The 56,358-nt window shown below is 70.6% G+C and carries 53 protein-coding genes, 6 tRNA genes, 1 other RNA gene and 1 pseudogene (1 of these 61 running past the window's edge); 31 read left to right on the forward strand and 30 right to left on the reverse strand.

From position 1 onward, the window contains the following. Positions 1–193: 193 nt before the first annotated feature. The 3 genes from ACQF4J_RS24070 to ACQF4J_RS24080 all read right to left on the reverse strand — a co-directional run bounded on the left by ACQF4J_RS24070 (position 194) and on the right by ACQF4J_RS24080 (position 1,706). A complete protein-coding gene (locus ACQF4J_RS24070) occupies positions 194–1,033 on the reverse strand; it encodes an RNA polymerase sigma factor SigF (protein ID WP_351563505.1) in 840 nt (279 codons plus the stop codon). A gap of 176 nt (positions 1,034–1,209) precedes the next feature. After that, positions 1,210–1,503 carry a Dabb family protein gene (locus ACQF4J_RS24075; RefSeq protein ID WP_427166788.1) on the reverse strand — a complete coding sequence of 98 codons (294 nt, stop codon included), beginning with the start codon at positions 1,501–1,503 and terminating at the stop codon, positions 1,210–1,212. Positions 1,504–1,529: 26 nt separating this feature from the next. Beyond that, on the reverse strand, positions 1,530–1,706 hold the full coding sequence (locus tag ACQF4J_RS24080) for a hypothetical protein (protein WP_174267419.1): 177 nt from the start codon (positions 1,704–1,706) through the stop codon (positions 1,530–1,532). A gap of 728 nt (positions 1,707–2,434) precedes the next feature. On the opposite strand from ACQF4J_RS24080, the gene ACQF4J_RS24085 reads away from it, so the two are divergent. Then, on the forward strand, positions 2,435–2,929 hold the full coding sequence (locus ACQF4J_RS24085) for a hypothetical protein (protein ID WP_351563509.1): 495 nt from the start codon (positions 2,435–2,437) through the stop codon (positions 2,927–2,929). 188 nt (positions 2,930–3,117) lie between these two features. Here ACQF4J_RS24085 and ACQF4J_RS24090 read toward each other — a convergent pair. From ACQF4J_RS24090 to ACQF4J_RS24105, 4 genes are all read right to left on the reverse strand, one after another. Next, positions 3,118–3,202 (reverse strand) — tRNA-Ser (locus ACQF4J_RS24090). A gap of 56 nt (positions 3,203–3,258) precedes the next feature. Next, a complete protein-coding gene (tadA, locus tag ACQF4J_RS24095; protein ID WP_351563511.1) occupies positions 3,259–3,684 on the reverse strand; it encodes a tRNA adenosine(34) deaminase TadA in 426 nt (141 codons plus the stop codon). A gap of 38 nt (positions 3,685–3,722) precedes the next feature. Beyond that, complete coding sequence (locus tag ACQF4J_RS24100) at positions 3,723–4,253, reverse strand: hypothetical protein (RefSeq protein WP_351563644.1); 531 nt, start codon at positions 4,251–4,253, stop codon at positions 3,723–3,725. Between the two features lie 240 nt (positions 4,254–4,493). Beyond that, complete coding sequence (locus ACQF4J_RS24105; protein WP_079078070.1) at positions 4,494–4,679, reverse strand: hypothetical protein; 186 nt, start codon at positions 4,677–4,679, stop codon at positions 4,494–4,496. A gap of 95 nt (positions 4,680–4,774) precedes the next feature. Here ACQF4J_RS24105 and upp point away from each other — a divergent pair, with 95 nt between their 5' ends. After that, positions 4,775–5,410, forward strand: a complete 636-nt coding sequence (upp, locus tag ACQF4J_RS24110) for a uracil phosphoribosyltransferase (protein WP_351563514.1) — start codon at positions 4,775–4,777, stop codon at positions 5,408–5,410. 103 nt (positions 5,411–5,513) lie between these two features. Here the strand turns inward: upp and ACQF4J_RS24115 are convergent, their stop codons facing one another. Both ACQF4J_RS24115 and ACQF4J_RS24120 read right to left on the reverse strand, forming a co-directional pair. Further along, positions 5,514–6,152 carry a LytR C-terminal domain-containing protein gene (locus tag ACQF4J_RS24115; RefSeq protein ID WP_427166789.1) on the reverse strand — a complete coding sequence of 213 codons (639 nt, stop codon included), beginning with the start codon at positions 6,150–6,152 and terminating at the stop codon, positions 5,514–5,516. Positions 6,153–6,264: 112 nt separating this feature from the next. Further along, the gene (locus tag ACQF4J_RS24120; protein WP_003999914.1) at positions 6,265–6,561 is read right to left on the reverse strand and encodes a type II toxin-antitoxin system VapB family antitoxin; all 297 of its coding nucleotides are present in this window, start codon (positions 6,559–6,561) and stop codon (positions 6,265–6,267) included. Positions 6,562–6,667: 106 nt separating this feature from the next. Here ACQF4J_RS24120 and ACQF4J_RS24125 point away from each other — a divergent pair, with 106 nt between their 5' ends. Then, the gene (locus ACQF4J_RS24125) at positions 6,668–8,257 is read left to right on the forward strand and encodes a helicase HerA-like domain-containing protein (RefSeq protein ID WP_351563518.1); all 1,590 of its coding nucleotides are present in this window, start codon (positions 6,668–6,670) and stop codon (positions 8,255–8,257) included. A gap of 19 nt (positions 8,258–8,276) precedes the next feature. Here the strand turns inward: ACQF4J_RS24125 and ACQF4J_RS24130 are convergent, their stop codons facing one another. The 5 genes from ACQF4J_RS24130 to ACQF4J_RS24150 form a co-directional block, all read right to left on the reverse strand. Beyond that, positions 8,277–8,399 (reverse strand): hypothetical protein, encoded by a 123-nt coding sequence (locus tag ACQF4J_RS24130; protein ID WP_351563520.1) that lies wholly within the window; start codon positions 8,397–8,399, stop codon positions 8,277–8,279. Between the two features lie 48 nt (positions 8,400–8,447). After that, positions 8,448–8,753: a hypothetical protein gene (locus tag ACQF4J_RS24135; RefSeq protein WP_427166790.1), complete on the reverse strand. Its 306-nt coding sequence runs from the start codon at positions 8,751–8,753 to the stop codon at positions 8,448–8,450. Between the two features lie 75 nt (positions 8,754–8,828). Further along, positions 8,829–9,473 carry an HdeD family acid-resistance protein gene (locus ACQF4J_RS24140; RefSeq protein ID WP_427166791.1) on the reverse strand — a complete coding sequence of 215 codons (645 nt, stop codon included), beginning with the start codon at positions 9,471–9,473 and terminating at the stop codon, positions 8,829–8,831. A gap of 60 nt (positions 9,474–9,533) precedes the next feature. Further along, a complete protein-coding gene (locus ACQF4J_RS24145) occupies positions 9,534–10,124 on the reverse strand; it encodes an HhH-GPD-type base excision DNA repair protein (RefSeq protein ID WP_351563526.1) in 591 nt (196 codons plus the stop codon). A 25-nt stretch (positions 10,125–10,149) separates the two neighbouring features. Next, positions 10,150–11,640, reverse strand: coding sequence for a hypothetical protein (locus ACQF4J_RS24150; RefSeq protein ID WP_351802164.1), 1,491 nt, complete (start codon positions 11,638–11,640; stop codon positions 10,150–10,152). 165 nt (positions 11,641–11,805) lie between these two features. Between ACQF4J_RS24150 and ACQF4J_RS24155 the strand changes: the two genes are divergently transcribed. From ACQF4J_RS24155 to ACQF4J_RS24195, 9 genes are all read left to right on the forward strand, one after another. Continuing rightward, entirely contained in the window at positions 11,806–12,273 is a 468-nt protein-coding gene (locus tag ACQF4J_RS24155) for a cupin domain-containing protein (RefSeq protein WP_351802302.1), read from the forward strand. Then, positions 12,270–13,028: an SDR family NAD(P)-dependent oxidoreductase gene (locus tag ACQF4J_RS24160; RefSeq protein WP_351563530.1), complete on the forward strand. Its 759-nt coding sequence runs from the start codon at positions 12,270–12,272 to the stop codon at positions 13,026–13,028. The genes ACQF4J_RS24155 and ACQF4J_RS24160 overlap by 4 nt, the downstream gene beginning before the upstream one ends. Before the next feature lie 145 nt (positions 13,029–13,173). Continuing rightward, positions 13,174–15,387: a copper resistance protein CopC gene (locus ACQF4J_RS24165; RefSeq protein WP_427168608.1), complete on the forward strand. Its 2,214-nt coding sequence runs from the start codon at positions 13,174–13,176 to the stop codon at positions 15,385–15,387. Positions 15,388–15,637: 250 nt separating this feature from the next. Then, positions 15,638–16,948 (forward strand): ABC transporter substrate-binding protein, encoded by a 1,311-nt coding sequence (locus tag ACQF4J_RS24170; protein WP_351563532.1) that lies wholly within the window; start codon positions 15,638–15,640, stop codon positions 16,946–16,948. Continuing rightward, positions 16,948–17,928: a carbohydrate ABC transporter permease gene (locus tag ACQF4J_RS24175; RefSeq protein WP_351563534.1), complete on the forward strand. Its 981-nt coding sequence runs from the start codon at positions 16,948–16,950 to the stop codon at positions 17,926–17,928. Before ACQF4J_RS24170 ends, ACQF4J_RS24175 begins: the two co-directional genes overlap by 1 nt. Then, on the forward strand, positions 17,925–18,809 hold the full coding sequence (locus ACQF4J_RS24180; protein WP_351563536.1) for a carbohydrate ABC transporter permease: 885 nt from the start codon (positions 17,925–17,927) through the stop codon (positions 18,807–18,809). Before ACQF4J_RS24175 ends, ACQF4J_RS24180 begins: the two co-directional genes overlap by 4 nt. Positions 18,810–18,834: 25 nt before the next feature. Beyond that, positions 18,835–20,148, forward strand: a complete 1,314-nt coding sequence (locus tag ACQF4J_RS24185) for a glycoside hydrolase family 36 protein (protein WP_427168609.1) — start codon at positions 18,835–18,837, stop codon at positions 20,146–20,148. Then, positions 20,145–22,148, forward strand: a complete 2,004-nt coding sequence (locus ACQF4J_RS24190) for a beta-galactosidase (RefSeq protein WP_351563538.1) — start codon at positions 20,145–20,147, stop codon at positions 22,146–22,148. The genes ACQF4J_RS24185 and ACQF4J_RS24190 overlap by 4 nt, the downstream gene beginning before the upstream one ends. Before the next feature lie 58 nt (positions 22,149–22,206). Then, a complete protein-coding gene (locus ACQF4J_RS24195; protein WP_351802160.1) occupies positions 22,207–22,998 on the forward strand; it encodes an Fpg/Nei family DNA glycosylase in 792 nt (263 codons plus the stop codon). Between the two features lie 26 nt (positions 22,999–23,024). On the opposite strand, the gene ACQF4J_RS24200 is transcribed toward ACQF4J_RS24195, so the two are convergent. Then, entirely contained in the window at positions 23,025–24,446 is a 1,422-nt protein-coding gene (locus tag ACQF4J_RS24200; RefSeq protein WP_351802158.1) for an ATP-binding protein, read from the reverse strand. Positions 24,447–25,096: 650 nt separating this feature from the next. Here ACQF4J_RS24200 and ACQF4J_RS24205 point away from each other — a divergent pair. Beyond that, entirely contained in the window at positions 25,097–26,128 is a 1,032-nt protein-coding gene (locus tag ACQF4J_RS24205) for a chitinase (protein WP_351563544.1), read from the forward strand. Between the two features lie 365 nt (positions 26,129–26,493). Here the strand turns inward: ACQF4J_RS24205 and ACQF4J_RS24210 are convergent, their stop codons facing one another. Further along, the gene (locus ACQF4J_RS24210; RefSeq protein ID WP_427166792.1) at positions 26,494–26,832 is read right to left on the reverse strand and encodes a hypothetical protein; all 339 of its coding nucleotides are present in this window, start codon (positions 26,830–26,832) and stop codon (positions 26,494–26,496) included. A 260-nt stretch (positions 26,833–27,092) separates the two neighbouring features. Between ACQF4J_RS24210 and ACQF4J_RS24215 the strand changes: the two genes are divergently transcribed. From ACQF4J_RS24215 to ACQF4J_RS24225, 3 genes and pseudogenes are all read left to right on the forward strand, one after another. After that, on the forward strand, positions 27,093–27,563 hold the full coding sequence (locus ACQF4J_RS24215) for a hypothetical protein (RefSeq protein WP_351563548.1): 471 nt from the start codon (positions 27,093–27,095) through the stop codon (positions 27,561–27,563). A gap of 537 nt (positions 27,564–28,100) precedes the next feature. Beyond that, the gene (locus ACQF4J_RS24220; RefSeq protein ID WP_351563550.1) at positions 28,101–28,397 is read left to right on the forward strand and encodes a GYD domain-containing protein; all 297 of its coding nucleotides are present in this window, start codon (positions 28,101–28,103) and stop codon (positions 28,395–28,397) included. 749 nt (positions 28,398–29,146) lie between these two features. Continuing rightward, positions 29,147–29,825 (forward strand): annotated as a pseudogene (locus tag ACQF4J_RS24225) (tyrosine-type recombinase/integrase); the annotation flags it as partial. Between the two features lie 79 nt (positions 29,826–29,904). Here ACQF4J_RS24225 and ACQF4J_RS24230 read toward each other — a convergent pair. Further along, positions 29,905–29,992, reverse strand: a tRNA-Ser gene (locus ACQF4J_RS24230). Between the two features lie 72 nt (positions 29,993–30,064). On the opposite strand from ACQF4J_RS24230, the gene ffs reads away from it, so the two are divergent. The 6 genes from ffs (at position 30,065) to ACQF4J_RS24260 (ending at position 38,677) form a co-directional block, all read left to right on the forward strand. Next, positions 30,065–30,163, forward strand: an RNA gene (gene ffs / locus ACQF4J_RS24235) — signal recognition particle sRNA small type. A gap of 47 nt (positions 30,164–30,210) precedes the next feature. After that, positions 30,211–32,556, forward strand: a complete 2,346-nt coding sequence (locus ACQF4J_RS24240) for a DNA polymerase III subunit gamma and tau (protein WP_351563552.1) — start codon at positions 30,211–30,213, stop codon at positions 32,554–32,556. 111 nt (positions 32,557–32,667) lie between these two features. Next, positions 32,668–33,918, forward strand: coding sequence for a phosphoribosylamine--glycine ligase (gene purD / locus ACQF4J_RS24245; RefSeq protein ID WP_427166793.1), 1,251 nt, complete (start codon positions 32,668–32,670; stop codon positions 33,916–33,918). A 353-nt stretch (positions 33,919–34,271) separates the two neighbouring features. Then, positions 34,272–35,999: a hypothetical protein gene (locus tag ACQF4J_RS24250; protein WP_427168610.1), complete on the forward strand. Its 1,728-nt coding sequence runs from the start codon at positions 34,272–34,274 to the stop codon at positions 35,997–35,999. Between the two features lie 168 nt (positions 36,000–36,167). Then, positions 36,168–37,670, forward strand: a complete 1,503-nt coding sequence (locus ACQF4J_RS24255) for a N,N-dimethylformamidase beta subunit family domain-containing protein (protein ID WP_427166794.1) — start codon at positions 36,168–36,170, stop codon at positions 37,668–37,670. A gap of 107 nt (positions 37,671–37,777) precedes the next feature. Next, on the forward strand, positions 37,778–38,677 hold the full coding sequence (locus ACQF4J_RS24260; RefSeq protein WP_351563558.1) for a phosphoribosylaminoimidazolesuccinocarboxamide synthase: 900 nt from the start codon (positions 37,778–37,780) through the stop codon (positions 38,675–38,677). Positions 38,678–38,720: 43 nt separating this feature from the next. Here ACQF4J_RS24260 and ACQF4J_RS24265 read toward each other — a convergent pair. The 8 genes from ACQF4J_RS24265 to ACQF4J_RS24300 all read right to left on the reverse strand — a co-directional run bounded on the left by ACQF4J_RS24265 (position 38,721) and on the right by ACQF4J_RS24300 (position 43,211). Continuing rightward, positions 38,721–38,796: transfer RNA gene (locus tag ACQF4J_RS24265), tRNA-Gly, on the reverse strand. Between the two features lie 23 nt (positions 38,797–38,819). After that, positions 38,820–39,434 (reverse strand): response regulator transcription factor, encoded by a 615-nt coding sequence (locus tag ACQF4J_RS24270; RefSeq protein ID WP_351802151.1) that lies wholly within the window; start codon positions 39,432–39,434, stop codon positions 38,820–38,822. Next, positions 39,431–40,684, reverse strand: a complete 1,254-nt coding sequence (locus ACQF4J_RS24275; protein ID WP_427166795.1) for a sensor histidine kinase — start codon at positions 40,682–40,684, stop codon at positions 39,431–39,433. Before ACQF4J_RS24275 ends, ACQF4J_RS24270 begins: the two co-directional genes overlap by 4 nt. Next, positions 40,681–41,460: an ABC transporter permease gene (locus ACQF4J_RS24280; RefSeq protein WP_351563564.1), complete on the reverse strand. Its 780-nt coding sequence runs from the start codon at positions 41,458–41,460 to the stop codon at positions 40,681–40,683. The genes ACQF4J_RS24275 and ACQF4J_RS24280 overlap by 4 nt, the downstream gene beginning before the upstream one ends. Further along, entirely contained in the window at positions 41,457–42,389 is a 933-nt protein-coding gene (locus ACQF4J_RS24285; protein WP_351563566.1) for an ABC transporter ATP-binding protein, read from the reverse strand. Before ACQF4J_RS24285 ends, ACQF4J_RS24280 begins: the two co-directional genes overlap by 4 nt. A gap of 141 nt (positions 42,390–42,530) precedes the next feature. Continuing rightward, a tRNA-Gly gene (locus ACQF4J_RS24290) sits at positions 42,531–42,603 on the reverse strand. Positions 42,604–42,684: 81 nt separating this feature from the next. Beyond that, positions 42,685–42,756, reverse strand: a tRNA-Gly gene (locus tag ACQF4J_RS24295). A 137-nt stretch (positions 42,757–42,893) separates the two neighbouring features. Then, the gene (locus ACQF4J_RS24300; RefSeq protein ID WP_351563568.1) at positions 42,894–43,211 is read right to left on the reverse strand and encodes a histone-like nucleoid-structuring protein Lsr2; all 318 of its coding nucleotides are present in this window, start codon (positions 43,209–43,211) and stop codon (positions 42,894–42,896) included. Between the two features lie 280 nt (positions 43,212–43,491). Between ACQF4J_RS24300 and purS the strand changes: the two genes are divergently transcribed. From purS to purM, 7 genes are all read left to right on the forward strand, one after another. After that, positions 43,492–43,755 (forward strand): phosphoribosylformylglycinamidine synthase subunit PurS, encoded by a 264-nt coding sequence (gene purS, locus ACQF4J_RS24305; RefSeq protein WP_351563570.1) that lies wholly within the window; start codon positions 43,492–43,494, stop codon positions 43,753–43,755. Continuing rightward, complete coding sequence (gene purQ, locus ACQF4J_RS24310) at positions 43,752–44,456, forward strand: phosphoribosylformylglycinamidine synthase subunit PurQ (RefSeq protein ID WP_351563572.1); 705 nt, start codon at positions 43,752–43,754, stop codon at positions 44,454–44,456. Before purS ends, purQ begins: the two co-directional genes overlap by 4 nt. After that, positions 44,453–46,711: a phosphoribosylformylglycinamidine synthase subunit PurL gene (gene purL / locus ACQF4J_RS24315; RefSeq protein ID WP_351563574.1), complete on the forward strand. Its 2,259-nt coding sequence runs from the start codon at positions 44,453–44,455 to the stop codon at positions 46,709–46,711. Before purQ ends, purL begins: the two co-directional genes overlap by 4 nt. A gap of 95 nt (positions 46,712–46,806) precedes the next feature. Then, positions 46,807–47,604 carry a maleylpyruvate isomerase family mycothiol-dependent enzyme gene (locus ACQF4J_RS24320; protein ID WP_351563576.1) on the forward strand — a complete coding sequence of 266 codons (798 nt, stop codon included), beginning with the start codon at positions 46,807–46,809 and terminating at the stop codon, positions 47,602–47,604. Between the two features lie 37 nt (positions 47,605–47,641). Then, positions 47,642–48,088: an META domain-containing protein gene (locus tag ACQF4J_RS24325; protein WP_351802147.1), complete on the forward strand. Its 447-nt coding sequence runs from the start codon at positions 47,642–47,644 to the stop codon at positions 48,086–48,088. Positions 48,089–48,149: 61 nt separating this feature from the next. Further along, positions 48,150–49,679: an amidophosphoribosyltransferase gene (gene purF / locus ACQF4J_RS24330; protein WP_351563580.1), complete on the forward strand. Its 1,530-nt coding sequence runs from the start codon at positions 48,150–48,152 to the stop codon at positions 49,677–49,679. Between the two features lie 45 nt (positions 49,680–49,724). Beyond that, on the forward strand, positions 49,725–50,792 hold the full coding sequence (purM, locus tag ACQF4J_RS24335; RefSeq protein WP_351563582.1) for a phosphoribosylformylglycinamidine cyclo-ligase: 1,068 nt from the start codon (positions 49,725–49,727) through the stop codon (positions 50,790–50,792). Positions 50,793–50,861: 69 nt separating this feature from the next. Here the strand turns inward: purM and ACQF4J_RS24340 are convergent, their stop codons facing one another. Beyond that, positions 50,862–51,119 carry a DUF3073 domain-containing protein gene (locus tag ACQF4J_RS24340; RefSeq protein WP_058924454.1) on the reverse strand — a complete coding sequence of 86 codons (258 nt, stop codon included), beginning with the start codon at positions 51,117–51,119 and terminating at the stop codon, positions 50,862–50,864. 280 nt (positions 51,120–51,399) lie between these two features. Then, positions 51,400–52,503: a Leu/Phe/Val dehydrogenase gene (locus tag ACQF4J_RS24345; RefSeq protein ID WP_351563584.1), complete on the reverse strand. Its 1,104-nt coding sequence runs from the start codon at positions 52,501–52,503 to the stop codon at positions 51,400–51,402. 221 nt (positions 52,504–52,724) lie between these two features. On the opposite strand from ACQF4J_RS24345, the gene ACQF4J_RS24350 reads away from it, so the two are divergent. After that, positions 52,725–53,567 carry a hypothetical protein gene (locus ACQF4J_RS24350; RefSeq protein ID WP_351563586.1) on the forward strand — a complete coding sequence of 281 codons (843 nt, stop codon included), beginning with the start codon at positions 52,725–52,727 and terminating at the stop codon, positions 53,565–53,567. Between the two features lie 537 nt (positions 53,568–54,104). After that, positions 54,105–54,311: a developmental transcriptional regulator BldC gene (gene bldC, locus ACQF4J_RS24355; protein WP_003949541.1), complete on the forward strand. Its 207-nt coding sequence runs from the start codon at positions 54,105–54,107 to the stop codon at positions 54,309–54,311. Between the two features lie 472 nt (positions 54,312–54,783). On the opposite strand, the gene ACQF4J_RS24360 is transcribed toward bldC, so the two are convergent. The 3 genes from ACQF4J_RS24360 to hrpA all read right to left on the reverse strand — a co-directional run. Beyond that, on the reverse strand, positions 54,784–54,975 hold the full coding sequence (locus ACQF4J_RS24360; RefSeq protein WP_427166796.1) for a DUF6274 family protein: 192 nt from the start codon (positions 54,973–54,975) through the stop codon (positions 54,784–54,786). 291 nt (positions 54,976–55,266) lie between these two features. Then, positions 55,267–55,341: transfer RNA gene (locus ACQF4J_RS24365), tRNA-Asp, on the reverse strand. A gap of 94 nt (positions 55,342–55,435) precedes the next feature. Then, positions 55,436–56,358: the final stretch of an ATP-dependent RNA helicase HrpA gene (hrpA, locus tag ACQF4J_RS24370; RefSeq protein ID WP_427166797.1), read on the reverse strand. It continues 3,031 nt past the right edge of the window; the window shows 923 of its 3,954 coding nt (coding positions 3,032–3,954); its start codon lies off the right edge, out of view; it ends in the stop codon at positions 55,436–55,438.

The raw sequence follows: 56,358 nt of genomic DNA on the forward strand, positions 1-56,358 counted from the left end.
CGGCAACACGCTGTAGTGACATGTCGACATGAGAATGGTGAATCGGCCCTGGAAAGAGGCGGTCTGAGCGTTTTTCTGCAGAGAACTGTCGGGAAGAGCGCCGATGAGCGATTCGCTCGCGCCGGTTACCGCTCGATCCTGCTTGCGAACTGCGATGATCCGCCGTGTCCTCGGGTGTGCTCCCGTGCGCCTCTTATGCCTCGATCCGATTCGCGGAACGCAGCCGCTGGAAACTACGCGCGAGTAGCCGCGAGACGTGCATCTGAGAGACGCCGAGTTCCGCGCTGATCTGCGACTGGGTGAGATTGCTGTAGTAGCGCAGCAGAAGGATTCGCTGTTCGCGTTCCGGGAGCTGGACGAGGAGATGGCGGACCAGATCGCGGTGCTCCACGCCGTCCAGCGCCGGGTCCTCGTAGCCGAGCCGGTCCAGCAGTCCGGGCAGCCCGTCGCCCTCCTGGGCGGCCTCCAGCGAGGTCGCGTGGTACGAGCGGCCGGCCTCGATGCAGGACAGCACCTCGTCCTCGGAGATCCGCAGGCGCTCGGCGATCTCCGCCGTGGTCGGGGTGCGCCCGAAGGAGGTCGTCAGGTCCTCGGTGGCGCTGTTGACCTGCACCCACAGCTCGTGCAGCCGGCGCGGTACGTGGACGGTCCGTACGTTGTCCCGGAAGTACCGCTTGATCTCGCCGACGACCGTCGGCATCGCGAAGGTCGGGAACTGCACGCCGCGGTCCGGGTCGAAGCGGTCGATGGCGTTGATGAGCCCGATGGTGCCGACCTGGATCACGTCCTCCATCGGCTCGTTGCGGGACCGGAAGCGGGCGGCGGCGTAGCGCACGAGCGGGAGGTTGGCCTCGATCAGGGCTCCGCGTACCCGGTTGTGCTCGGGCGTGCCCGGCCTGAGCTCCTTGAGCTGAGCGAAGAGCACCTGGGTCAGGGCCCGGGTGTCGGCGCCGCGGCTGCGCTGCGGAGCGGCCGGCGCGACTTCCGTGACCTCCTGGGGAGGCGCAGTACTGGCCGACACGGTCAACGCCACCTCTTCAAACGGTCTTCATCGGTCAACTCATCCGTCAAAAGCGGTCATAGCATCACAAGACATGTGCACTGTGTGCAAGCACCGCATAACTCCGTGTTATCCCGTGTTGACACACGAAAGCCCCCCGCCGTTCCGGCGGAGGGCTCCAGATGGGGTGGCTCGCTGGGCCTGACGGCTCAGTACTCGTAGTCGGCGATCACCCAGCTGGCGAACTCCTTCCACAGGGCCACGCCGGTCTGGTGCTCGGGGTGCTCGACGTAGCGGCGCAGCGCGTCCGGGTCGTCGAAGCCGGAGTTGATGGCGAAGTCGTAGGCGATGGGCCGGTCGCTGAGGTTCCAGCCCAGCTCCCAGAAGCGGATCTCGGGGATCTTCCCCTCCAGCGACCGGAAGGCCTCGACGCCCTCCACGACACGCGGGTCGTCGCGCCGGACTCCCTCGTCGAGCTTGAAGAGGACGAGGTGGCGGATCATGTGCGCTCCTGAATCGTGACGGTCGGTCACTTGGCTCCGTCGGCGAGCCAGGTGAAGAAGTCGCCGATGGCCTTGGCGGCGTCCGAGATGCCCTCGAACGCTATCTGGACGTAGTCGGCGGCCTTGGCCGGGTCCGTGATGATCACGTAGAGCGCGAAGACCACGAGCACATAGACGGCGATCTTCTTCGCGTTCACCGCCATCGCGGCCTCCCCTGTGACTGATGTGCTGCTAGGGACCCCTGTTGCCGCCGGTGAGTGTAACTTCACACGGACTTTAAGGACCAACGGCCCGCCTGCCCGGGGCCTTTGCCGCATCCGCGCGGGCGCGGCGGGGAGCAGGATGGAATCGAGCCCGAAGGATCTGGCAGGAATCCCGGGCTCGGGACCGAACCCCACTGCGGGGTGCGCACCGCCGTTCTCCCCCGTCGGCGACGCGCACTTGAGGGTCCGGTCCCCGCCGGGGGAGACGGCGCATCCCTCGAAGCCGTCTCCCCCGCCCCCGTCCCGCGTCCCCGTCCCCCGTCCCGCTTCCGGACGCACGAAGGGCCCCGTCTTTCGACGGGGCCCTTCTCAAGCGGTAGCGGAGGGATTTGAACCCCCGGTGACCTGTGCTTACGGCGCCCTCGCCGACCGGCTCGACGCCGACCGGGGCAGCCGTGCCGCGTTCCCCGGCGAGATGGCGGCAGGTCTGGGCCCACCATGCTGGTTGTCCTTCGGGCCACTCATTCACAGTAATGGGCGCCGCGGTACGAATTTCGCGCTCCGCGCGCTTCTGAGCTGGGGTTTTCTGTTGATCACGGTCTCCTGGCGACTCCTGCGGCCCGGGGCGAACTGGATGGCTGGATTGCCGCCGATCACGTTGCGGGGCCTTCTGGACACGGGGACATCCCCACCAAACCTCCTCATTCACACTCAGAGAAAGGCGCGGAATGCCATCCCTCAAGCGCTTCGGCTCCGCTGTCGCGTCGGCCGCGGTCCTGACCTCCCTGGCTATGGCTCTCGCCCCGGCAGCCACAGCGGCCACGACCCCGCAGATCACCAACCATGTCCCTGTCGTTCAGGAAGTGAAGACCCAGGGGGCCAGGTCGCAGACCTGCGCCGTTCTGAGCGCTCAGCTTTCTACGCAGCTGAAGGCCGCCCAGACTGCTCTGGCCGCCACGCCGCCCGACGTCGTCGCGGCCCAGGCGGCAATCACCGCGGCCCAGGCCACGGTCGTCCAGCTCCAGGCTCAGCTGTGTCTCCCGACGCCCCCGGTGACGCCGATCTGTGCTGCTCTCGCTCTTCAGCTCCAGCAGGACCTCAAGGCCCTGGTCGCGGCGGTGACGACCGTCCCGCCCAACCAGGACCAGATCACTCTGGCGTTGAACGCGGTGCTCACCACCAGCGCGGCACTCAAGGCCAACGCTTGTGTGAGCGCGGCCTGACCGCCTCACCTCGCAGTCTCCGCATGTGACATTGGGTTCGACGGTTCTTGACCGTCGAACCCGGCGCTGCTGACTGTCAGCGGGCCGGACGACGATGACGGCGGGCCCGCCGGAGCGCTCGTACGGGCCGACTGAGACGGAGATGCACGAAGGGTCCGGCGCAATGCGCCGGACCCTTCGTCTATCTGCGGTAGCGGAGGGATTTGAACCCTCGGTGACTTGCGCCACACTCGCTTTCGAGGCGAGCTCCTTCGGCCGCTCGGACACGCTACCGAGGGAGACCCTACAGCACAGTGGCCCATGCCTTGAAATCGGTATTCGGAAGGCTTTCAGCGGGCCCGGAAGAAGTCGGTGAGCAGCCGGGCGCACTCCTCGGCGAGCACGCCCTCGATCACCTCGGGGCGGTGGTTGAGCCGGCGGTCGCGGACGACGTCCCAGACGGAGCCGGCCGCGCCGGCCTTCTCGTCGCGGGCGCCGTAGACGACCCGGTCCACGCGGGACTGCACGATCGCGCCGGCGCACATCGTGCACGGCTCCAGGGTGACGACGAGCGTGCAGCCGGTCAGCCGCCACCGGCCGAGACCGGCGGCGGCCCGCCGGATCGCCAGGACCTCGGCGTGCGCGGTCGGGTCGCCGCCGGCCTCGCGTTCGTTGTGCCCGGCGCCGATGACCGTCGTGCCGTCCGGGGCCAGCACGACGGCGCCCACGGGGACGTCGGCGCCGGCCCGCCCGGCCTCGGCCAGGGCGAGCCGCATCGCGGCCCGCCAGCGGTCACGTAGGGGGTCGGCCGCCGTCAGCGGACGGTCTCCAGGACCTCCGAGGCGCCCAGGGCCTCGGCGATCGCGGTCAGGGCGTCCGCGTCCAGGGAGCGCAGCTCCTTGGCGTCGACGCCGAGGTCGTCGAGGATCTCGGCGTCGCCGACGGGGCTGTGCGGCACCGCCTCGGCGGACCCGCTCTCCTCGTCCCCGTCGTCGTCCTCGTCCTCGCCGTCCTCGGTCCCGTCCAGGTCGAGGGCGTCGAGGTCGGGGCCGTCGTCGCCGGGCTCCCTTCCGAGCAGTTCGTCGGTGAGCAGGATCTCGCCGTAACTGCTGCGGGCAGCGGCGGCGGCGTCCGAGACGTAGATACGAGGGTCGTCCTCGCCATCGATGCGGACGACACCGAACCAGGCGTCCTCCTGCTCGATCAGGACGAGCACCGTGTCGTCCTCGGCCGAGGCCTCCCGGGCGAGATCGGCCAGATCCGACAGGGTTTCCACATCGTCGAGCTCTGTGTCGCTCGCTTCCCACCCGTCTTCGGTGCGCGCGAGCAGTGCGGCGAAGTACACCGTGACTCTCCCACTGGTCATAGGCGTGCCGGTTGGGGGTCCCCCCGGCGGAGGTTTCGGGCGGAGAGAGCTTGGCTCCGAGCCCCACCCACTCGGAATCGTGGCAGAAACAATGCGTTCAGGGGACGTCTTCGGCTCCCTGTGTCCGCTCGTTTTGATCGACCACCAGCGGGATCGTACGCGGCAATCGTGAGGCGCATGCACCCGGTTGCCCTACTCGGCTCCCTCGACGGCCCCCGGCTACCAGCGGAACGTCCGCATGCGCATGGCGTGACGCAGGCGGGCGACCTTGGCGCGGCGGGGCTGCACCCGGTCCCGCAGTTCGCGGGCCTCCGCGAGCTCGCGCAGGAACCGGGCCCGGCGCCGCCTTCGCTCGGCGTCGGTCTCCTGCTGTGACGTGTCCGCTCGGGACTCAGGCTCAGGCATTGGTTCACCACCCCGTTCACGTCCCTCCCACTTTCCCTCCGATGGGCGGTTTGATGCCAGAGCGAGCGTTCGCCGGGCACGGTTACTGTTAGGTCATGCGTCTCCACGTCGTCGACCACCCCCTGGTCGCCCACAAGCTCACCACGCTGCGCGACCAGCGCACCGACTCCGCGACCTTCCGCCGTCTCGCCGACGAGCTGGTCACCCTGCTCGCCTACGAGGCCACGCGCGACGTGCGCACCGAGGCGATCGACATCCAGACGCCGGTCGCCCGGACCACCGGCGTCAAGCTCTCCCGTCCGCGCCCGCTGGTCGTGCCGATCCTGCGGGCGGGCCTCGGCATGCTGGACGGCATGGTTCGGCTGCTGCCGACCGCCGAGGTGGGCTTCCTGGGGATGATCCGCAACGAGGAGACCCTGCAGGCCTCGACGTACGCCTCGCGGATGCCGGAGGACCTCTCCGGACGCCAGGTCTACGTCCTGGACCCGATGCTGGCGACGGGCGGCACGCTGGTCGCGGCCATCCAGGAGCTGATCAAGCGCGGTGCCGACGACGTGACCGCGGTCGTGCTGCTGGCCGCCCCCGAGGGCGTCGAGCTCATGGAGCGGGAGCTGGCGGGCACGCCGGTGACGGTGGTGACGGCGGCGGTCGACGACCACCTCAACGAGCACGGCTACATCGTGCCGGGCCTGGGGGACGCGGGAGACCGTCTCTACGGCGCCGCCGAATAGGCCCTGCCGACTTCACCCGTACGGGCGCGGGGAGCTGCGCGACCGGCCATGTCGGGCCTGCTGTCGCCGCGCAACCGCAGCCCCTGCGGCGCGTGGGCGTCTCTCAGCAGTTCTTCTTCGAAGAGGTGGGCGTCGGCACCGGCTTGCCCAGCGCGGCCAGCGCCTTGTCGGCGTCCGCCCGCTTCGTGAGCGAGGTGAAAGCCGTGCCGATGATCAGATCGACGTCGGCTCCCTTGCGGGAGGCTTCCGTGCGGCGCTCGGCACCGGTCAACTGGGTCCCCAGCACGGGCAGCGAGGTGTTCAGGGACGACACCGGGCCCAGCAGTATCCCGGCGCCCTTGACCTTCTTGTCGAACTCCTTGGCCGCGTTGCCCACGTCACCGATCTTGAAGCCGCGCTTCTTGAGCTCGTCCGCGGTGTCCTTGGCCAGCCCGCTGCGCGGGGTGGCGTTGTAGACGTTCACGGTGATCTGCGCGGGCTTGGGCAGCTTCGCGGCGGCCGCGCTCGCGCTCACCCGCGTGGAGCAGTCCGCCTTGGGGCCGGCCGCCGAGGCCTTCTTGCCGCCGCCGGTGAAGACGTCGACGAGCTGCAGCGTGCCCCAGCCGAGCACGCCGAGCGCGACGACGGAGGTCGTGGCGGCGAGCACGAGCCTGCCGCGCCTCCGGCGAGGGCGCATCCGGGGGTACTTGTCTCCCTTGATCCGGTATTTGCCACCCATGCCGGGGGGAGTCAGCATGCTCATGAGCGCAGCGTAGTGCGCCTGAGCGGCGATGCCTACTAGATGATCATTCGACGCCGCGCAGGTGAACCCGAAAGGGCCAAGCCTTTACCGACCGGCCTCGACCTCGGGCGTGTCAGTCCAGTTCCAGCACGCGCGCGTGCAGCACCTGGCGCTGCTGCAGCGCCGCCCGCACCGCGCGGTGCAGCCCGTCCTCCAGGTAGAGGTCGCCCTGCCACTTGACGACGTGGGCGAACAGGTCGCCGTAGAAGGTCGAGTCCTCGGCCAGGAGCGTTTCCAGGTCGAGCTGTCCCTTGGTCGTCACGAGCTGATCGAGGCGGACCGGGCGCGGCGCGACGTCCGCCCACTGCCGGGTGCTTTCCCGGCCGTGGTCGGGGTACGGCCGGCCGTTTCCGATGCGCTTGAAGATCACACGGAAAGCCTACCGGTCAAGACCTTCCGGGCGCAGCCATGGAGACGGAGTGCGACGCTGGAAAAGATGCCGCAAAACGGGCCTAACCGGGAACAGAGGGTCTGACATGAGCGATCGCGAGACCATGCCACCGGCAACCACCTCCGAGGCCCCGGGAAGCGCCCGCGCCCTCCCGCGAGAGGCCCTGGAGATCGCCTCCGGGTACGCCTTCACCGGCCCGGCGCTGGACCTCGGCGCCCTGATGTGGGGCGGGGACTGCCTGCCCGACGCGCAGATCCGCATCCCCCTACCCATGCTCAACCGGCACGGCCTGGTCGCCGGCGCCACCGGCACCGGAAAGACCAAGACGCTCCAGCTGGTCGCCGAGCAGCTCTCGGCGCAGGGCGTGCCGGTCTTCCTCGCCGACATCAAGGGCGACCTGTCCGGGATCTCGGCCGCCGGGCAGGCGAACGACAAGGTGAGGGCGCGGGCGGCGGAAGTCCACCAGGAGTGGACGCCGAGCGGCTTTCCCGCCGAGTTCTACGCCCTCGGCGGGCTCGGGCACGGCATCCCCGTACGGGCCACGGTCACCAGCTTCGGCCCGGTGCTGCTGGCCAAGGTGCTCCAGCTCAACCAGACCCAGGAGCAGTCCCTCGGCCTGATCTTCCACTACGCCGACCAGAAGGGCCTGGACCTGGTCGACCTCAAGGACCTGCGCGCGGTCGTCGCCTTCCTCACCTCCGACGAGGGCAAGGCGGAGCTGAAGGGCATCGGCGGACTGTCGACCGCCACGGCCGGCGTCATCCTGCGCTCGCTGACCGCCTTCGAGGCCCAGGGGATGGCCGACTTCTTCGGGGAGCCGGAGTTCGACACCGGCGAGTTCCTGCGCACGGCGGCCGACGGGCGGGGCATCGTCTCCGTCCTCGAACTGGCCGCCGTACAGGACCGGCCGCAGCTGTTCTCGACCTTCCTGATGTGGCTGCTCGCCGATCTCTTCCACGACCTGCCGGAGGTCGGGGACGCCGAGAAGCCGGGGCTCGTGTTCTTCTTCGACGAGGCGCACCTGCTCTTCGACGACGCCTCGAAGGCGTTCCTCGACTCGATCACGCAGACCGTCCGGCTGATTCGCTCGAAAGGAGTCGGCGTCTTCTTCGTCACCCAGACCCCGAAGGACGTACCGTCCGACGTCCTCGCCCAGCTCGGCAACCGGATCCAGCACGCCCTGCGGGCCTTCACCCCGGACGACCAGAAGGCCCTCAAGGCCACGGTGAAGACCTTCCCCAACAGCGCCTACGACCTGGAGGAGCTGCTCACGGGCCTGGGAACCGGCGAGGCCGTGGTCACCGTGCTCGGCGAGAAGGGCGCCCCGACGCCGGTGGCCGCCACGCGCCTGCGCGCGCCCGAGTCGCTGATGGGACCGGTCGAGGGCCCCGCCCTGGACGAGGCGGTGCGCTCCTCGCCGCTGTACGGACGTTACGCACAGGCTGTGGACAGGGAATCGGCGTACGAGAAGCTGACGTCGGACAAGCCCGCCGGGGCCAAGGGGCCCGACGAGATGAAGAAGGCCGCCAGGGCGCCCAAGGCGAAGCCGCAGCCGGGCGTGGTCGAACAGGTCGTCGGCAGCGGCATGTTCAAGTCCCTCGCCCGCTCGGTCGGCACGCAGATCGGACGCGAGATCACCCGCTCGCTCTTCGGCACGGCACGGCGGAGGCGGTAGGCCCGCCTCCGCCGCCCGGTCAGCGGCCCCCTTCCTCCTGGGGCCGCTTCGGCTGCGGTTTCTTCGTGTCCGGTTTCGGTGCGCTGCGGGCGGCCTCCGCGCGCAGCAGGGCGCGGAGGATCACGTACGGGTCGGTGGGCATGACTGGGTTCCTTGCGTCGTGACTGACCTTGCGTGGAGGCGGGGTCTGTCAGCAGCGCAGGACCACGGTGCGCAGGGGGTCCGGGACGCGCGCCGGGAGGCTTTGGGAGGGCGCCACGGGCCCGGTGGACGCCGGGGGCTCGAGCGGGGCCGGCCGCAGGGGCACGGCCGGGCGCTGGACCGGTCGGAGCAGGGGAGGCAGCGCCGCCGCCTCCATGACGTCGCACTCGACGCTCACAGCCTGCGCCGCCGCCGGCGGAACCGGGCAGGCCTCGTGGGGGACCAGGAGCGCGAGCAGCAGCACGAGAGCCCGCAGCCAGGAGCGGCTGCGGAGGCGGCGTCGTGCGGTGGTCACGGGGATCCTCTCCCCCCACACGCCCGCCGTTCAGCACGCCGGGTGCCGGATACGCCCGTTCGGAGCACACAGCGGCTAGAGGGAGTGCGGCACCTGTCGTGCCCGGCCCCGGATACGGACCGCCGTGATGATCTCCACGACCCCGACGGCGACCAGCCAGATGCCGCCGACCAGGGTCAGCACCGCGACCGACTCGAAGGGCGAGTCGATCAGCACGATCCCGGCGACGAAGGTGAGGACGCCGAGGACGATCTGCCAGCCGCGGGCCGGCATCTCCTTGTCGGAGGCCGCGGCCAGGGTCTGGGTGATCCCGCGGATGAGCCAGCCGATGCCGATCCACAGGGCGAGCAGCAGGATCGACCGCATCGGGCCGCGCAGACAGAACAGGCCCAGGAGGATGGACAGGGCGCCGCTGATGAAGGCCAGGACGCGCAGCGAGGTCGACCTGTGCGTGCCGAAGGCGGCGATCAGCTGGAAGACGCCGCTGAAGAGAAGGTAGAGGCCGAACAGGACACCGGCCGCGAGCAGGGAGGCGCCCGGCCAGACGAGGACCAGGACGCCGAGGACCAGCGAGGCGACGCCGGTGAGCAGGACGACCTGCCAGGCGGCGCGGGAGAGGGCGTGCAGAGGACCTTCGAGGGGCGGCTCGGGCGCGATGCCGTGGGCCGTGCGCTCGTCGTGCCGGGCGGCCCGGTCGGCGGTGTTGGGCAGGTCGGTCATGTTCCATGCTTGGACCGGCGCCGGGTGCTCCGCCACCGCTGGAACCCGCCCGGCTGACGCCTACCCCTGCTTCTTGGCCGCTTTTGCCGCCGCCTTCATCTCCTGCTTGTGCGCGCGCACCCTGGCCAGGGACTCCGGCCCGGTGATGTCGGCGACGGACCGGAAGGAGTGCGCCTCGCCGTAGGACCCGGCGGCCTCCTGCCACCCCTCGGGCCGCACGCCCAGCTGCTTGCCGAGCAGCGCCAGGAAGATCTGCGCCTTCTGCTTGCCGAAGCCGGGCAGCTCCTGGAGGCGGCGCAGCAGCTCACGGCCGTCGGCCACGCCCTTCCAGACGAGCTCGGCGTTGCCGTCGTAGTGCTCGACGAGGTACTGGCACAGCTGCTGGATCCGCTTGGCCATGGAGCCCGGGTAGCGGTGCACGGCCGGCTTCTCGGAGAGCAGCGCGACGAACGCCTCCGGGTCCTGCGCGGCGATCTCGTGCGCGTCCAGGTCGTCGGCGCCGAGCCGGTCGGCGATGGTGCGGGGTCCCTTGAACGCCCACTCCATCGGGACCTGCTGGTCCAGCAGCATCCCGACCAGCGCGGCGAGCGGGGAGCGCCCGAGGAGCTCGTCGGCCTCGGGGTCCTGGGCGAGGTGAAGGGTGACGTCCATGACCCCGATCATGCCCGCGTCGGCGTCAGAGCTCCACGTGAGTGCTCGCGAGCGCCGCGCCGAAGTAGCCCTTGACCTCGTGGACGGTGATGCCCGCGCTCTTGCCGCACACGTTCACCGAGCCGCTCGGGACCGGGCCGGCGGCCGAGCCGCGGGCGATCCACACACAGCCGTCGCTGTTCTCGGTGGGCACTCCCACGATCGTCTCCGGCTTGCCGTCCCCGTTGAGGTCGGCGAGGTGGACGGCGGCGCCGAACTGGTCGGCGGTCTCGGCGGTCCCGGGCACACCGGCCGTGTTCTGGGTGTACCCGGCCGCCTTGGCGGTGGTCAGGCCGGAGGCGGAGCCGCGCAGCAGGACGGCGGCGCCGGCCGAGGCGCGGGTGCCGACCGCCTCGCCGGGGGAGCCGATCAGGACGTCGGCGTACTTGTCGCCGTCGACGTCCCCGATGCTGATCGACTGGCCGAACATGTCGCCGTTCTCGGCGGTGCCGGGCACGCCCGCGGTGTCCTGGTGGTAGACCGTCGGCCTCTGGTCCGCGGTGATGCCCCGCGCGCTGCCGTACAGGACCTGGATCTCGCCGCCGCGGTGGGCCCAGCCGGCCGGGCCGCCGGACATGGAGTCGTCGGTGGAGACGCCGGTGACCAGGTCGCCGTAGCCGTCGCCGTTGATGTCGCCCACGACGCCCGCGTGGCCGTCGGCGTAGGGGAGTTCGGTGCGGACCGAGGTCGGGTTGGGCTCTCCGGGCTTTCCGCCGTGCTGGACGTAGACCGGGCCGCGCAGGTCGCCGTCGGTGGGCCCGGGCAGCCAGAACTGCTCCGCCTTCCCGTCGCCGTCGACGTCCCCCATCACCACGCCGCGGGTCTCGCCGTAGAACGTGTCCCGGACGGTCTGGGCCGCCTTCCCGGTGCGGGTGAAGGGGCCCGTGTACGTGGCGCCCTCGCAGGACGAGCCGACGCTCAGCTCCGGCGCGCCGTCCCCGTTCATGTCGCCCGTGGCCAGGGACAGGCCGAAGCGGCAGTACGTCCTGCCCTCGCCGTAGCCCGTGGGCACCGAAACGTTCGTGCCGCCCTGGAGCCCGTTCGGGCCGCCCCACACGACCGTCACCGAGCCGCGCGCGTAGTCGGCGCCGACCGCCTCGTGGGGCGCGCCGACGATCAGGTCCGCGTATCCGTCCCGGTCCAGGTCGGCACTGGCCACGGTGGAGCCGAACTCGTCGTCGTCCTCCGGAGAGCCGGGGATGCCGGTCGTCGCCTGGGTGATGACCGTGCGCCGCGTCGCGCTCACCGACGACGCCGAGCCGTACAGCACGACGACCGAACCGGCCTCGTCCACACCGCCGTTGGAGGCGTGGGGCGCGCCCACGGCCAGGTCCCGGTACCCGTCCCCGTTGAAGTCGTCCTGCACGGCCGCCGTGTTGGCGCCCTTGTAGGGAGCCGCGGCGGACGCCGTGACGGGCGTGAGCGTGACGGCGGCGGACGCGGTGAGCACGGTCGCCACCAGGGCTGCTCTGCGCAACGGGACTCCTCGACTGAGTCTGGCCCGGGCTGTGCCCGGCAACGGACGTCCCACTGGACACACAGGGCACACGAATGGTTGTACGGCCGCCGAGGACGGTCCAACTCGCGCGTCCGGCGGGGGAGTAGCGTGCGGCAGGTGAGCCAGCCGAACCCGGTGACACCGGTGACCCCGGAAGACCTCGTCGCGCATTACGCACTGGAGCCCATTCCGCGCGAGGGCGGCCTGTTCCGCGCCACCTGGGCGGGACCCGAACGGGCCGACGGACGCCCCGAGGGCACGGCGATCGTCGCCCTGCTGACGCCGGGCGACCACTCCGCCCTGCACCGCCTGCCGACCGACGAGATCTGGCACTTCTACCTCGGCGACCCGCTCGAACTCCTGCTCCTCGCCCCCGACGGCAGCTCGTCCACGGCCGTCCTCGGACCAGACGTCCTGGGCGGCCAGCACCCCCAGCTGACCGTGCCCGCCGGCACCTGGATGGGCGGCCGGACGCTGGGCGCGTGGACGTTCTTCGGCTGCACGATGGCCCCCGGATTCACCTACGAGGGGTACGAGCACGGCGACGCGGCCCGACTGACGGCGCGGTATCCCGACCGGGCGGCCCTGATCCTGGAACTGTCCCGCCCATGAGACTCCTCGAAGGACAGGTCGCCCTGGTCACCGGCGCGGGCGGCGGCATCGGCCGGGGCATCGCATGGAGGTTCGCCGAGGAAGGGGCCGCGGTCGCCGTGCACTGCCGTACGGCCGTGGAGGCGGCGCGTGAAGTGGCCGACCGGATCGAGCGGTCGGGCGGACGGGCCGTCGTGGTGCGGGGCGACCTCACCGACGAGGACGCGTGCCGGCGGGTCGTGGCGGAGGCGGCCGAGTGGGGCGGCCGGCTGGACGCCCTGGTCAACAACGCGGGGGTGCAGCCCGTCCAGGGGCTGCCCGGGATGACGGCGGCCGAGTGGCGTGCGGTCGTGGACACCAACCTGACGAGCGTGTTCGCGTGCACGCAGGCCGCGGCGGAGGTCATGCGCGCGGGCGGCGGCGGCTCGGTGACCCACATCGCGTCCATCGAGGGACGCCGGCCGGCGCCCGCGCACGCCCACTACAGCGCCTCCAAGGCGGCCGTCGTCATGCACGCCCGGTCGGCGGCCCTGGAGTACGGGGCGTACGGCATCCGCGTCAACACCGTCTCGCCGGGGCTGATCGACCGGGAGGGGCTGGCCGAGGCCTGGCCCGAAGGGGTGGCGCGCTGGCGGGCGGCGGTACCGCTCGGGCGGTTGGGGCGGCCGGAGGACGTGGGGGACGCCTGCGTGTTCCTGGCCTCACGGCTCGCGTCCTGGGTCACGGGACACGACCTGGTGACGGACGGCGGGGTGTCGGCGCGGCCGACGTGGTGAGGGGCGCTGAGCACACGGCGGCTTCCTTCCGTACCTAACCGGGAGGCGGCGAGTCCGACGACGGAGAGACGACGTGAGGTGTGAGGGTGCGCGCGGCGGACGGCGGACGCGGGGAACCGGCGTGCGCACGGGAGCGCGGGGGCCGCTGCTGCTGGGCGCCCTGCTGGTCCTGCTCGTCCTCGGCGGCGCCGGCCCGGCCTCGGCCCACGCGGCCCTGAAGTCCACCGACCCCGAGGACGGAAGCGTCCTGAAGTCGGCGCCCCGTCGGATCACGCTGACCTTCACCGAGTCCGTCGGCCTGCTCGACGACTCCTTCCGCGTCCTGGACCCCGGCAACAAGCGCGTCCGCACGGGGCGGGCCGAGCACGGGCCCGGCGGCTCGGACACCGCGCGCGTGACGCTCCCCGCGAAGCTCGCGCGGGGCACGTACGTGGTGGCCTGGCGGGCGGTGTCGGCGGACAGCCACCCGGTGTCGGGCGCGTTCACCTTCTCGGTCGGCAAACCCTCGGCGACGGTCGCCACGGTGGACACCGGGCCGGTCGAGAACCCGGCCACCGCCGGCCTGTACAACATCGCCCGCTATCTGGCCTACCTCGCCGCGGCTCTGCTCATCGGTACCGCGGCCTTCGTCGTCCTGTGCCGCCCGGCGGACCCCGGCCCCTTGCGCAAACCCCTGGTGACGGGCTGGTGGACCCTCCTGGGCACCAGCCTGTTCCTGCTGGCCCTGCGTGCCCCGTACGAGACCGGGGCGGGCCCGGCGGCGGCCTTCGACGCCGATGCCCTCACCCGCACCCTGACGGGCCGTCCGGGGCTGGCGCTGCTGGTCCGGCTGGCGCTGCTGCTGATCGTCGCCGCCGTCTTCGTGTCACTCCGCAAACGACCGGCGTGGTCGTGGCTGTCGGCGGCGAGGAGCCGGGACGGCGCCCCCGGGGCGGGCGTCCCGCATCCGTCGCGGGACACGGCCTCCGAGGCCGCACCGGGCGGGCCGGAAGCCCAGGAGGGGTCGCACGAGACCGACGGGCGTTCACTGGCCGCCGAGGGCGCAACGCGGGCGGACGCGCAGTACGGCCCGTACGGGACCGACGGGCGTTCACTGGCCGCCGAGGGCGCAGCGCGGGCGGACGCGCAGGACGGCCCGTACGAGGCCGAACGGCGTCCCCCGGTCCCCGCGGACGCCCGGAAGGCGGACGCGGGGTCTGAGGCCGCTCGCGGCGCCGCGTCGCGCCCGTTCCCCGGCCTCTCCCGGGTCGCGACGCGCCCGTTCCCCGGCTTCTCCGGGGGCGCGACGCGCCCGCTTCCCGCCTCCGCCCGCCGGCCGATCGCCGCCCTCCCCGCCGCGCCGCTCGCCGCGCTCACCGTCGTGGCCGTCGCGTTCGCGCTGACCTGGGCCGCCGCCGAGCACGCCTCGGCCGGCATCCAGGTGCCCCTTGCCATGGCGTCCTCGGTGCTGCATCTGCTGGCCATGGCCGTCTGGCTGGGCGGCCTCACGGCGCTGCTGGTCCTGCTGCACCGCACGGAGCTCGCCCCGGCCGCCGTGGCCCGCTTCTCCCGCCTCGCCCCGGCCTGCGTGACCGTGCTGGTCGTCACCGGCGTCTACCAGTCCTGGCGCGGCCTCGGCTCCCTGAACGCGCTCACGGGGACGACGTACGGCCGTCTGCTGCTCGCCAAGCTGGGCGCCGTCGTGCTGCTGCTGGCCCTGGCGTTCCTCTCCCGGCAGTGGACGGCACGGCTCGTCACGGCGCCGGCCGAGGCGGTCGTACGGGAACGGGTGCCGGAGCCGGTCGGTGGCGGCCCGTCGCTGCCCGCGCCGGACGAGTCCGCCGACGGCCCCTCGACGCGGGCCCCCGCCGATCCGACGGCCTCCGCCTCCCTCCGCCGTGGCCTCCGCCGCTCCGTCCTCGCCGAAGTCACCGTCGGCGTGGTCGTCCTGGTGGTCACCACGGTCCTCACCGGTACCCTGCCGGGCCGTGCCGCCGCGGAGGCCGCGCAGGCCCCGGCGACGGCCGGCGGGCTGCCGGCCACGTCCGTGACCATGATCCCGTTCGACGTCGGCACCCCCGGCGGCCACGGCAAGGTGCAGATCACCCTCGACCCCGGACGGGTCGGCGAGAACTCCGTGCAGGCGGTCGTCTTCGGCCCCGACGGTGGCATCTCCACCGTCCCTGAGCTGCGGCTCTCCCTCACGCTCCCCGCACAGAAGATCGGCCCGGTCGACGCGCGGCTGAAGAACCTCGGCGGCTACTGGGGGACCAACTCCCTGACCCTCCCCATCGCCGGGACCTGGACCCTGAAGGCCACGGTCAGGACCTCCGACATCGACCAGGTCACCGTCTCCAGGACCGTGCGGATCCTCGGCTGACCTCGGTCCAACCCCGGTGCGAAACCGGCATTTCCGCTTATCTCACGGCGCCTCCGTCCGACCATCCGGACAAGATCGATCAAAAACGTGTCGGTCACGTTTCCACAAAGCTCTTGGGCAGCTATTGACCCATGAGCGGACATGACGCTGTTATTACCGCCACGATGTTCGGTCGAGTTGATTTCTGGTCGGTTTCGACTTGTTTCGACATGGCGCAGTTGTGGCCGAACCCTGCCTTCAGGAGCCGTACATGGACCTCTCCCCCTCGGGTCTCTCCCTTCCCTCCCCCAGCCGGCGCAGTCTGCTGCGCGGTGCGGGTGGTGCCGCGCTGCTCGCCGGAGCGGGCATCCCCCTGCTGAGCGCCTGCGGAAGCAGCAGCAGCGGGTCGGATTCCAAGACCGTCAGCGTCGGTTCCAACGACTCGGACGCGGTGCCGAAGAAGGCGTACGCGGCCGTGTACGACGCCTTCAAGAAGCAGTCGGGCGTCACGGTCGACGTCAACACCAAGGACCACAACACCTTCCAGGAGCAGATCAACTCCTACCTGCAGGGCACGCCGGACGACGTGTTCAAGTGGTTCGCGGGCTACCGCATGCAGTTCTTCGCCAAGAAGGGCCTGGCGTCCCCGATCGACGACGTGTGGGAGAAGATCGGGGGCAACTTCCCCGACGCGATGAAGAAGCTGTCCAAGGGTGAGGACGGCAAGTACTACTTCGTGCCGATGACCACGTACCCGTGGGCGATCTTCTACCGCAAGAGCGTCTTCCAGGCCAAGGGCTACACGGTGCCCACCACGTGGGACGAGCTGGTCGCGCTGTGCAAGAAGATGAAGAAGGACGGCCTGGTCCCGATCGCGTTCGGTGACAAGGACGCCTGGCCGGCGATGGGCACCTTCGACCAGATCAACTTCCGGCTGAACGGCTACGACTTCCACGTCGAGCTGATGGCGGGCAAGGCCGCCTGGACCGACGCCAAGGTCAAGGCCGTCTTCGACCACTGGGCCGAGCTGCTGCCCTACCACCAGGACGGCTTCATGGGCCGCACCTGGCAGGACGCCGCGCAGACCCTGGTGTCGAAGAAGGCCGGCATGTACCTCCTGGGCACCTTCGTGGCCCAGCAGTTCACCAACAAGGCCGACCTGGACGACCTCGACTTCTTCGCCTTCCCGGAGATCAACTCCGCCTACGGGCAGGACACCGTGGAGGCACCCACCGACGGCTTCATGGTCTCCAAGGCGCCCAAGAACAAGGCCGGCATGGTCAAGCTGATGGAGTACCTGGGCAGCCCGGCCGCGGAGGAGCTCTACCTCAAGGGCGACCCGAGCGTGGTCGCGGCCTCCAACAAGGCCTCCACCGCCGCCTACTCGCCGCTGCAGAAGAAGGCGTTCGAGATGATCTCCAACGCCAAGAGCCTGACGCAGTTCATGGACCGCGACTCCCGGCCGGACTTCACCTCCACCGTCATGCAGCCCTCGCTGCAGAAGTTCCTGCAGAACCCCAAGGGCGTCGACAGCCTCCTGGCCTCCATCGAACGCCAGAAGAAGACGATCTTCGCGTCCTGATGAGTGCCGACATCACCACCACGAGCCCGGAGGCGGCCCCCCAGCCGTCTCCGGGCCCCGCGCCTGTTGACAAGCGGGTCCCGCAGGGCCACAAGCGCCTGCTGACCCGCCGCGACCGCGTCACCCTCGCCTTCATGGCGGGCGTGCCGACGGTCCTTCATGTGGCCCTGGTCTGGGTCACCGCCATCGCGTCGATCTTCCTGGCGTTCACCAGCTGGGACGGCATCGGCTTCGACTCCATCAAATGGGTGGGCCTGGACAACTTCAAACAGTTGTTCAGCGACAACCCGCAGTTCTGGCCCGCGGTCGAGCACAACATCATCTGGTTCGTCGTGCTCATCCTCATCCCGACGCCGATGGGCCTGTTCCTGGCCGTCCAGCTGGACAAGAAGATCCGCTTCTCCCGGGTCTACCAGACCGCCTACTTCCTGCCCGTGGTGGTCTCCCTGGCGGTCACGGGCTTCGTGTGGCAGCTGGTCTACAACCCCGACACCGGCCTGATCAACAGCCTCATCGGGGCCAACAAGCCCGGCCACTACATCGACTGGATCGGCGACCCGCATCTGAACCTGTGGGCCGTGCTGGTCGCCGCGTCCTGGCGGCACACCGGCTACATGATGATCCTCTACCTCGCCGGCCTCAAGGGCGTGGACCCCTCCCTGCGCGAGGCCTCCTCCCTGGACGGGGCGAACGAGTGGCAGACGTTCAAGAACGTCATCTTCCCCACCCTGCGCCCCACCAACACCGTCGTCCTGGTGGTCACGATCATCGAGGCGCTGCGCGCCTTCGACCTGGTCTTCGTCTTCAACAAGGGCGCCCAGGGCACCGAGTTGCTGTCGATCCTGATCACCAACAACATCATCGGCGAGTCCAGCCGGATCGGTTACGGCTCCGCGATCGCCGTCGTCCTGCTGGTGATCTCCCTCGCGGTCATCATCCCCTACCTGATCGCGACCTTCCGGAAGGAGCGGCGCGCATGAGCACAGCTGTCGTGACCAAGCAGCGCACCCCCGTCCGCCCGGCCCGGATCCTGCTGCACGTCTTCCTCGTCACCACCTCGCTGGCCTGGCTCGCCCCCCTGGTGTGGGCGATCTTCGCGGCGCTGCGGCCCTACAGCGAGACCAGCAACAAGGGCTATGTGTCGTGGCCGGACAAGCTGACGCTGGACAACTTCAAGAACGCCTTCGAGCAGTCCGACATGCTGCACTACTTCGGCAACACGATGATCATCGCGGTGCCGGCCGTGCTGCTGACCCTGCTGCTGTCGTCGATGGTCGCCTTCTACGTCAGCCGGTTCGACTTCCGTCTCAACATCTTCCTGCTGCTGGTCTTCACCGCCGGCAACCTGCTGCCCCAGCAGGTCATCATTACCCCGCTGTACCGGATGTACCTGCTCATCGACCTGCCCGGCGTCACGATGAGCGGCAAGCTGTACGACTCCGCGCTCGGCCTGGTGCTGATCCACGTGGCGTTCCAGTCCGGGTTCTGCGCCTTCGTGCTGTCCAACTACATGCGGATGCTGCCGCATGAGCTGACCGAGGCCGCGCTGGTGGACGGCGCGTCGGTGTGGCGCCAGTACTGGCAGATCGTGCTGCCCCTGTGCAAGCCGGCGATGGCCGCCCTGGCGACCCTGCTGTCCATCTGGATCTACAACGACTTCTTCTGGGCCATCGTGCTGATCTCCACCGGCGAGAACATGCCGATCACCTCGGCGCTGAACAACCTCTCCGGGCAGTACTTCACCGACCCCAACCTGGTCGCCGCCGGTGCCCTGCTCACCGCGATCCCCACCCTGATCGTGTACTTCGTGCTGCAACGGCAGTTCGTCAGCGGCCTCACCCTCGGCGCCAACAAGGGCTGACGCCCCCTTTGTGAAAGAGACCCCCGTGCACCACCCCTTCACCCCCGTCGCCGCTCTCCCCGTGGACCCGCTCAACGCCCGGGTCCACGAGGAGGGTTGGCAGTCCTGGAGCCCCAGCGGGCCCTACGCCCCCGGTGACCGGCCCTACCGCCCGACCAACGACAACTGGGCGACGGTCTGTTACCGCCCCGGCGTCACCGTCCCCGAGGGCACCTTCCAGGGTGAGGGTCTGCTGGCGCTCGACCCCGGCGACGGCTCACCGACCCGGCTGTGGGCGGCCGTCGACCCCACCGGCGAGGTCCCGTCCATCCGCCTGACGGTGACGGACGGCCTCGCGGAGGTCGCCGCGGACGGCCCGGTGAAGGAGTGGACGGGCACCGGCATCCAGGACGTGCTGGGCGGTTGGGCCGACAGCCTCGGCCTCGAGCCGCCGCGGCCGGCCCCCACGGTCTGGTGCTCCTGGTACGAGTACTTCACGAACGTCACCGAGGACGACATCCACGAGAACCTCCGCGCGATGGACACACTCGACCTGCCCGTCGACGTGGTCCAGATCGACGACGGCTATCAGAAGGCCCTCGGCGACTGGCTCACCCTCTCCGGCCGCTTCCGCTCCCGCGAGGGCATCGCGGACGCCATCCGGGCGCGCGGCCGCCGGGCCGGCATCTGGACGGCCCCCTTCCTGGTGGACCCGGCGAGCGACCTGGCCACCGAGCACCCCGACTGGCTGGTGCGCTCCGCCGACGGCGGCTTCACGCACGCCGGCCGCAACTGGGGCCACGACCTGCGGGTGCTGGACACCACCCACCCGGAGGCGGCGGCGTACCTGACGGACGTCTTCCGCACGCTGCGCTCCGAGGGCTACGACTACTTCAAGGTCGACTTCCTGTACGCGGGCGCGCTGGACGGCGTACGGCACCAGGACGTCGACGCCCTGACCGCGTACCGCGACGGCGTCCGCCGGATCCGTGAGGCGATCGGCGCCGACGCCTACCTGCTGGGCTGCGGAGCGCCGATCCTGCTCTCCATCGGCCTGTTCGACGCGATGCGGGTGAGCCCCGACACGGCCCCGCACCGCCGCCCCGAGGCCGACGACTACAGCCAGCCCGGCCAGGACCCGGCCGAGTTCACCGGCGTGGGCCGCCAGTGGCAGCACGGCCGGCTCTGGACCAACGACCCCGACTGCCTGATGGCCCGGCCCGCCGTGGAGACCCGCGAGCGCTGGGCGGCCCACGTGGAGGCGACCGGCGGCCTGATGGCCTCCAGCGACCGGCTGCTGTCCCTGGACGAGTGGGGCGTGCGCACCACCCGCCGACTGCTCTCCGGAGGTGCCCGATGACCCGCGCCCTGAACGTGCCGGGCATCGCCTACGGCGGCGACTACAACCCCGAGCAGTGGCCCGAGGAGGTCTGGGCCGAGGACATGCGGCTGATGGCCGAGGCCGGGGTCACCATGGTCAGCGTCAACATCTTCTCCTGGGCGCTGCTGGAACCCTCCGAGGGCACCTACGACTTCTCGCGTCTCGACCGCGTCCTCGACCTGCTGCACGCCCACGGCATCGCCGCCGACCTCGCGACCCCGACCGCGGCCCCGCCGGCCTGGTTCTTCGTCGCCCACCCGGACGCCCTGCCGGTGGACAAGGACGGCCGCCGGCTGTCGTACGGCAGCCGCCAGACGTTCTGCCCGAGCAGCCCGGCCTACCGGGAGGCGGCCCTGCGGATCGTCGGCGAACTGGCGCGCCGGTACGCCGACCACCCGGCCGTGGTGATGTGGCACGTCCACAACGAGTACGGCTGCCACAACGCCGAGTGCCACTGCGACACCAGCGCGGAGGCGTTCCGTGCCTGGCTGCAGGACCGGTACGCGAGTCTGGACGCCCTCAACCACGCCTGGGGCACCACGTTCTGGAGCCAGTGGTACTACGACTGGGACCAGATCCTGCCTCCGCGCGCGACCGGCGCGGTCCCCAACCCCACCCACCAGCTGGACTGGCGCCGCTTCTGCAGCGACGCCCTGCTGTCGCTGTACGAGGCGGAGCGCGACGTCCTGCGGGAGGCGGCCCCGGACACCCCGGCCACCACCAACTTCATGGTGATGTACAACTTCGACGCCCTCGACTACTGGCGCTGGGCACCGGAGTTGGACATCGTCTCCAACGACCACTACCTCCAGTCCGCCGACCCCGAGTCCGAGATCGACATCGCGCTCAGCGGCGACCTGGTCCGCTCCCTGGCCGGCGGCCCCTGGCTGCTGATGGAGCACTCCACCGGCGCGGTCAACTGGCAGCCCGTCAACCGGGCCAAGAACGCGGGGGAGTTGCGCCGCAACGCCCTCGCGCACGTCGCCCGCGGCGCCGACGGCATCGCCTACTTCCAGTGGCGGGCCGCCAGGGCGGGTGCCGAGCAGTGGCACTCGGCGATGCTCCCGCACGCCGGCACCGACAGCCGGATCTGGCAGGACGTCGTACAACTCGGCGCGGACCTGCGGGCGCTCGCGGAGGTGCGCGGCAGCACGACGCCGGCCGAGGTGGCCGTGGTCTGGGACTGGAACGCCCGCTGGGCCATGGAACTGCCCTCGCAGCCGAGCGGCGAACTGCACTTCCAGGACCTGGTGCGGGACTGGTACGAGCCGTTGTGGCGCGCGGGCGTGGCGGTGGACTTCGTACGCCCGGACGCCGACCTGTCGCCGTACCGGCTCGTCCTGGCGCCCAGCCTCTACCTCGTCGACGACGGGGGCGCGGCGAACCTCACCGCGTTCGCGGAGCGCGGCGGCACCCTCGCCGTCGGCTTCCACAGCGGCATGGTCGACGCGAACTGCCATGTACGGCTGGGCGGTTACCCGGGAGCGTTCCGCGAGGCCCTCGGCATCCGGACGGACGAGCTGTTCCCGCTGCTGCCCGGCGAGACGGTGGCCCTGAGCGACGGCGGCACCGGCACGCTGTGGTCGGAGCGGGTACGCCTCGAGGGCGCGGAGGCGGTGTCGTCGTACACGACGGGCCCGCTGGCCGGAGTCCCGGCGGTGACCCGCAACGCGCACGGCACCGGCAGCGCCTGGTACCTGTCCACGCGGCCCGACCCGGCGACCCTGGCCGGCCTGCTGGACCGGGTCCGCGCGGAGGCCGGCGTGACGGCAGTCCGCACGGCGCCCGCCGGGGTGGAGGCCGTGCTGCGACGCGGGCCGGAGGCCGACTACCTGTTCCTGATCAACCACGGCGCGGCGGACGCGACGGTCCCGGTCGCGCCGGGAGCGGTCGAACTGCTCACCGGCAAGCCCGCGGGCGACTCCGTCGCCGTACCGGCCGGCGACGTCGCGGTGGTGCGGGAGCCGCACCGGCGGTGACCCGGATGGCCGCCCGGCGCGGGGGGTACCCGGTACCCCCCGTCGTCGGGAGGCCGCCATGCCCGAACTGCCGGACGTCGAAGGATTCCGGAAGGTGCTGGAGTCCTGCGCCGAGGGCAGGACGATCCGGCGTGTCGAGGTGCGGGACACGGGCGTGCTGCACGGCGTGAGCGCCCGCGGCCTGCGCGAGGCGCTGGAGGGCCGTCGGTTCACCGCGCCGGAACGGCACGGCAAGTGGCTGCTCGCGCACACCGGCGGCCCCACCGTGCTGTTCCACTTCGGCATGACCGGCCTGCTGCTGTGCGCCCGCCCGGACGAGGCCCCGGAGCCCCACGACCGGGTCCTGTTCACGCTGTCCCGCGACCGCGAGCTGCGCTTCCGCGACCAGCGCAAACTCCGCGGGCTGTGGCTGGCGCACGACGACGCGGAGGCGGCCCGGCTGCTGGCGGGGCTGGGCCCGGACGCGTTGACGGTGGACCCCGAGGCGTTCGAGGCGGCGCTGGCCTCCCGCCGCGGAAGCGTCAAGACGGCGCTGACCGACCAGTCCGTCCTGGCGGGCCTGGGCAACCTGCTGGCCGACGAGATCCTGTGGCGGGCCGGCCTGAGCCCCACCACCCCTGTGAGTGACCTAACCGAGGCCGACCGCCGCCACCTCCACACCCGGATGCGCCGCACCCTGCGCGCCGCCGTCCCGACCGGCCGCGTCCCGCCCCGCCCCTCCTGGCTCACCGGCCACCGCGACGCCCCCGACCCCCACTGCCCGCGCTGCGGTACCCCGCTGCGGCGAACCCGCGTGGGAGGCAGGGGCACGGTGTGGTGTCCGCGGTGTCAGCCGGACGGCGGCTCGTGACGGCCGAACGGGCCCGGTTCCCCGCCTCAGGTCCTGCGCCAGGCGCCGAGCAGCTCCTCGGGGCCGTACGCGGCCTGGAGGCCGGAACAGCCGATCCCGCTGCGGGAGACCGCCACGAGCGGCACCGGCTCGTCGGTGATCGCCGCCCGGTGCTTCTGCAGCGCGGCCAGGTCGTGGCCGTCGAAAACGGAGTTCTCCAGCCACTTGACCGAGCCGAGGAAGAGCAACTGCTTGGCCACCGGCTGCCGGTCGGCGCCCACCAGGTCGATCTCCACGTCGTTGCCGCGGGTCCAGTACCCGCCGATCGCCGGGGCGGCGGGCAGGAGGCCGTCCGGCAGGAGGCGGGCCAGGGATTCCCGGACGAGGGGTTCGATCGCGCGGCCCCGCCAGCTCGTCCACCGCTCCTTGATGCGGCTCAGCGTGAGATCCCCCCGCATCCGCTCGATCTCCGCCATGTGCGGATCCAGGAACGCCAGCCAGAAGCGCAGGTAGGGGTCGGCCACCCGGTAGCGGCGTTCCTTGGACGGCCTCAGCGAGAGCGGCAGCTCGGCGGCCACGACCCTCTTCCCGGTCAGGACGTCGGTGGCTCGGGTGAGCGTGGTGTGGGCGATGCCGCCGGCCGCGCGAGCGATGTTGGTGAAGGTCCGCTCCCCGGAGCCGATGGCTCGCAGGACCTCCCTGCTCATCGCCTGCGGTGGGAACTCCGCGGCCAGTGAGCGCTCGGCGGAGACCAGCAGGGCCGAGATCGGGTTGTCCAGTGAGTCGCGGAGGAACTCCCACACGTCCGCTCCGGCCCGCCACTCGGCGCAGATCAGGGGAAGCCCTCCGGTGATCAGAGCGGCGTCGAACGCGGCTGCCGCCGACAGGCCGAGCATCTCGCCGATGTCGGCCGGGTTCAGGGGCCCCACGATCATTTCCCGGCCGCGTTGGTGAAAGGGGCGGTCGTAGCTGTTCAGCGCCTCCATCATCGACAGATCGGAACCGACCAGGAGGAGAAGTACCGGCTTACGGCTGAGCAGCCGGTCCCAGGCCCGCTGGAGCATGCCCTCGAAGGCATCGATGCGGTCCATGAGGTACGGCACCTCGTCGATGACGACCACGCTCGGGCTGTCGTCGGGAAGGATCTCCGCGAGCAGCCTGAACGCCGCGTTCCACTGCCCCGGGGTCTCCTCCGAGAACAGTCCCCGCTCGGGCAGGGTGGATCTGGCGACGGCGTCGAGCAGCTCCGACAGCTCGTCCTGCGCGCTGCCGCCCGCCGCCGTGAAGAAGAGGTACGGCGTCTCGGTACGCCGGAGGAACTCCTCGACGAGGCTGGACTTGCCGACCCGCCGCCTCCCCCGCATGAGGACGCACTGCCCCGGTTTCGCCGAGCCGACGCCGTCCCGGACCGCCCGCAAGGCGTTGCCGAGCACGTCCAGCTCTCGGTCCCGCCCGATGAAACGGCGCACATCGACCTCCCGGCAAGATGGTATCGCTGGAGATACTATCCCTGGCGATACTGTCTTCCTCCATGTGTCGCGACGGCACGGCGGCTGGTGAACGCCAGAGGGCCGGACCGCTGATGCGGTCCTGCCCTCTGGGCTGGCGGAGGACACGAGATTCGAACTCGTGAGGGGTTGCCCCCGACACGCTTTCCGACTGTCCGCGCGGCTGTACGGAGATGTCCGTAGAGGTTCACGGGGCAGGTCAGATGGGGTGCGGGTACGGCGGTGAACGGTCGCGGCCGTCGGTGCGCTGGACAAAGACCTGGACAACGTCGCTACCCGGGTGAAGCTGCGTGGGCGTCTCTGGTTGAAGCTCGCTGTCCGTCCCGGAGCTTCCGGGGGCTCTGGCAGGGAGACAACTAACAGGCACAGCAAGGGCGTTGCCCCCGGATCGTTGGTCCGGGGGCAACGCCGCTTCGCGGGCACGGCGGGCCGCGGCCCAGCACCGACTCGGTCGGTTAACCGTAAAGAACCTTGACAGATTATTGGTCTAGTCCAAAGATGGCGGCCATCTCGCAGTTCCGATCAGCCTTCCCGCTGTCCCCGCCTGCACGTTGTTCACCATGGGAGCGTCAATGAGACGACCTGGAACTTTCCGCACCTTGCTGTCCTGTATGACCGTCACCGCCCTTTCGGCCGGGCTCGCCGCCCTCACCGGGGGCTCCGCGCTCGCCGCGCCGGAGGCGTCCTCGCCCGCGGCCAAGCCGATGCCCGCCCATGTGGCGGCGCCGTACTTCGAGGCCTGGACCGGTGAGAGCCCGGCCGCGCTCGCCGCCGCGTCGGGCAACAAGTACCTGACGATGGCCTTTCTCCAGACCGAAGCTGTGGGTTCGTGCACCGCGTACTGGAACGGCGACACCACCCAGCCCATCGGCAAGGCCACCTTCGGCAGCGACATCGCCACGATCCAGGCCCGGGGCGGCAACGTCATCCCGTCCTTCGGCGGCTACAGCGCCGACACCACCAACACCGAACTGGCCGACAGCTGCACCAGCGTCGACGCGATCGCCAAGGTGTACGAGAGCCTCGTCACGACGTACGGCGTCACCCGCATCGACCTCGACATCGAGGCCGACTCCATCAACAACACCGCCGGCGTCGACCGCCGCAACAAGGCCATAGCCAAGGTCCAGCGCTGGGCCGAGCGCACCGGCCACTGCGTGCAGTTCTCGTACACCCTGCCGACCACGAACACCGGACTCGCGCCCAGCGGTGTGGCCCTGCTGCAGAACGCCGTCGACAACGGCGCGCGCGTGGACGTCGTCAACATCATGACCTTCGACTACTGGGACGGCGCCACCCACGACATGGCGGCCGACACCGAGACGGCGGCCGCCGGCCTGCAGGCCCAACTCGCCGCGCTCTACCCGAAGAAGAGCCCGGCGAAGCTGTGGAGCATGATCGGCGTCACCGAGATGCCCGGCATCGACGACTTCGGCCCCGAGGAGACCTTCACCACGCAGGACGCGGTCACGGTGAAGAACTGGGCCGTCGCCAAGGGGATCAACACGCTCTCCTTCTGGGCGCTCCAGCGCGACAACGGCGGCTGTGTCGGCACCGCGGGCGCCAACTCCTGCTCCGGCATCGCCCAGGACACCTGGTACTTCAGCCACACCTTCGCACCGTTCACGCGCAGCGCCGGCTGACGGCTCCATCCCTCTCGCAAGCCCCAGGCCTCCTCCCCCGCCTGGGGCTTGCGCCTCACTCCCAGGGCGTGGCCTCTGAGGGACGGCCAGTCGGGGGCTGCCCACACTGTCCGTGAGGAAAGAACAGCCCGGGGCTGGGCCCCGGGCTGGATTCTTGCGCTGAGGGTCATCGCGGCATGAAACCGGGCTTCTCGTGTGCCAATGAGTGAAGTCGGCCAAGGCACTCCTGTGCCGCCGGTTCGGAGTTGCACCGGCGGCGCATCTCGGCAGCAAGTTCCCGGCTGGTCATGATCAGCGACGGCACCGACTGACGGTCCCCTTCTGGGGCCCGCTCACCCATGATGAGCGCCTGCTCCAAGTCACCCTCACGCGCCACGGTGACTCCGAGGGTGACCGGCGCTTCCGCCGTTGCGCGAGCAATTGTCGATCTTGCACGGGTTGCAGACCACGTACTCGACCTCGAAAGCCAGGTCGGATCTGACGTAGGCCGCACGGATACGCCAGCCTGTTCGCTCGTAATGGCCGGCGGGCCGGTCGACCCAGGGTTCCCGTGGGGTGGCGGTCCGGTCGAAGTGGTACGACGCGGGGTCCATCCATCGGCGAAACCGGTCCCGCCAGGTCGGCGTGTCCGGCCACTCCCGTACCCAGTACACGTGGTCAGCGTGGCGCGCCACAGCGCGGATTGCCGCCTCCCTGTCCGCCATGCGGTCTCCTTCCTAGGCTCTGGAGTTGCCCTCGGCCATGGTCAGGTGCGTGGGAGGCTGCTGTGCAGCACACGGGGTGACTGCACTGCGGCGCCTTCAGCACGGCCGCCCACCTGCGTTCGCGGAATGACGACTGCACGCAGAGGTGGGACCAATGCCCTACGGAATGCGCCATTCGGCCCCTTCCCATGCCAGTCGGCTGAGCGTGAAGGTCAACGTGAAGGCAAGATTCCTGATCACATCCGAATGGAGGTGTGATCATGAAAACGATCAGTGGAGCACCTGCGCTTACCCAAGACGCCTCCTGGCGTTATTTCGGTCGGCACTACTTCGAGATGGTGGCGGCGATGCTGGTGGGCATGGCCGTTCTGGGACCGGTATGGGGACTGGCCCTCTCGCTTCTCGGACTATCCGACTTGCGCAACTACGCCGAGTTGGTGGCCATCGTGATGGCGACCAACATGACGATCGGAATGTCGGTGTGGATGCGTCATCGTGGTCACGGTTGGGCGAGTATCGGGGAGATGGCCGTCGCGATGTACCTGCCCTTCCTCGTCTTGTTCGGCCCGTACTGGGCGGGCCTGATATCCGGCGGAACAATGCTGGTTGCCGGGCACATCCTGATGCTCCCGTGCATGCTCGTTGTCATGTTGCGTCGACGTGACGAGTACGCTCAGAACCATCGGCGTCATCGGGCCCATCGCCAGCGGCCCGAACGGCTGGCAGTTTGAGGCCTGACCCAATTGGCGCGTAGGCGTTGCATCTGTGTGGCGCGGAATGGGCCAGCCCCAGGGAAACCTCTGAGCTGGCCCTTTCTCATGTGCCCGCGGCAGGATTCGAGCCTGCGACACCCGCTTTAGGAGAGAGGCTGGGTGATCACGGCCCTGAGCTGTGGTGTCGATACCTGGCGGGGAGCATGGCAACTCGACCGGGAGGCACCCCTGTTGACCGTGGCTGTCCCCTGGATCTGGTACCTGCGGCGCAGCGGCGTCGGCGTCAAGCGGGCGGTCGACTGGTTCCCAGGTGTTCCCGTCGTTCCCCCCACGATCTGGTGCGGGTCTCTTCATGAGCAATCCTCGGTTGACTGCCTGGTGCCTTCGCGAGTGAGCGTCGTTGTTGTGCAAGTGCATCTCGCTGGTTCCAGCCGCCGTGATCGACCGCTTGCGATCGGCCACTGTTGCCCATTCGGGTGCACACCTTGTGCATGTTTCGGCCGTCTATGTCCAGGATTGATCTCGCGATGTGTTCCCTCATGAAGGTGAAAGACCATGCCGACGTATGTCACGTTGCTGAACTGGACCGATCAGGGGATCCGAAACTACAAGGACAGCGCGAAGCGCGCGGAGGCCTTCGCCGCAGCGGCACAGAAGCTCGGGGCGAAGCTCCTGAACCTCTACTGGACCGTCGGTTCGTACGACCTCGTGGCCGTTGTTGAGGCACCCGACGACGAAACCGTCACCGCCACGCTTCTGCAGCTTGGTGGGGTGGGTAACGTCCGTACCACGACCCTGCGGGCGTTTGGCCGAGAGGAGATGGATCGCATCATCGCCAAGGCCGCCGGCTGAGGGCATCGTGAGACCTCGATTTCAAAGGCTCCGGACCTTGATAGGTCTGGAGCCTTCTTCCTGCGATACACCCCGGGCAGCGCCGGGGTGAGGTCCGTGAGGGCCCGGTGGACCGCATGGCCATACCGCTCACCGCCGCGCTCCAGGGCCTGACCGGGCCACGCGGAATCTAAGGACGCTGTCCTTCGCCTAGGAGTTGCGCTCCGGGGCGCGGGATAGGTGGCGGGACGACCTCGTGTTCACGGCACAGGAAGCCGGACCCACGAGGTATTCGATCTTCCGCCGTCGAGACTGGGACAAGACGGTGCCGTAAGCGGCCCGACCCCCGCTTTAGGAGCGAGGCTGGGCGAGCGCCGGCCTGACCTGCAAGTTTCCTATCGTGCGCGGGGCGAGTGGGGAGCGCCCCTGGGTACCGCTATTTCCCGTGAGTCCCCGTCTGTTCTGGCACGAGAGTGGCACGGCTCCGGAGGGCCCTTCGGCTTGAGGTGTATGCGCAGGTCACAGGCTTCTAGCTGATCGGCGACGCACCGCTTGTCCGCGGATGGTCCGCGGGCTGGGCTTGCGATGAACCGGCCCTTACTTGCTGCAGTTCGCACGCACTCCGCATTCAAGCGAACCGAAATGCTCCTCTTATGACAGGGAGCGCGTGAGCCATACCAGTTCGCCACGGTCATCTGTCGAGACGTGGTCGCGTTTGAACCCAAGCTTGTCGAGGACGCGAAACGATGGCGCATTCCAGGGACGCACCGGACATCGAGCCGTACACGATCGAAGAGGTGCAGAGCCTGCTCGTCGAAGCGGCCAAGCTCCGCAACAGCGCGCGATGGGTTGTCGCCCTGGCGCTCGGCCTGCGACTAGGGGAAGCGCTCGGGCTGCACTGGGAGGATGTCGACCAAGAACCGGCTGCGCCCCAAGTACGCACACGGTTGCGGTGCCGATCCGTGCGGTAGGAAGGCGGGCTACTGTCCCAAGCGGGAGCAGACCCGGCGCGAGCACAAGTCCACCAAGTCCCGCGCCGGACGCCGCACCATCGGCCTGCCCGACCCGTTGATCAAGATTCTGCGCCAGCAGCAGGAGATACGGGAGCGGGAGCGGATCGCGGCCGGCGCCGACTGGGAGGGCAAGGGGTACGTCTTCGCCTCGCCGATCGGCGGGCCGCTGAGCCCGAACACCGACTTCCACGTCTGGAAGCGCCTGCTTCGGGATGCCGGTGTCCGGGACGGCCGTCTGCACGATGCTCGCCACACCGCCGCGACAGTTCTCCTGATCCTCGGTGTGCCGGACGTCGTGATCGACTCGATCATGGGCTGGGAGCCCGGGGGAGCGGCCCGGATGCGCGCCCGGTACATGCATGTGACAGGGCTCATGCTCCGGAAGGTCGCGGACCAGGTCGGCGAGAAGCTGTGGGGCTCTCCAGGATCCAACTGAGACCAAAAATGAGACCACGCACGTCGAAGGGCCCCACCGCGAACGGTGGGGCCCTTCGACATCGTGCCCGGTGAGGCACTGGCGGAGGATACGAGATTCGAACTCGTGAGGGGTTGCCCCCAACACGCTTTCCAAGCGTGCGCCCTAGGCCTCTAGGCGAATCCTCCGCCGGAAACATTACATGACCGAGAGGAGTGCTCGCGAACTCGTTCCCACCCCCTCGGATCAGGTAGCCTGTGCGCAGCCCCTCACGCGGCGCTATCTGACTGAACTCCCCCAGGGCCGGAAGGCAGCAAGGGTAGGTCGGCTCTGGCGGGTGCGTGGGGGGCGCTTGCGTTCCCGCCGCGGGGTCGGCTTGTCAGTGGGCGCCTATAACCTCGTATGCGTGTCGTCTCTCGCGCTGTACCGCCGCTATCGCCCGGAGTCGTTCGCCGAGGTCATCGGGCAGGAGCATGTCACCGACCCGTTGCAGCAGGCGCTGCGCAACAACCGGGTCAATCACGCGTACCTGTTCAGCGGTCCGCGCGGCTGCGGCAAGACGACGAGCGCGCGCATCCTGGCGCGCTGTCTGAACTGCGAGCAGGGCCCCACACCCACCCCGTGCGGTGAATGCCAGTCCTGCCGCGACCTGGCGCGCAACGGCCCCGGCTCCATCGACGTCATCGAGATCGACGCGGCCTCTCACGGTGGTGTGGACGACGCCCGTGAGCTGCGCGAGAAGGCGTTCTTCGGCCCCGCCGCCAGCCGCTACAAGATCTACATCATCGACGAGGCCCACATGGTCACTTCGGCGGGCTTCAACGCGCTGCTGAAGGTCGTCGAGGAGCCCCCGGAGCACCTCAAGTTCATCTTCGCCACGACCGAGCCCGAGAAGGTCATCGGGACGATCCGCTCCCGTACGCACCACTACCCCTTCCGGCTCGTCCCCCCGGGCACCCTCCGGGACTACCTGGGCGAGGTCTGCCAGAAGGAGGACATCCCGGTCGAGGAAGGCGTGCTGCCGCTCGTCGTGCGGGCGGGACAGGGCTCCGTGCGTGACTCCATGTCGGTCATGGACCAGCTGCTCGCCGGAGCGCGGGAGGAGGGTGTGACATACGCCATGGCCACCTCCCTCCTCGGCTACACGGACGGCTCGCTGCTCGACTCCGTCGTCGAGGCCTTCGCCACCGGTGACGGCGCCGCCGCCTTCGAGGTCGTGGACCGCGTCATCGAGGGCGGCAACGACCCGCGCCGCTTCGTCGCCGACCTGCTGGAGCGGCTGCGCGACCTGGTCATCCTCGCCGCCGTGCCGGACGCCGCCGAGAAGGGCCTCATCGACGCCCCGGCCGACGTCATCGAGCGGATGCAGGCGCAGGCGAGCACCTTCGGCGCCGCCGAGCTCAGCCGCGCCGCCGACCTGGTCAACGAGGGCCTGACCGAGATGCGCGGCGCCAACTCGCCCCGCCTCCAGCTGGAGCTGATCTGCGCGCGCGTGATGCTGCCTGCCGCCTACGGCGACGAGCGGGCCGTGATGGCCCGCCTCGACCGCCTGGAGCGGGGTGTGAACTTCTCGGCCGGCGGCGCCCTGCCCACGGCGGGCTATGTGCCGGGACCCGAGGCGCACGGGGGAGCGGCGCCGGGCGGTCCGGGAGGTCCTGGCGGCCCCGGAGGTGCGGGAATGCCCGTCGGCGGCGCCATGCCGCCCGGTGGGGGTCCGGCCGCGGCCCGTGCGGCGGTACGGGCTTCGGGCGCGCCCGGTGCCGCGGGCCCGGTGCCGGGAGCGGCAGCGGGTGCGGGTGCTTCCGGGCAGGCGGGCCCCGGCGTGCCGTCCCCCGCGGCACCCCCGCCTCAGCCCCAGCCGGCGCCGGAACCGGCTCCTCAGCCCCAGTCCTCGCCGCCGCCCACCCCGGCTCCGGCCGCCCCCGCCCCTGCCGCCGCCTCCGCGCCCGGCGCCTGGCCCACCGCCGCCTCCGCGGGCGGCGGCCGTCGGCGCGGTGGCTGGCCCACGGCGGCCCCGGCGGGCGGCGGTGCCGGACAGCCCCCGACGGCCGCGCCCGGCGCCCCCGCGCCGGTCCCGTCCGCGGCCCCCGCCCCCGACCCGGCGGCCCAGGCCTCCGTCCCGCCGAGCGGCGGCCTCGACCCGCGCATGCTCTGGCCGAACATCCTCGAAGCGGTCAAGAACCGCCGCCGCTTCACCTGGATCCTGCTCAGCCAGAACGCGCAGGTGGCCGGCTTCGACGGCACCACCCTGCAACTCGGCTTCGTCAACGCCGGCGCCCGCGACAACTTCGTCAGCAGCGGCAGCGAGGACGTCCTGAAGGCCGCGCTGGCCGAGCAGTTCAACGTCCAGTGGAAGATCGAGGCGGTCGTCGACCCGAGCGGCGGCTCCGGCCCGGCACCGTCGGGCGGCCCCTCGGCGCCCTCCGGCTTCAACGGCGGCTACGGCACAGGCGGCGGTGGCCTCGCCGGCGGTGGCGCGGGCGGCTACGGCGGTACCGCCACCGCCCAGCGCCCGGCACCCGCCCAGACCACGCACACCCCGCCCGCCGCCCCCTCCGGGTCCTTCCCGGCGAGCCCGAGCCCGTCCCCGGCGGCCCGGCCCCCCGCTCCGGAGCCCCCGCCCCCGGTCTCCATCGAGGACGACATCCCCGAGGACGACGACCCCGATCTCAACGAGTCGGCCCTGTCCGGCCGCGAACTGATCGTGCGGGAGCTGGGCGCGACGGTGGTCGAGGAGTTCACGAACGAGTAGCGGCGGTGGGCGATTCCGACCGCGGGGCCGGGCGCGACTTGGAGGAACGTACAGCTCGCCAAGGCCCGGCCCCTCGGAAGCCCGCACAAAAACCCCGTTAGGCTGACCCCCGTGAAGGTCCTCGTCATCGGTAGCGGCGCCCGCGAACACGCCCTGTGCCACTCCCTCTCCCACGACCCCGACGTCACCGCCCTGCACTGCGCCCCCGGCAACGCCGGCATCGCGGAGGCGGCCGAGCTGCACGAGGTCGACGCCCTCGACGGCAAAGCCGTGTCCGCGCTGGCCGAACGGCTCGGCGCCGACCTCGTGGTGGTGGGCCCGGAGGCCCCGCTCGTCGCCGGGGTCGCCGACGCCGTGCGCGAGGCGGGCATCCCGGTCTTCGGCCCCTCCGGCGAGGCCGCGCAGATCGAGGGCTCCAAGGCCTTCGCGAAGGACGTGATGGCGGGGGCAGGCGTCCCCACGGCCCGCTCCTACGTCTGCACGACCCCGGACGAGGTCGACGCCGCCCTCGACGCCTTCGGCGCCCCCTACGTCGTCAAGGACGACGGCCTCGCCGCCGGCAAGGGCGTCGTCGTCACCTCCGACCTCGACGCCGCCCGCGCCCACGCCAACTCCTGCGAGCGCGTCGTCATCGAGGAGTACCTGGACGGCCCCGAGGTCTCCCTCTTCGCCATCACCGACGGCCAGACGGTCCTCCCGCTCCAGCCCGCCCAGGACTTCAAGCGCGCCCTCGACGGCGACGAGGGCCCGAACACCGGCGGCATGGGCGCCTACTCCCCGCTCCCGTGGGCCGACCCGAAGCTGGTCGAGGAGGTGCTGCAGACGGTCCTGCAGCCGACCGTCGACGAGATGCGCCGCCGCGGCACCCCCTTCTCCGGCCTCCTCTACGCGGGCCTCGCGATCACCTCCCGCGGCGTCCGGGTCATCGAGTTCAACGCCCGCTTCGGCGACCCGGAGACCCAGGTGGTCCTGGCCCGCCTGAAGACCCCGCTGGCCGGCGTCCTGCTCGCCGCGGCGAACGGCACCCTCGCCGACCTGGAACCCCTGCGCTGGAGCGACGACGCCGCGGTCACCGTGGTCGTCGCCTCGCACAACTACCCCGCCACTCCGCGCACCGGCGACCCGATCACCGGCCTCGACGAGGTGGCCGCCGAAGACGCCCCGCACGCGTACGTCCTGCACGCCGGCACTCGGAGCGACGGCGACGTGGTCGTCAGCGCCGGCGGCCGGGTCCTGTCCGTCACGGCGATCGGCAAGGACCTCGCCGAGGCCCGCGAGCGCGCCTACAGGGCGGTCTCCCGCATCCATCTGGACGGCTCCCAGCACCGCACCGACATCGCGGCCAGGGCGGCGGGCGCCTGAGGCCCGTAAGCCGGATGAACCCCACAGGCCCCGCCTCCGTCTTCGGATGCGGGGCCTGTGCCATGCCCCCGCTCACCGCTCCTACTTCGAATTTGAGTCAAGAACAGAGGCCTGATCGTCGCTGCCCGTCATCCACCTCTGACCAAAGCCATTCCATCGAGTGACCGCTCCCCCATCCGGCTGACGGGGGCCGAGGGCCCAACTAGGGTGCGGCGCAAGCGTTCCGGCACTTGGCCCACCGGCATTGCGATGTCAGTGACGGGTGCCACAGTGGGGGAGTGACCAAAGCCAGGACAGCAGGGCATTCAGGACAGCTGGCGAGGGGGTGAGATCCGGTGGTGACCGGTACCGGCATGGGTGTGGAAGCGGGCGCGCAGGCCGCGCGCTCGAGGGCTCTCGCCGTGCTGCGCATCCGCGGCCGCGCGCTGGCCGTGGCGCTGCTGCCCGCGGCGGTCGCCGTGATCCTGCTCGCCGGCGACTCCACGGACCATCTCGTGGGCCCGTTCTGGCACGCCGCCCGCTGGGCGGTGACCCCCGTCGCCGTGGTCGTGCTGCTCGCCGCCGGAGTGATCGCCCTGGTCGTCGCCCGGGCCCGCCCGGCCGTGACCCCGACCGTCCCCGTCTCGGAGGACTCGGCGCCGGACCTGTACCGGATGGTGCGCGACCTCGCCGACCGCCTGGACGTGCCCGCTCCCTCCGCGATAGCGCTCACCCCGGACTGCGACAGCTGGCTTGAGGACCGCACCCACCCCTCCCACGGCCCGCCCGCGCACGAGAACCGCGACGAGATAGCGGGTGTCCGCACCGCGCACCGCCGGGCGGCCACGGCCCCCGTGCTGGTCATCGGCTCACCGTTCCTGTGGTGGATGCGCGTCGCCGAACTGCGCGCGGTCCTCGCCCCGGTCGTCGCCGGCACGGGCGCCTCGGCCCACCCGGACATAGCCGCCGCCCGCCGCTTCGTGCGCGGGCTGGACGCCGCGGTGGCCGTCGCCTCCGCACCCGCCCGCTGCCCGCTGACCCGAGGCGTCTGCGCCGGACTCGGCGCGGTCGCCCGCCTGCTGCTCCGCAGCTGCCGGGAGCATGCGGCGCTGATGGAACGCGGCGTCGCGGCCGCGGCGGCGGAGCGCGCACAGGCGGTGGACTACGGCCTGCGCATCGTCGCCCAGGAGCAGGTGGGCCTGGCCTACGCGGGCTGGGACCGCCTCCTGACCCGCGTGGCGCTGCCCGCGTGGCGGATGGGCCGCTGGCCGTCCCGGCTGGACGCGGGGGTGGTGTCGGCCCTGACGGAGCTGTCCCGCCGTGACCGCCTCGCCGAGGGGTTCGCCTCCCGCCTGGGCGAGCGCCCGGCCTGCGACCTGCTGGAGGAGCCCGGAGCGGTCGACGAGGCCGTCTCCCTCCTCGCCGCCCGGCTCTTCCACGGCGGCCCCGCGGAGACCGGCCCCGACTGGTCCCCGGTGGACTGGCAGGAGTACCCGGAGGAGGTCGTCGACCGCAAATGGCGCACGGACGCGGCCCGCCTCCACCGGGTCCTGGACACCCTGGGCGTCACCCGCTCCACGGACCCCGCGATCCCGGCCCCGGACGGCCCCACCCTGACCCGGATCCTGGCGCACCTCTCGAAACCCCCGCGGACCGAGGAGGCCGCGCCCAGGCTCCCCGCATCCCCCGAGGGCGAGGACGAGGCCGAGATCGAGAACGAACGGGCGGCCGCCCTCGCCGCGGCCCTCACCGCCCAGCTCGCCCGGGAGGAGGCCGCCCCCGCCCCCCGCACCACCGCCGCCGACCCCGCCCTCTGGGACGACACGGCCCTGCCCCTCTTCCCGCTCCAGCCGCCCCGCACGGCCCGTGAACTGCTCACCGACCACGTCACCGCGATGGTCTGCTGCGCCGCCATGGACACCGCCGGCGCGACCCCGGGCCTGGACTGGCTGGACGGTCCCACCCTGCTGATCGACGGCGACCGGGCCACCGATCTCACCCCTCGGGTCCTCAGCCTCGTGGAGGACGGCGATCCCGCCCCCCTGCGGGCCTGGCTGCGGGAGTCCGGCATACGCCCGGAGAAACCCGTACGACTCGTCTGACCCCGCCCTCCCCGTCGTACCGGAAGAAGCTGTTCCACTTTCGGCCAATTCGCAACGAACTGTGACCGCCTGCGTGCGTAATGTGATGTGCTGGGACCGATCGGGCACATGGCAAGGGCTTGCGGCACAGGACACGCGACCACGGGGGCACGAGGGAGGGGAGCGATCATGGCATCGGAGCGATCGGAACAGATCCGTCGCTGGGAGTCCGGAGCGCTGGCACACGCCGTCACCGATCCCTTCGGCCAGGGCCCCGTTCCCTGGCTGCGCGGAAACGTCACCTACTTCGACGACACCGGCCAGGTCGTCCCCTGGTACGTGGACGGCCAGGCCCACCCCCCGACGCCCGGCGCGCACCGGGTCCCGGGCCCCCGGAGCGCCGGCGGCCCACGCTCCGCCGACGACGTCCACCGCCAGATCAAGGGCTTCATCTCCACCGGCGCGGTCGCCCCGGGCCAGGCCGTCGACTTCCACATCACGGTCGACCCGCCCCAGGAGTTCGCCGTGGACATCTACCGCATAGGCCACTACGGCGGCGACGGCGCGGCCAAGATCACCACCAGCCCACGTCTCTCCGGCATCGTGCAGCCCCCGCCGCTCACCGCCGACCGCACGGTCTCCTGCCACCACTGGTGGCTGTCGTGGCGGCTGCAGATCCCGAGCCACTGGAGCATCGGGGCGTACGTGGCCGTCCTGACCACCGTCGACGGCTACCGCTCCCACATCCCCTTCACGGTCCGCGACAACCACCCCGCCGACCTGCTCCTCCTCCTGCCCGACGTGACCTGGCAGGCGTACAACCTCTACCCCGAGGACGGGCGCACCGGCGCCAGCCTGTACCACGCCTGGGACGAGCGGGGCCGGCTCCTCGGCGAGTCCGACGCGGCGACGACCGTCTCCTTCGACCGCCCGTACGCCGGCGCCGGCCTCCCCCTCCACGTGGGCCACGCCTACGACTTCATCCGCTTCGCCGAGCGCTACGGCTACGACCTCGCCTACGCCGACGTCCGCGACCTGCACGCGGGCCACGTCGACCCCACCCGCTACCGGGGTCTGGTCTTCCCCGGCCACGACGAGTACTGGTCGGCGAACATGCGCCGCACCGTCGAGATCGCCCGCGAGAACGGCACCTCCCTGGTCTTCCTCTCCGCCAACACCATGTACTGGCAGGTGGAGTTGGGGCCGTCCCCGTCCGGGGTGCCCGACCGCCTGCTGACCTGCCGAAAACGCAAGGGACCCGGCAGGCCCGTCCTGTGGCGGGAGATCGACCGCCCCGAGCAGCAAGTGGTCGGCATCCAGTACGCGGGCCGGGTCCCCGAGCCCCGTCCCCTGATCGTCCGCAACGCCGACCACTGGCTGTGGGAGGCGACCGGCGCGCACGAGGGCGACCCGATCGAGGGCCTGGTCGCGGGCGAGGCGGACCGCTACTTCCCGCGCACCCCGCTGCCCGACCACGAGGACCGCATCCTGCTGGCCCACTCCCCGTACACCGACTCCGAGGGCGTCCTGCGCCACCAGGAGACCTCGCTCTACCGCGCCCCCTCCGGGGCCCTGGTGTTCGCGTCCGGGACCTTCGCCTGGTCGCCCGCCCTGGACCGTCCGGGCCACGTCGACCCCCGCGTCCAGCGCGCCACCGCCAACCTCCTGGACCGCATCTGCAAACGTGACTGAGCTCACGTACGCCCACGTCACCGCCCTTTCCGAGTCCACCCCACCCATTGGGCGATCCCCGGCATACGGGAGAATCGACGCCTAGGACAGAACCACGGGGAGGAACCGTGTCCGGATTCGTAGAAAAGCCCGAGCCGATCCAGGTTCCGGGCCTGGTTCACCTCCACACCGGCAAGGTGCGCGAGCTCTACCAGAACGAGGACGGCGACCTCGTGATGGTCGCCAGTGACCGTATTTCCGCCTTCGACTGGGTGCTGCCGACCGAAATCACCGACAAGGGCCGCGTCCTGACCCAGCTGTCCCTGTGGTGGTTCGACCAGATCGCCGATCTGATCCCCAACCACGTGCTGAGCACCGAGCTGCCGGCCGGCGCCCCCGCCGACTGGGCCGGCCGGACGCTCGTGTGCAAGTCGCTGCGGATGGTCCCGGTGGAGGCGGTGGCCCGTGGCTACCTGACCGGTTCGGGCCTGCTGGAGTACAACGACTCCCGCACGGTCTGCGGCCTCGCCCTCCCCGAGGGCCTGGTCGACGGCAGCGAGCTGCCCGCGCCGATCTTCACCCCGGCCACCAAGGCCGAGGTCGGCGAGCACGACGAGAACGTCTCGTACGAGGAGGTCGCCCGCCGCGTCGGCGCCGACACCGCGGCCCAGCTGCGCCAGGCCACCCTCGCCGTCTACGGGCGCGGCCGGGACATCGCCCGGGACCGCGGCATCATCCTCGCCGACACCAAGTTCGAGTTCGGCTTCGACGGCGACACCCTGGTCCTCGCCGACGAGATCCTCACCCCGGACTCCTCCCGGTTCTGGCCGGCCGACCAGTGGCAGCCGGGCCGCGCGCAGCCGTCGTACGACAAGCAGTTCGTGCGGGACTGGCTGACTTCGCCGGAGTCCGGCTGGGACCGCAGGAGCGAGCAGCCTCCGCCGGCGCTGCCGCAGCAGGTCGTGGACGCGACGCGGGCGAAGTACATCGAGGCGTACGAGCGTCTGACGGGTACGAGCTGGAGCTGACCCCATGACGAAGGCCCCGGTCGGTCGACCGGGGCCTTCGGTGTGGAGCGGACGACGAGGCTCGAACTCGCGACCTCAACCTTGGCAAGGTTGCGCTCTACCAACTGAGCTACGTCCGCAGTGCGCCGTGGCGCGACGCCAACTATACCCAACCTCGCTCCCGTGCGAGTCGCACGGCCGCGTGACGGTTGTCCGCACCGAGCTTCGAGACGGCGGACGAGAGATAGTTGCGTACGGTCCCCTGCGACAGCGCGGCCCGCTCGGCGATCTCCGCGACGGGTGCCCCGTCGGCGGCCAGTTCCAGCACCTCGGCCTCTCGCGTGGTCAGCGGAGAATCCCCGGAGGCGATGGCGTCGGCGGCCAACTCGGGGTCCACGTAGCGCTGTCCGGAGTGCACGGTCCGGATGATCTCCGCGAGGCGCTGGGCGCTCACCGTCTTGGGGACGAAACCGCGCACCCCCGCCGCGAGGGCCCGCTTGAGATGCCCGGGCCGCCCGTGACCGGTCACGATCAGCACCCGGCAGCCGGGCAGTTCGGCCCGCAGGGATGTGGCCACCTTCACACCGTCGGCGCCCGGCATCTGCAGGTCCAGCACGGCGACGTCCGGCTCGTGCGCCCTCGCCATCGCCAGCGCCTCCGGCCCGCTCGCCGCCTCGGCGACGACCACGAGGTCGTCCTCCAGTGAGAGCAGCGCGGCCAGCGCACCCCGGATCAGGTGCTCGTCGTCGGCGAGCAGCAGCCGTACGGGACCGGTCATGCCGTGACCTCGCTCACACTCACGGGCACGTCGGCCACCACCCGGAACAGGTCTCCCCCGACCAGGCCGGCCTCCAGGGTCCCGCCCACCGCCGACAGCCGCTCCCGCAGTCCCGCCAGCCCCGAGCCGCCCGCACCCGCGGGAGCCGAGGCCCCGTCGTTCTCCACGGCCAGCACCACACGTCCTTCCTCCACCGTCAGCACGACCGAGCACCGTCTGGTGTCGCCGTGCCGCAGCACGTTCGTCGTCGCCTCGCGCACGACCCAGCCGAGCGCCGACTGCACCTCCGGAGCCAGTTCCGCGGCCGCTCCGCGCACCTCGCACTCGATCCCGGCCGCACTCAACACCCCTTGCGCACCGGTGAGTTCGATCCCCAGGTCGGCCTTGCGGTATCCCCGTACGACCTCCCGCACCTCCCGCTGCGACTCCTGGGCGATCCGCTGCACCTCGATCATCTGCTCGACGGCCTCGGGCCGTCCGCGCCGTGCCAGCTGCACCGCCAGCTCGCTCTTGAGCGCGATCACGGCCAGGTTCCGCCCGACCACGTCGTGCAGGTCGCGCCCGAACCGCAGCCGTTCCTCGGCGACGGCGAGCCGTGCCTCGACCTCGCGGGCCCGCTCCGCCTCCCACAGCACGGACAGGGTCCAGGCGCCGCAGCGGCCGGCGAGCAGCGAGAAGAGCGCGCCGAAGACGGTCAGGACCCCGATCATGAGAATCCCGGCGGGCTCGCGGTCGACCCAGCCGATGGCGGCCATCAGCACCACGGCGAGCGCGGCGGACCGGCGCAGGAACACCCCTATGGGCGCCACCAGCCCGTACAGCAGCCCGAAGGGCAGCAGCGCGGCGCCGGCGAAGAGCCGGACGGCCACCGGGTCGGCGCCGTCCAGCGAGGCCAGCACCAGGGTCAGGGCCAGCGCGAGGGCGAGCAGCACGGCGGCGGGGCGCAGCGCGCGGGGCGGTAGGGCGGCCCGGCCCAGGTAGTGGTCGAGCACGGGCCGGGTGCGCCGGTTGGCCTCGACGCACTGCAGGGCGCCGACGAGCAGCAGCAGACCGCCGACGACCAGCGGCGCCGGCCGCCGCGCCAGGGCGCCCACCAGGGGTAGCCCGAGCCAGGAGACGGAGAAGAGCCAGGTCGTGACGTACCAGGTGATCACGCTCTGCAGCTCGACCCGCTCGGCCTTGCTCCGCTCCCGCCAGTGGCGCCGCTGCCATCCCCGTATCCGCCCGAGCACCGCTCCCCCGTCCGTCAACGCCGGGGCTCCCACCGGAACCACCGCCGTACAGCAAACACCGCCGGTACGAGCCAGGCCAGTGCGATCGCCACGGAGGCCAGTGCCTCGGCGGCGCTCAGCCGGCCGGTGAACCCGCCGCTCACCAGCCGGATCGCGGGGGACAGCGGCAGCAGCGCGGCCACGGAGGCGAGCCGGTCCGGCAGGGCCTCGGCCGGGATCGCGATGCCCGAGCCCAGCATCGACACGAACACCAGCGGCAGCGCGGTGACCTGGGCACTCTCCACGGTCCGGGTGAAGGAGGCGGTGAGCGCGGCGAGCGCGGCGCACAGCACCAGACCCGCGAGGAGGCCGAGCACGGTCAGATACGGCGCCCGCGGTGCCGCCGCGTCGAGGAACAGCACGCAGCCGAGCGTCAGCACCAGTGACTGGGCGAGGCCGAGGCACGCGGCGGGCAGGGCGGTGCCGACGAGGATCTCGGTGTCGCCGAGCTCCCCGGTGCGCAGCCGTTTGAGGACGAGTTCCTCACGGCGGGCGACGAAGGCGCTCACCAGGGCGGTGTAGACGGAGAACAGGAACGAGAAGCCGATCGCCGCGGTCAGCATCACCGTGCCGGCGTTCAGCCCCGACCTCTCGAGATCCATCCCGTCGAGGGCGGGCCTGACGCTGAACGGCAGCGCCAGCGGCACCAGCAGCGCCGTGGCCACCGCGCTGCGGTTGCGCCCCAGCAGTGTCAGCTCCGCCCGGGCCAGGGCCCGCAGCCGCCGCCCGGCCGGAGCGAGGACCAGACCGTTCACGCCGCCACCCCCTGTTCCCGGGCGATCCCGAGGAACGCCTCCTCCAGCGAGGCCGACCGCACGTCGAGCCCCGGCAGCTCCACCCGCTCGCCCTGGGCCCACACCAGCAGCGCGGTGGCCGCCCGCTGCAGCTCCCGGGTCCGCAGCCGTACGACCCTGCCGTCCAGCTCGTGCCCGCACACTCCCAGCTCGCCGAGGGGTGGCAGGTCGCCCAGGAAGTAGCCGTCGGGCAGCCGGAAGGAGATGCGGGCCGGCTGGGCGGCGGTCACTTCGGCGGGTGTGCCGCTCGTCGCGATGCGTCCCTCGTGCAGGATCGCCAGCCGGTCGGCGAGCCCCTCGGCCTCCTCCAGGTAGTGCGTGGTCAGCAGCACCGTCGTACCCGCCTCGCGCAGGGCCCGTACCAACTCCCAGGTGTCCCGGCGTCCTTCGGCGTCGAGGCCGGTCGTCGGCTCGTCCAGGAACAGCACCTCGGGCTCGCCGAGCAGCGCGAGCGCCAGGTCCAGGCGGCGCCGTTCACCCCCGGACAACTGCTTCACGCGTACGCCGGTGCGTCCCGTGAGCCCGACCAGCTCCAGCGCCTCGGTCTCCGGCCGCGCCCCGCTCACGCATCCCGCCCACATCCGCGCCGTCTCGGCGACGGTCAGCTCGGAGGGAAACCCGCCCTCCTGCAGCATCACGCCGGTGCGGGGCCGTACGGCGGCCCGCTCCTCGTACGGGTCGTGCCCTAGTACCCGTACCCGGCCACCGGCCGGCCGTGCGAGCCCCTCCAGCAGTTCCACCGTCGACGTCTTGCCCGCGCCGTTGGTGCCGAGCAGTGCGAAGATCTCGCCGCGGTCCACGGAAAAGGTGATTCCGCGCACCGCCTCGAACCCGCCCCCGTACACACGCCGCAGGTCAGTGACCTCAATCACGTGTTCGTTCGTGTCCATGTCCCCAGCGTCCCGGCGCCGGGGACCGGTGAGCAGTGCGCGCTGTCATTGCTCGGCATGACAAATGTCAGACGGGGGTGGCCTTGTGGGGGCGCGGACATGAAAAAGCCCCTCGGCCGAAGCCGGGGGGCTTGTTTCCAGAGCGGACGACGAGGCTCGAACTCGCGACCTCAACCTTGGCAAGGTTGCGCTCTACCAACTGAGCTACGTCCGCATTGCCTCCGACCGGCTCCCACCGATCGGCGCGAGCACCAGCCTACCTGATCCACAACTGTGGTCCGGACCGGCGGTGCAGAGCGGGTGACAGGAATTGCACACTGCGCCTTCCCCCTGGAAGGGGGATGTTCTGCTACTGAACTACACCCGCATGTACTCCGTGAGGTCGGCCTTTCGGCCTTGCCCCTCGGCGTGCTCCAGACTCTAGCCGACCCGGAGGGGTGCAGCGCAAGTCGGTTCTCCCGAGGGGCGGCTGACCGGCCGTCGGTCCGGGGGCCGATCCCCGCGCTACTGGGCCTCGCCGAACGCCTCGTAGACCTTCTTGGGGATACGCCCGCGGGCGGGGACGTCCATCTTGTTGGCCTGCGCCCAGGCCCGGACGGCGGCGGGATCGGGGGCGACCTCGGTCTGCCGGTAGATCTTGCCCGACTTCGACCGCTTGCGGCCGGCCTCCACGTAGGGCTCGAGCGCCTTACGCAGTTTCTCGGCATTGGCTTGATTCAGGTCGATCTCGTACGACTTGCCGTCGAGTCCGAAGGCGATCGTTTCCGCCGCTTCCGAGCCGTCGATGTCGTCAAAGAGAGTGACCACGACCTTCTGCGCCACGAATATCGGTCCCTTCATTCGGCACGTGCCAAATTATTTGTACAGTGCCCGGCAAAGCATTGTGAAGCCCGACTAAATCCTTTGGCGTGTCCGAGCGCAATAGGTACCGGGTGCGGATCCCGGAAATTTTGGTGAACAAGACGCCGCGCGGCCGATCGTGACCGTGGTCACGTAGATTCCTACAAGTCGACGCGCGTAGAAATTTCGTGCAGGTAGTCTGAAGACGCCTGTCGGAGACACCTTCAGGAACCTGCTCAGCACCACACCATCGGGAGTGCCAGTGGCACGCGTCGTAGTCGACGTCATGCTCAAGCCGGAGATCCTCGACCCCCAGGGCCAGGCGGTCCAGCGCGCACTGCCGCGACTGGGTTTCGAAGGCATCTCCGATGTACGTCAGGGAAAGCGATTCGAACTGGAAGTTGACGGCCCGGTCGACGAGGCCACGCTCGCCCGCATCCACGATCTTGCGGAATCCTTCCTGGCCAACACCGTGATCGAGAACTTCACCGTACGGATCGAGGAAGTCGCGGAGGCCGCGAAGTGACCGCTCGTATTGGCGTCGTCACTTTCCCGGGCAGCCTCGACGACCGGGACACCCAGCGCGCGATCCGCCTCGCGGGCGCCGAACCGGTCGCCCTCTGGCACAAGGACAAGGACCTCCACCAGGTGGACGCGATCGTCCTCCCGGGTGGTTTCTCCTACGGCGACTATCTGCGGGCCGGCGCCATCTCCCGCTTCTCGCCGGTGATGGAGACGGTCATCGAGCAGGCGAAGGCCGGGCTGCCGGTCCTCGGCATCTGCAACGGCTTCCAGATCCTCACCGAGGCCCACCTCCTGCCGGGCGGCATGCTCGGCAACGACCACCTGCACTTCATCTGCCGCGACCAGAAGCTGCGGGTGGAGAACGCGGAGACGGCCTGGACGGTGGACTACGAGGCGGGCCAGGAGATCCACATCCCGCTGAAGAACATGGACGGCCGCTACGTGGCCGACGAGTACACCCTTGACATGCTCGAGGCCGAGGGCCGCGTCGCCTTCCGGTACGTGGTCCATGGCGAAGCCACTGATGGATGCGGCAACCCCAACGGCTCGCTCCGCGACATCGCGGGCATCACCAACGAGGCCGGGAACGTCGTAGGCCTGATGCCGCACCCGGAGCACGCCACCGAGCCGCTGATCGGCACGGGCCGTACCGACGGCCTCCCCTTCTTCACCTCGATCCTCAAGAAGCTGGTCAACGCATGAGCAGGACGCCTCTGGACACGGTCGAGAACGCGGCCGCGACCCCCGACGTCGAGCTGCCCTGGGCCGAACTCGGCCTGAAGAAGGACGAGTACGAGCGGGTGGTGGAGATCCTCGGCCGCCGCCCGACCGGCGCCGAGCTCGCCATGTACTCCGTCATGTGGTCCGAGCACTGCTCGTACAAATCCTCCAAGGTCCATCTGCGCCAGTTCGGCGAGAAGGCCCCGCAGTCCGACGCGCTGCTCGTCGGCATCGGCGAGAACGCCGGTGTGGTCGACGTCGGCCAGGGCTACGCGGTCACCTTCAAGGTCGAGTCGCACAACCACCCGTCGTACGTCGAGCCCTACCAGGGCGCGGCCACCGGCGTCGGCGGCATCGTGCGCGACATCATCGCGATGGGCGCCCGCCCGGTCGCGGTCGTGGACCCGCTGCGCTTCGGCGCCGCCGACCACCCCGACACCAAGCGCGTCCTGCCGGGCGTCGTCGCGGGCATCGGCGGCTACGGCAACTGCCTGGGCCTGCCGAACATCGGCGGCGAGGTCGTCTTCGACGCCTGCTACCAGGGCAACCCGCTGGTCAACGCCGGTGCCATCGGCGTGATGCGGCACGAGGACATCCACCTCGCGAAGGCGTCCGGCGCGGGCAACAAGGTCATCCTGTACGGGGCCCGGACCGGCGGCGACGGCATCGGCGGCGCGTCGATCCTCGCCTCCGAGACCTTCGACGACGCCAAGCCGTCGAAGCGCCCCGCGGTCCAGGTCGGTGACCCCTTCCAGGAGAAGCTCCTCATCGAGTGCACCCTGGAGGCCTTCAAGGAGAAGCTGGTCGTCGGCATCCAGGACCTCGGCGCCGCCGGTCTGTCCTGCGCCACCTCCGAGCTCGCCTCCAACGGCTCCGGCGGCATGCGCGTCACCCTGGACGACGTACCGCTGCGCGACTCCACGCTCTCGCCCGAGGAGATCCTCATGAGCGAGTCGCAGGAACGCATGTGCGCGGTCGTGGAGCCGGAGAAGGTCGAGCGGTTCCTGGAGATCTGCGACAAGTGGGACGTCATCGCCACCGTCATCGGTGAGGTGACCGACGGCGACCGTCTGGAGATCTACTGGCACGGCGGCAAGATCGTCGACGTCGACCCGCGCACCGTCGCCCACGACGGCCCGGTCTACGAGCGCCCGTACGCGCGCCCGTCCTGGCAGGACGAGCTGCAGGCCGACGACGCGGGCAAGCTTCCCCGGCCCGCGACCTCGCAGGAGCTGAAGGACCAGGTCCTGAAGCTGGTGGCCTCCCCCAACCAGGCCTCCAAGAAGTGGATCACCTCGCAGTACGACCACTTCGTGCAGGGCAACACGGTGCTGGCCCAGCCCGAGGACTCGGGCATGATCCGCATCGACGAGGAGAGCGGTCTCGGCGTCGCCATCGCGACCGACGGCAACGGCCGGTACGCCAAGCTCGACCCGTACACCGGTGCCCAGCTGGCGCTCGCGGAGGCGTACCGCAACGTCGCCACCACCGGTGCCAAGCCGCTCGCCGTCTCCGACTGCCTGAACTTCGGCTCGCCCGAGGACCCGGCCGTCATGTGGCAGTTCGCCGAGGCCATCCGCGGTCTCGCCGACGGCTGCCTGCAGCTCGGCACCCCGGTGACCGGCGGCAACGTCTCGCTCTACAACCAGACGGGCGAGGCCGCCATCCACCCGACCCCCGTGGTCGCGGTCCTCGGTGTGATCGACGACGTGGCCCGCCGCACGCCGGTCGCCTTCCAGGAGGAGGGGCAGCTGCTCTACCTCCTCGGCGACACGCGTGAGGAGTTCGGCGGCTCGGCCTGGTCGCAGGTCGTCCACGACCACCTCGGCGGCCTGCCCCCGAAGGTCGACCTGGAGCGGGAGCGGCTGCTCGGCGAGATCCTGATCTCCGCCAGCCGCGACGGCATGATCGACTCGGCGCACGACCTGTCCGACGGCGGCCTGATCCAGGCGGTCGTGGAGTCGGCGCTGCTCGGCGGCAAGGGCGCGCGTCTGGTCGTACCGGACGGGCTGGACGCCTTCACGTTCCTCTTCTCCGAGTCGGCGGGACGCGCGGTCGTCGCCGTGCCGCGCTCCGAGGAGGTCCGCTTCAACGACATGTGCGGCGCCCGCGGGCTGCCCGTGACCCGCATCGGTGTCGTCGACGGCGCGACGGTGGAGCTCCAGGGCGAGTTCGAGCTCTCCCTCGAGGAGCTGCGCCGGGCGCACGAGGAGACCATCCCCGCGCTGCTGAAGTAGGCGCTCGTACGACGCCGAAGGCCCCGCCCGTGACGAACGGGCGGGGCCTTCGGCCGTGTCCGGGCCGGCCCGTCCGGCCGCTCTAGGCTGACCCCATGTCACCGGCCAGGAAACGCGCCCGTACGTACGACTCAGCCAAGATCCGCAAGGCCGTGGCGGCGCAGTTCGACCACGTCCGCGAAGCCGTCCGCACGCTCGGCCCCGAGCAACTCGCCCTGCCCACCCGGCTCGGCGACTGGTCCGTGCGGGAACTGGTCGCGCACATCGGCATGTGCGTCGACGTCGTCCCCCGTCTCGTCGACCGGCCCGAGCCGCCCAGAGCGGAGATCACGCTGCTGGACTGGGCGTTCGGCACCGCCGCGAACGCCTCGCTGCTGTCCGAGGCCGTCCACGAGCTCGCCCGGCGCGACCCCGACTCGGACGCCTCCCTGACCGCCGTCGCCGAGCGCCTGGCCGGCCCGCTCGCCGAGACGCCCGACGGCCGCGTCCTCGCCTTCCGCACGGGCGCCATCACCCTCGCCGACCTGCTGGTCACCCGCACCGTCGAACTCGTCGTCCACACCGACGACCTGAACGCCGCGGTGCCGGGGCTGGAGGTGCCGTACGACCGGCAGGCCCTCGCCGCCTGCACCCGGCTGCTCGCGGACGCCCTCGCCGCGAAGGCGCCCGGCGGCTCCACCGAGGTGCGCGTCCCGCCGTACGCCGTGGTGCAGTGCGTCGAGGGGCCCCGGCACACCCGCGGCACCCCGCCCAACGTCGTCGAGACCGACCCGCTGACCTGGATCCGGCTGGCCACCGGGCGGCTGGCCTGGACGGACGCGCTCCGGGACGCCAAGGTCAGCGCGAGCGGGGAGCGGGCGGACCTCGGCGGGCTGCTGCCCGTGCTGAGCTGAGCCGGAACCGGGTGCCCGTCCCTCCCGTCCCATCCCCATGGACACACAGCGACTCACCCTCGCCGTCCTGACAGTGGTGCCGCTCATGGTGGCGTGCGGCAGCGGGAAGGCGGACGGGGGCAGCGGCTCGGTGGCCGTCGAACGGCCCGTCACCGGCGTCGACTGGAGCGTGCGGGACATCACCGTGAACGGCACGACCACCGCCGCGCACGGCAGCCCGTACCTCGCCTTCGACGCGAAGACCCACAAGGCGGGCGGCCGGCTCGGCTGCAATCACGTCAACGCCACGGCGACCGTACGCGCCGGACACATCACGCTCGGCCGAGCGATGACCACCCGAATGATGTGCGACGCCTCACTCATGCAGACCGAACGAGCCCTGCTGGGCCTGTTCAACCACACGGTCGGCTACCGAGTCGATCACGACACCCTCACGCTGACCAGCGCAAACGGCATGACGGTCCGGGCCGTCGTCCGGCGATGATCCACTACTGACGAGTAACCCCAATTCGGACCAGTGGTCGATCTCGCCTACACTCGGTGGCGTGCCACGTGGTGACGGTCGACTCAATCATGATCTGCTCCCCGGTGAGAAAGGCCCCCAGGACGCCTGCGGCGTCTTCGGAGTCTGGGCTCCGGGCGAAGAGGTCGCCAAGCTCACTTACTTCGGGCTCTACGCCCTCCAGCATCGGGGCCAGGAATCCGCGGGTATCGCGGTCAGCAACGGCTCCCAGATCCTCGTCTTCAAGGACATGGGCCTGGTCTCCCAGGTCTTCGACGAGACCTCGCTCGGTTCGCTCCAGGGTCACATCGCGGTCGGACACGCCCGCTACTCGACCACCGGCGCCTCCGTGTGGGAGAACGCCCAGCCGACGTTCCGCGCCACCGCGCACGGCTCCATCGCGCTCGGCCACAACGGCAACCTGGTCAACACGGCGCAGCTCGCCGAGATGGTCGCCGACCTGCCGAAGAAGGAGGGCGGCCGCGCCCCGCGCGTGGCGGCCACCAACGACACCGACCTCCTGACGGCGCTGCTCGCCGCCCAGGAGGACGCGGACGGCAAGCCGCTCACCATCGAGGAGGCGGCCCACACGGTGCTGCCGAAGGTGCGCGGCGCCTTCTCCCTCGTTTTCATGGACGAGCACACCCTCTACGCCGCCCGCGACCCGCAGGGCATCCGCCCGCTGGTCCTCGGCCGCCTGGAGCGCGGCTGGGTGGTGGCCTCCGAGTCCGCGGCCCTCGACATTTGCGGCGCCAGCTATGTGCGCGAGATCGAGCCGGGCGAGTTCGTCGCCATCGACGAGAACGGCCTGCGCACCTCCCGATTCGCGGAAGCGAAGCCCAAGGGCTGTGTCTTCGAGTACGTGTACCTGGCCCGCCCGGACACCGACATCGCCGGCCGGAACGTGTACCTCTCCCGCGTGGAGATGGGCCGCAGGCTGGCGAAGGAGGCCCCGGTCGAGGCCGACCTGGTCATAGCGACTCCGGAGTCCGGAACGCCCGCGGCCATCGGCTATGCGGAGGCCTCCGGCATTCCCTTCGGCGCCGGCCTGGTCAAGAACGCCTACGTCGGCCGGACCTTCATCCAGCCCTCGCAGACCATCCGGCAGCTCGGCATCCGCCTGAAGCTGAATCCGCTCAAGGAAGTCATCAAGGGCAAGCGCCTGGTCGTCGTGGACGACTCGATCGTGCGCGGCAACACCCAGCGCGCCCTGGTCCGCATGCTCCGCGAGGCGGGCGCGGCCGAGGTCCACATCAGGATCTCCTCGCCGCCCGTGAAGTGGCCCTGCTTCTTCGGCATCGACTTCGCCACCCGCGCCGAGCTCATCGCCAACGGCATGACGATCGACGAGATCGGCACCTCGCTGGGCGCCGACTCCCTGGCGTACATCTCCATCGACGGCATGATCGAGGCGACCACCATCGCCAAGCCGGACCTCTGCCGCGCCTGCTTCGACGGCGAGTACCCGATGGAGCTCCCCGACCCCGAGCTGCTCGGCAAGCAGCTCCTGGAGACCGAGCTGGCCGCAGGGCCCGCCGCCACGGCCGCGGCCGACGCGATCCGTCGCCCGTAGACCGCCCGTCATACCTGCCGTACGACACGAAAGTTCTCACTAGCCATGTCTGAGACAACTGGTGCCAGCTACGCAGCCGCGGGCGTCGACATCGAAGCGGGCGACCGCGCCGTGGAGCTCATGAAGGAGTGGGTGAGGAAGACGCAGCGCCCCGAGGTCCTCGGCGGCCTCGGCGGCTTCGCCGGCCTCTTCGACGCCTCCGCCCTGAAGAACTACGAGCGCCCGCTGCTCGCCTCCGCCACCGACGGCGTGGGCACGAAGGTCGACATCGCCCGTCAGCTGGGCGTGTACGACACCATCGGCCACGACCTGGTCGCGATGGTCATGGACGACATCGTGGTGTGCGGCGCCGAGCCGCTGTTCATGACCGACTACATCTGTGTCGGCAAGGTCCACCCCGAGCGGGTCGCCGCGATCGTCAAGGGCATCGCGGAGGGCTGTGTGCTGGCCGGGTGCGCCCTGGTGGGCGGCGAGACGGCCGAACACCCGGGTCTGCTGGGCGAGGACGACTTCGACGTCGCCGGCGCCGGTACGGGCGTCGTGGAGGCCGACCGGCTGCTGGGCGCGGATCGCATCCGTACGGGTGACACCGTCATCGCCATGGCGGCCTCCGGGCTTCACTCGAACGGGTACTCGCTCGTCCGGCACGTCCTGCTGAACCGGGCCGGCCTGTCGCTGGAGGCGCGGGTCGAGGAGCTGGGCCGCACCCTCGGCGAGGAGCTGCTGGAGCCGACCAAGATCTACTCGCTGGACTGCCTGGCCCTGACGCGCACCACGGACGTGCACGCGTTCAGCCACGTCACCGGCGGCGGTCTCGCCGCCAACCTGGCCCGGGTGATCCCGGACGGCCTGCACGCGATCGTCGACCGTTCCACCTGGACCCCGGCCCCGATCTTCGACCTCGTCGGGAAGACGGGTCAGGTCGAGCGCCTGGAGCTGGAGAAGACCCTCAACATGGGCGTCGGCATGATCGCGATCGTGCCCGAGGAGTCCACGGATGTGGCGCTGGCCACACTGGCGGACCGGGGCGTCGAGGCGTGGGTCGCGGGCGAGATCACCGAGCGGGGCGAGCACACCACCGGTGCCGCCTGCGTCGGGGACTACGCGAGCTGATCCGAGGCGGGCAGCACAGAACCCGGTCGGTGACCGAGGTCACCGACCGGGTAGGTGCTCAATGCAACGTCAAGCGCCGCGACGCTGTTGTGAAGGGTTGCCGCCCTCGTCCTCGTCGTCATCGTCCTCATAGAGGTCGGCATAACGTGAGTACAGGTCGTCGTCGTCCTGCCCATCGTCCTCGAAATGATCACCGTTCGGTGACTGATTCGATGTCGACGATGCGCCCAGCTCCTCGGCCAGGCGTGAGAGGTCCGTCCCGCCGCTGTTGTACTTCAGCTGGCGGGCGACCTTCGTCTGCTTGGCCTTGGCCCGGCCGCGCCCCATGGCTCGACCCCCTCAACGACGGGGCTCGACGGCCCCAGAGTCTGACACGCGTTCATGATCTGGAACGGACTCTCCGTGGAGAGGCCGGTCCGTAGGGCTTCCACGGTACCTGAGCCCGCGCCCATACGGTACGTCGCCCGCAGGAGCAGCGTGTGCGCAGGACCTGCGAGGCGCCCCGTCCTCGCTGGTCAATCGCGATTTTAACCACTTATTGGCGGCCGACCCGCCGACGAACGTGAGAGTTCTCTCTAAGTGCCCGCCGACGGGTACCGGCCAAACGTCAGAGCGCGCGTTCCGTGGCGGCCTCGTGCATCCGCTGTTCGGCGATCCGGTCGGCCGCGGCGGCCGGCGGAATCCCATCCGTCTTCGCACGTGCGAATATGGCGAGCGTGGTGTCGAAGATCTTCGCGGCCTTCGCCTTGCACCGGTCGAAGTCGAAGCCGCGGAGCTCGTCGGCGACCTGGATGACACCGCCGGCGTTCACCACGTAGTCCGGCGCGTAGAGGATCCCGCGGTCGGCGAGGTCCTTCTCCACGCCCGGGTGGGCGAGCTGGTTGTTGGCCGCCCCGCAGACGATCCTCGCGGTCAGCACGGGCACGGTGTCGTCGTTCAGGGCGCCGCCCAGCGCGCAGGGGGCGTAGATGTCCAGGCCCTCGACGCGGATCAGGGCCTCGGTGTCGGCGACGGCCGTCACGCCCTCCGGATGGGCCGCCAGGATCCGCCCCACGGCCTCCTCGCGCACGTCCGTGACGACGACCTCGGCGCCCTCGTCGCGCAGGTGCCGCACCAGATGGTGGCCGACCTTGCCGACGCCCGCGATGCCGACCTTGCGGCCGCGCAGCGACGGGTCGCCCCACAGGTGCTGGGCGCTGGCCCGCATGCCCTGGTAGACGCCGTAGGCGGTCAGCACGGAGGAGTCGCCGGCGCCGCCGTTCTCGGGCGAGCGGCCCGTGGTCCAGCGGCACTCGCGGGCGACGACGTCCATGTCGGCGACATAGGTGCCGACGTCGCAGGCGGTGACGTACCGGCCGCCGAGGGAGGCGACCATCCGCCCGTAGGCGAGGAGCAGCTCCTCGGTCTTGTCGCGCTCCGGATCGCCGATGATCACGGCCTTGCCGCCGCCGTGGTCGAGACCGGCCATGGCGTTCTTGTACGACATCCCGCGCGCGAGGTTCAGCGCGTCGGCGACGGCCTCCGCCTCGGTCGCGTACGGGTAGAAGCGCGTGCCGCCCAGGGCCGGGCCCAGAGCGGTGGAGTGGATGGCGATGACGGCCTTCAGACCGCTGGCGCGGTCCTGGCAGAGCACGACTTGCTCATGTCCGCCCTGGTCCGAGTGGAACAGGGTGTGCAGTACATCAGCAGGTGCGCCGGTCACGTCGGTCACTGTGGTGACTCCTGAAGTAAAGAGCGGCGGGTGGACTGGGCTCCCGTACGGGTGGCGGGGCCCGTGAGGACGAGAGTAGAGCCTGTGGGACCCGCCATCGGGGCAGTGGTGGGGATCACTCACTCCACGGGAGGGCCCGTGCGACGATTTGCATGGATTTCCCGCGGGTTCGTGGCGGGTTCCGCAGGTTTTCCCGGTGGTGGGCGGGGGAGGGAGCAGGCGTGCCCAAGGTGTCCTCGGTGATCGTCCCGTACGCGACGTATCTGCGCGTCTACGAACCGCTGGCCGCCTTCCCCGAGCCCGAGCGCGGCCACTGGGCCCGCTACGCCCGCCGCCCCGACCGTCCCTCGTACCAGGACGAACTGCGCCGCTCCCTGGCCGACCTGCTGCCCACCCCGCCCGTGCCGGTGCCGGTGCACGAGAGCAGCGACGCGTTCGTGCTCGACGTGGACGGCGTGGTGTGCGTGTGCCCGTGGCGCACCCGGCTGCGCGGCTGGCAGGCACTGCAGGAGCTGGCCGACGAACTGCCCCTGCCGGTCCTGGACGCGGTGCTGCCGGAGGTCGTACGACGGCAGGCGACCCAGGACTACGAGCGCTGGCTGGTGCGCAACCCGGACGCGCGGCCCTGGATCCGCACGGGGACCTGGCAGGTGCCGTTGCACTGGTTCGTGCTGGTCGCGGACGAGGAGCGGCGCTTCGACAAGGGCTCCGGCGACATTCCGCCGATGCTGCGCTACCGGACGCCGATGGTGCAGGCCCGGCGTCGCGTGGCGCGGGCGCTGCGGGCGCTGAAGGAGGCCCTCGACGAGGGGCCGCTCATCGACGGTCTGCTGGACGTGGGGCGGTGGCTGGAGGAGTTCCACCCGCGCTCGCTGGTCGAACTGGACTACGGCGGCCTGGTGCACACCCTGCCGGCCGGTGAGCTGGAGGACGACCACTCGGCGGCCGACGTGGCCGAGGGCATCGAGGCGCTGCGGCAGGGCGACGGGGCGGCCGCGGGGGAGGCGTACGCGCGGCTGGTGGAGCGCTGGCGGTCCGTCAGGGACCGGCGGTCGGCGAACTAGCGCTTCACGGCGTGCTCCACCGAGCGGCGCCGGGCTTTAGGTAACGAACTGGCGTTTGACGAATCGCCCGTTTTGGGGTTTCGTCCTCGCACCGAGGTTACTGAGGTGTCGTCAACATCGGACGTACGGCCCGATCCGGGCTTATGTGTCGAGCGTGACGGACCGCACGTTCCCGGCCCTTGCGTCGCTTGCCCCTCCTCATGCCAAAATAGGACAAGGAGTCCGGGGAGGACTCCGTCCGCATTGCGTGCTTTGGGGGGTCTGGTGACTCCTGATCGTCCTGTGACTGATCGTCACAGTGGCGTGACTGTCCGCTATGGCATGGTCCATCGGGTTCCGTCGCTGATGAACACCTGGAGGGCAATTCCATCGGTTTGGCCGACGCGGCTGGACAGATGGTGTAGTTGTAGTGCCGAGGACAAGCCGTTCGTCCTATAACCGACTCGACTCGCGTCCGCCATTTCGGGCAACGCGGGTCAAGGTGCAGAATTTAGAGGAAAGAACCGAGAAGGTTCGGTTCTCCCGAGGAGGCCGCTCATGACCGCTCGCACCCCTGATGCCGAGCCGCTGCTGACCCCGGCTGAGGTCGCCACCATGTTCCGCGTCGACCCGAAGACGGTCACGCGGTGGGCGAAGGCCGGAAAGCTCACTTCGATCCGTACGCTCGGCGGGCATCGCCGCTACCGCGAGGCGGAGGTCCGTGCTCTGCTCGCGGGCATCCCCCAGCAGCGCAGCGAGGCCTGACAACTTCATAACAGGGCAAAACGGCAGGTCCCCCAACTGCGCCGAGTTGCCCGAACCCTAGCTCCAAGCGACGCGGGTTCTGCCCCAACAGGACCCACGCCCAAGCCCATCGGGACTTTTCGAGCAAGCGACAGGGTGCGTCGTCGATCGCGCTGGACTCCGCCGGGTCCAGCGCGATCTTTTTTGTGCGCGTGGCCCGATCTCCCGGCCGGCCCTGTGAGCGGGCTTGTCGGACTCTGGGGAGGGCTGTCGGATCTCCCGCGGACGGCCTCGGGGCGACCCGCCCAGGGTGGTGCAATTGCACATATTAAATTGACCTGTTGTAGGTGGGGCGTAAGTACCTCGGTTTCAGAAACTCATGCGGTGACACCCGTCACATGGCGCGCAGCTTGTTGGTGTCGCCGCGAGTGCGCTAAGGGAGGTGGGCGCTCCAGCGTCCCCCGGGCGTACGGGTGTTGGGCGACGCACGCGCTCACGCACCGGTGGGAGTCTCTTCCCCGGCAACCTCGTCCGGCGCTTCCGCGGCCCCGGGCGTGGAGTCCATCGCCAGCCGCAGCAGGTGGTGGCAGATCGGGCAGTGGCGGGTCAGATGGCGGTACGACGAGGCGGCCGACAGATGCGCACGGAGCAGAGCTCGCGTCTCATGCCTCACCGAAGCCGCCATGCGCCACCTCCAGGACCCACGGGGAAAGGGCCCTGGTTTCTGGGTACCGACGGATGAAGACGCCGTCAAGACGGCGTGGGGCGCCGGGGGGTATCCGTGAACACGGAACCGAACGTGCAAAGAGCCCGGATCCGAAGATCCGGGCTCTCTGTTGCGGTCCTGACGGGATTTGCTGCAGTCGATTGCGGCTGCGCCGCGGGCACGGCCTCCACCTTGACGGGGTGGCGAGCGGTTGGGGCATGAAGTTGGGCCCGCAACCCCCGTGGGGTGCGGGCCCAACCTTCTTCACTGCGGTCCTGACGGGATTTGAACCCGCGGCCTCCACCTTGACAGGGTGGCGAGCACTCCAAACTGCTCCACAGGACCAGGTTTCGCGGCGCCATTCGTGCGTTGCGCTGCGAGAAGAGACTGTACAGGAGGGTGAGCCCCCTGGTCGAACTCACCCTCTGTAGGCGGCTCGTCACGGTGCGGCCGCGTCGATCGCCTTCACGATCCGCTTGTCCGAGACCGGGTACGCCGTGCCCAGCGCGTGGGCGAAGTAGCTGACCCGGAGCTCCTCCAGCATCCAGCGGATGTCCGTGACGGAGGACGGAACCGGGCGGCCCTGGGGCAGCTGCTCCAGGAGCCAGGCGTACTCGTCCCGCATCTCGTGGACCTTCTCCATGCGCGTGGTGTCGCGCTGGACGTTGGTCGGCATCTGCTGCAGGCGGCGGTCCGCGGCGACCAGGTACCGCATCAGATCGGGCAGGCGGCGCAGGCCCGCCGCGGTGACGAAGCCCGGCCTCACGAGGGCGTCCAGCTGGGCCCGTACGTCCTGCAGGTTCGGCAGCAGGGCGGGACTGCGGACGGCCTTCAGACGGCGCTCACAGGCCTGCCAGGCGGCCAGCACCTGCTGCACCTGGCCCACGGTGCGGACCGTCGTGTCCACGATGTCCGCGCGCACCTTCTCGTACAGCTTCCGGTACGACTCCTCGTCCCACGCCGGCCCCCCGAAGTCCCCGATCAGCTTGTCGGCCGCGGCCGTCGCGCAGTCGTCGAAGAGGGCCTGGATGGAGCCGTGCGGGTTGGCGGAGAGGGCGAGCTTCTGGGCGTTCGTCAGCTTCTCGGACGCGAACTTCGCCGGGTTCACCGGGATGTTGCGCAGGATCAGCCGCCGGGTGCCCCGCCACATCGCCTCCGCCTGCTCGGCCTCGGTGTCGAAGAGGCGTACGGAGACCGTGTCGCCGTCGTCCACCAGCGCCGGGTACGCCTTCACCGGCTGGCCGGCGCGGCGGGTCTCGAAGACGCGGGTGAGGGAGCCGATCGTCCAGTCGGTCAGGCCGGAGCGTTCCAGGGACTCCCCGCCGGTGCGCTCCGCCGTCGCCGCGGCCGCCTGCGACAGGG

Origin of the sequence: Streptomyces sp. C1-1, assembly GCF_050214755.1 — a bacterium.
Lineage (GTDB): Bacteria > Actinomycetota > Actinomycetes > Streptomycetales > Streptomycetaceae > Streptomyces.

Coding starts and splice junctions, on each gene's coding strand:
- ACQF4J_RS24075 (WP_427166788.1), bottom strand. CDS start 1,503: ATGATCCGCCACCTCGTCCTCTTCAAGCTCGACGAGGGAGTCCGGCGC.
- ACQF4J_RS24080 (WP_174267419.1), bottom strand. CDS start 1,706: ATGGCGGTGAACGCGAAGAAGATCGCCGTCTATGTGCTCGTGGTCTTC.
- ACQF4J_RS24085 (WP_351563509.1), top strand. CDS start 2,435: ATGCCATCCCTCAAGCGCTTCGGCTCCGCTGTCGCGTCGGCCGCGGTC.
- tadA (WP_351563511.1), bottom strand. CDS start 3,684: ATGCGGCTCGCCCTGGCCGAGGCCGGGCGGGCCGGCGCCGACGTCCCC.
- ACQF4J_RS24105 (WP_079078070.1), bottom strand. CDS start 4,679: ATGCCTGAGCCTGAGTCCCGAGCGGACACGTCACAGCAGGAGACCGAC.
- upp (WP_351563514.1), top strand. CDS start 4,775: ATGCGTCTCCACGTCGTCGACCACCCCCTGGTCGCCCACAAGCTCACC.
- ACQF4J_RS24115 (WP_427166789.1), bottom strand. CDS start 6,152: ATGAGCATGCTGACTCCCCCCGGCATGGGTGGCAAATACCGGATCAAG.
- ACQF4J_RS24125 (WP_351563518.1), top strand. CDS start 6,668: ATGAGCGATCGCGAGACCATGCCACCGGCAACCACCTCCGAGGCCCCG.
- ACQF4J_RS24130 (WP_351563520.1), bottom strand. CDS start 8,399: ATGCCCACCGACCCGTACGTGATCCTCCGCGCCCTGCTGCGCGCGGAG.
- ACQF4J_RS24140 (WP_427166791.1), bottom strand. CDS start 9,473: ATGACCGACCTGCCCAACACCGCCGACCGGGCCGCCCGGCACGACGAG.
- ACQF4J_RS24145 (WP_351563526.1), bottom strand. CDS start 10,124: ATGGACGTCACCCTTCACCTCGCCCAGGACCCCGAGGCCGACGAGCTC.
- ACQF4J_RS24160 (WP_351563530.1), top strand. CDS start 12,270: ATGAGACTCCTCGAAGGACAGGTCGCCCTGGTCACCGGCGCGGGCGGC.
- ACQF4J_RS24170 (WP_351563532.1), top strand. CDS start 15,638: ATGGACCTCTCCCCCTCGGGTCTCTCCCTTCCCTCCCCCAGCCGGCGC.
- ACQF4J_RS24175 (WP_351563534.1), top strand. CDS start 16,948: ATGAGTGCCGACATCACCACCACGAGCCCGGAGGCGGCCCCCCAGCCG.
- ACQF4J_RS24180 (WP_351563536.1), top strand. CDS start 17,925: ATGAGCACAGCTGTCGTGACCAAGCAGCGCACCCCCGTCCGCCCGGCC.
- ACQF4J_RS24190 (WP_351563538.1), top strand. CDS start 20,145: ATGACCCGCGCCCTGAACGTGCCGGGCATCGCCTACGGCGGCGACTAC.
- ACQF4J_RS24195 (WP_351802160.1), top strand. CDS start 22,207: ATGCCCGAACTGCCGGACGTCGAAGGATTCCGGAAGGTGCTGGAGTCC.
- ACQF4J_RS24205 (WP_351563544.1), top strand. CDS start 25,097: ATGACCGTCACCGCCCTTTCGGCCGGGCTCGCCGCCCTCACCGGGGGC.
- ACQF4J_RS24210 (WP_427166792.1), bottom strand. CDS start 26,832: ATGGCGGACAGGGAGGCGGCAATCCGCGCTGTGGCGCGCCACGCTGAC.
- ACQF4J_RS24215 (WP_351563548.1), top strand. CDS start 27,093: ATGAAAACGATCAGTGGAGCACCTGCGCTTACCCAAGACGCCTCCTGG.
- ACQF4J_RS24220 (WP_351563550.1), top strand. CDS start 28,101: ATGCCGACGTATGTCACGTTGCTGAACTGGACCGATCAGGGGATCCGA.
- ACQF4J_RS24250 (WP_427168610.1), top strand. CDS start 34,272: ATGGGTGTGGAAGCGGGCGCGCAGGCCGCGCGCTCGAGGGCTCTCGCC.
- ACQF4J_RS24255 (WP_427166794.1), top strand. CDS start 36,168: ATGGCATCGGAGCGATCGGAACAGATCCGTCGCTGGGAGTCCGGAGCG.
- ACQF4J_RS24270 (WP_351802151.1), bottom strand. CDS start 39,434: ATGACCGGTCCCGTACGGCTGCTGCTCGCCGACGACGAGCACCTGATC.
- ACQF4J_RS24285 (WP_351563566.1), bottom strand. CDS start 42,389: ATGGACACGAACGAACACGTGATTGAGGTCACTGACCTGCGGCGTGTG.
- purL (WP_351563574.1), top strand. CDS start 44,453: ATGAGCAGGACGCCTCTGGACACGGTCGAGAACGCGGCCGCGACCCCC.
- ACQF4J_RS24320 (WP_351563576.1), top strand. CDS start 46,807: ATGTCACCGGCCAGGAAACGCGCCCGTACGTACGACTCAGCCAAGATC.
- ACQF4J_RS24325 (WP_351802147.1), top strand. CDS start 47,642: ATGGACACACAGCGACTCACCCTCGCCGTCCTGACAGTGGTGCCGCTC.
- purM (WP_351563582.1), top strand. CDS start 49,725: ATGTCTGAGACAACTGGTGCCAGCTACGCAGCCGCGGGCGTCGACATC.
- ACQF4J_RS24340 (WP_058924454.1), bottom strand. CDS start 51,119: ATGGGGCGCGGCCGGGCCAAGGCCAAGCAGACGAAGGTCGCCCGCCAG.
- bldC (WP_003949541.1), top strand. CDS start 54,105: ATGACCGCTCGCACCCCTGATGCCGAGCCGCTGCTGACCCCGGCTGAG.
- ACQF4J_RS24360 (WP_427166796.1), bottom strand. CDS start 54,975: ATGGCGGCTTCGGTGAGGCATGAGACGCGAGCTCTGCTCCGTGCGCAT.